Annotated in this window: 46 protein-coding genes and 3 pseudogenes (1 of these 49 running past the window's edge); 17 read left to right on the top strand and 32 right to left on the bottom strand. The window is 44.9% G+C overall.

The window, feature by feature from the left end; all coding sequences use genetic code 11:
* On the bottom strand, positions 1-962 hold the 5' portion of the coding sequence (locus tag QUB13_RS08455; protein WP_333380049.1) for a helix-turn-helix domain-containing protein. Its footprint begins 796 nt before the window's first position; the window shows 962 of its 1,758 coding nt (coding positions 1-962); it begins with the start codon at positions 960-962; its stop codon lies beyond the left edge, outside the window.
* 20 nt (positions 963-982) lie between these two features.
* Here QUB13_RS08455 and QUB13_RS08450 point away from each other — a divergent pair, with 20 nt between their 5' ends.
* Positions 983-1,165, top strand: a complete 183-nt coding sequence (locus QUB13_RS08450; protein WP_333380048.1) for a hypothetical protein — start codon at positions 983-985, stop codon at positions 1,163-1,165.
* Positions 1,166-1,398: 233 nt separating this feature from the next.
* Here QUB13_RS08450 and QUB13_RS08445 read toward each other — a convergent pair whose 3' ends face one another.
* The 9 genes from QUB13_RS08445 to QUB13_RS08405 form a co-directional block, all read right to left on the bottom strand.
* Complete coding sequence (locus QUB13_RS08445) at positions 1,399-2,544, bottom strand: ParB/RepB/Spo0J family partition protein (RefSeq protein ID WP_333380047.1); 1,146 nt, start codon at positions 2,542-2,544, stop codon at positions 1,399-1,401.
* A gap of 236 nt (positions 2,545-2,780) precedes the next feature.
* Positions 2,781-3,611, bottom strand: a complete 831-nt coding sequence (locus QUB13_RS08440) for a ParA family protein (protein WP_333380046.1) — start codon at positions 3,609-3,611, stop codon at positions 2,781-2,783.
* Positions 3,612-4,233: 622 nt separating this feature from the next.
* Positions 4,234-6,624, bottom strand: coding sequence for an ATP-binding protein (locus QUB13_RS08435; protein ID WP_333380045.1), 2,391 nt, complete (start codon positions 6,622-6,624; stop codon positions 4,234-4,236).
* Between the two features lie 629 nt (positions 6,625-7,253).
* The gene (locus QUB13_RS08430; RefSeq protein ID WP_333380044.1) at positions 7,254-8,003 is read right to left on the bottom strand and encodes a hypothetical protein; all 750 of its coding nucleotides are present in this window, start codon (positions 8,001-8,003) and stop codon (positions 7,254-7,256) included.
* Positions 8,004-8,109: 106 nt separating this feature from the next.
* Positions 8,110-10,134 carry a hypothetical protein gene (locus tag QUB13_RS08425; RefSeq protein WP_333380043.1) on the bottom strand — a complete coding sequence of 675 codons (2,025 nt, stop codon included), beginning with the start codon at positions 10,132-10,134 and terminating at the stop codon, positions 8,110-8,112.
* A gap of 169 nt (positions 10,135-10,303) precedes the next feature.
* Positions 10,304-11,011: a hypothetical protein gene (locus tag QUB13_RS08420; RefSeq protein ID WP_333380042.1), complete on the bottom strand. Its 708-nt coding sequence runs from the start codon at positions 11,009-11,011 to the stop codon at positions 10,304-10,306.
* A 123-nt stretch (positions 11,012-11,134) separates the two neighbouring features.
* Entirely contained in the window at positions 11,135-12,220 is a 1,086-nt protein-coding gene (locus tag QUB13_RS08415) for a hypothetical protein (protein WP_333380041.1), read from the bottom strand.
* Positions 12,221-12,243: 23 nt separating this feature from the next.
* Positions 12,244-13,239 (bottom strand): hypothetical protein, encoded by a 996-nt coding sequence (locus tag QUB13_RS08410; RefSeq protein WP_333380040.1) that lies wholly within the window; start codon positions 13,237-13,239, stop codon positions 12,244-12,246.
* A gap of 127 nt (positions 13,240-13,366) precedes the next feature.
* Positions 13,367-16,570 carry a hypothetical protein gene (locus QUB13_RS08405; RefSeq protein WP_333380039.1) on the bottom strand — a complete coding sequence of 1,068 codons (3,204 nt, stop codon included), beginning with the start codon at positions 16,568-16,570 and terminating at the stop codon, positions 13,367-13,369.
* A 118-nt stretch (positions 16,571-16,688) separates the two neighbouring features.
* Here QUB13_RS08405 and QUB13_RS08400 point away from each other — a divergent pair, with 118 nt between their 5' ends.
* The gene (locus tag QUB13_RS08400) at positions 16,689-17,171 is read left to right on the top strand and encodes a four helix bundle protein (RefSeq protein ID WP_333380038.1); all 483 of its coding nucleotides are present in this window, start codon (positions 16,689-16,691) and stop codon (positions 17,169-17,171) included.
* Between the two features lie 339 nt (positions 17,172-17,510).
* Here the strand turns inward: QUB13_RS08400 and QUB13_RS08395 are convergent, their stop codons facing one another.
* From QUB13_RS08395 to QUB13_RS08385, 3 genes are all read right to left on the bottom strand, one after another.
* Positions 17,511-18,179 (bottom strand): hypothetical protein, encoded by a 669-nt coding sequence (locus tag QUB13_RS08395; protein ID WP_333380037.1) that lies wholly within the window; start codon positions 18,177-18,179, stop codon positions 17,511-17,513.
* A 78-nt stretch (positions 18,180-18,257) separates the two neighbouring features.
* Positions 18,258-20,663 (bottom strand): hypothetical protein, encoded by a 2,406-nt coding sequence (locus QUB13_RS08390; protein WP_333380036.1) that lies wholly within the window; start codon positions 20,661-20,663, stop codon positions 18,258-18,260.
* Between the two features lie 232 nt (positions 20,664-20,895).
* A complete protein-coding gene (locus tag QUB13_RS08385) occupies positions 20,896-24,462 on the bottom strand; it encodes a hypothetical protein (protein WP_333380035.1) in 3,567 nt (1,188 codons plus the stop codon).
* 189 nt (positions 24,463-24,651) lie between these two features.
* Here QUB13_RS08385 and QUB13_RS08380 point away from each other — a divergent pair, with 189 nt between their 5' ends.
* Positions 24,652-24,870: a hypothetical protein gene (locus tag QUB13_RS08380; protein ID WP_333380034.1), complete on the top strand. Its 219-nt coding sequence runs from the start codon at positions 24,652-24,654 to the stop codon at positions 24,868-24,870.
* A 235-nt stretch (positions 24,871-25,105) separates the two neighbouring features.
* Here QUB13_RS08380 and QUB13_RS08375 read toward each other — a convergent pair whose 3' ends face one another.
* Positions 25,106-25,729: a siphovirus Gp157 family protein gene (locus QUB13_RS08375; RefSeq protein ID WP_333380033.1), complete on the bottom strand. Its 624-nt coding sequence runs from the start codon at positions 25,727-25,729 to the stop codon at positions 25,106-25,108.
* 241 nt (positions 25,730-25,970) lie between these two features.
* Between QUB13_RS08375 and QUB13_RS08370 the strand changes: the two genes are divergently transcribed.
* Together QUB13_RS08370 and QUB13_RS08365 are read left to right on the top strand one after the other, a co-directional pair.
* Positions 25,971-27,080, top strand: coding sequence for a hypothetical protein (locus tag QUB13_RS08370; RefSeq protein WP_333380032.1), 1,110 nt, complete (start codon positions 25,971-25,973; stop codon positions 27,078-27,080).
* A gap of 74 nt (positions 27,081-27,154) precedes the next feature.
* Entirely contained in the window at positions 27,155-28,201 is a 1,047-nt protein-coding gene (locus tag QUB13_RS08365) for a Fic family protein (RefSeq protein WP_333380031.1), read from the top strand.
* Between the two features lie 267 nt (positions 28,202-28,468).
* Here the strand turns inward: QUB13_RS08365 and QUB13_RS08360 are convergent, their stop codons facing one another.
* The 7 genes from QUB13_RS08360 to QUB13_RS08330 form a co-directional block, all read right to left on the bottom strand.
* Complete coding sequence (locus QUB13_RS08360; RefSeq protein WP_333380030.1) at positions 28,469-28,801, bottom strand: XisI protein; 333 nt, start codon at positions 28,799-28,801, stop codon at positions 28,469-28,471.
* Positions 28,789-29,205 (bottom strand): element excision factor XisH family protein, encoded by a 417-nt coding sequence (locus QUB13_RS08355; protein ID WP_333380029.1) that lies wholly within the window; start codon positions 29,203-29,205, stop codon positions 28,789-28,791. Before QUB13_RS08355 ends, QUB13_RS08360 begins: the two co-directional genes overlap by 13 nt.
* A gap of 316 nt (positions 29,206-29,521) precedes the next feature.
* A complete protein-coding gene (locus tag QUB13_RS08350; RefSeq protein ID WP_333380028.1) occupies positions 29,522-29,845 on the bottom strand; it encodes a hypothetical protein in 324 nt (107 codons plus the stop codon).
* 387 nt (positions 29,846-30,232) lie between these two features.
* A complete protein-coding gene (locus QUB13_RS08345; protein WP_333380027.1) occupies positions 30,233-31,774 on the bottom strand; it encodes a relaxase/mobilization nuclease domain-containing protein in 1,542 nt (513 codons plus the stop codon).
* Positions 31,775-31,838: 64 nt separating this feature from the next.
* A complete protein-coding gene (locus QUB13_RS08340; protein ID WP_333380026.1) occupies positions 31,839-32,279 on the bottom strand; it encodes a plasmid mobilization protein in 441 nt (146 codons plus the stop codon).
* A gap of 1,108 nt (positions 32,280-33,387) precedes the next feature.
* Complete coding sequence (locus QUB13_RS08335; RefSeq protein WP_333380025.1) at positions 33,388-33,558, bottom strand: hypothetical protein; 171 nt, start codon at positions 33,556-33,558, stop codon at positions 33,388-33,390.
* 1,102 nt (positions 33,559-34,660) lie between these two features.
* Positions 34,661-35,551, bottom strand: a complete 891-nt coding sequence (locus tag QUB13_RS08330) for a hypothetical protein (protein WP_333380024.1) — start codon at positions 35,549-35,551, stop codon at positions 34,661-34,663.
* A gap of 115 nt (positions 35,552-35,666) precedes the next feature.
* On the opposite strand from QUB13_RS08330, the gene QUB13_RS08325 reads away from it, so the two are divergent.
* On the top strand, positions 35,667-35,945 hold the full coding sequence (locus tag QUB13_RS08325; protein ID WP_333380023.1) for a hypothetical protein: 279 nt from the start codon (positions 35,667-35,669) through the stop codon (positions 35,943-35,945).
* 833 nt (positions 35,946-36,778) lie between these two features.
* On the opposite strand, the pseudogene QUB13_RS08320 reads toward QUB13_RS08325, so the two are convergent.
* Positions 36,779-37,970: pseudogene (locus QUB13_RS08320) on the bottom strand (RNA-guided endonuclease InsQ/TnpB family protein).
* A 154-nt stretch (positions 37,971-38,124) separates the two neighbouring features.
* Between QUB13_RS08320 and QUB13_RS08315 the strand changes: the two are divergent.
* Complete coding sequence (locus QUB13_RS08315; RefSeq protein WP_333380022.1) at positions 38,125-38,289, top strand: hypothetical protein; 165 nt, start codon at positions 38,125-38,127, stop codon at positions 38,287-38,289.
* Positions 38,290-38,375: 86 nt separating this feature from the next.
* Here QUB13_RS08315 and QUB13_RS08310 read toward each other — a convergent pair whose 3' ends face one another.
* The 4 genes from QUB13_RS08310 to QUB13_RS08295 form a co-directional block, all read right to left on the bottom strand.
* Positions 38,376-38,690: a hypothetical protein gene (locus QUB13_RS08310; protein ID WP_333380021.1), complete on the bottom strand. Its 315-nt coding sequence runs from the start codon at positions 38,688-38,690 to the stop codon at positions 38,376-38,378.
* A gap of 83 nt (positions 38,691-38,773) precedes the next feature.
* Positions 38,774-39,406: a hypothetical protein gene (locus QUB13_RS08305; protein ID WP_333380020.1), complete on the bottom strand. Its 633-nt coding sequence runs from the start codon at positions 39,404-39,406 to the stop codon at positions 38,774-38,776.
* A 268-nt stretch (positions 39,407-39,674) separates the two neighbouring features.
* The gene (locus QUB13_RS08300) at positions 39,675-40,091 is read right to left on the bottom strand and encodes a hypothetical protein (protein WP_333380019.1); all 417 of its coding nucleotides are present in this window, start codon (positions 40,089-40,091) and stop codon (positions 39,675-39,677) included.
* A gap of 150 nt (positions 40,092-40,241) precedes the next feature.
* A complete protein-coding gene (locus QUB13_RS08295; protein WP_333380018.1) occupies positions 40,242-40,577 on the bottom strand; it encodes a hypothetical protein in 336 nt (111 codons plus the stop codon).
* 84 nt (positions 40,578-40,661) lie between these two features.
* Here QUB13_RS08295 and QUB13_RS08290 point away from each other — a divergent pair, with 84 nt between their 5' ends.
* Positions 40,662-41,108 (top strand): hypothetical protein, encoded by a 447-nt coding sequence (locus QUB13_RS08290; protein ID WP_333380017.1) that lies wholly within the window; start codon positions 40,662-40,664, stop codon positions 41,106-41,108.
* Positions 41,087-41,281: a hypothetical protein gene (locus QUB13_RS08285; protein WP_333380016.1), complete on the top strand. Its 195-nt coding sequence runs from the start codon at positions 41,087-41,089 to the stop codon at positions 41,279-41,281. Before QUB13_RS08290 ends, QUB13_RS08285 begins: the two co-directional genes overlap by 22 nt.
* Before the next feature lie 757 nt (positions 41,282-42,038).
* On the opposite strand, the gene QUB13_RS08280 is transcribed toward QUB13_RS08285, so the two are convergent.
* Genes QUB13_RS08280 through QUB13_RS08265 form a run of 4 tightly spaced genes read right to left on the bottom strand, consistent with a single transcriptional unit; the run spans position 42,039 to position 48,024 of the window.
* Entirely contained in the window at positions 42,039-43,046 is a 1,008-nt protein-coding gene (locus tag QUB13_RS08280) for a hypothetical protein (RefSeq protein ID WP_333380015.1), read from the bottom strand.
* Positions 43,018-43,824: a DNA cytosine methyltransferase gene (locus QUB13_RS08275; protein WP_333380014.1), complete on the bottom strand. Its 807-nt coding sequence runs from the start codon at positions 43,822-43,824 to the stop codon at positions 43,018-43,020. The genes QUB13_RS08280 and QUB13_RS08275 overlap by 29 nt, the downstream gene beginning before the upstream one ends.
* 34 nt (positions 43,825-43,858) lie before the next feature.
* On the bottom strand, positions 43,859-44,200 hold the full coding sequence (locus QUB13_RS08270) for a hypothetical protein (protein WP_333380013.1): 342 nt from the start codon (positions 44,198-44,200) through the stop codon (positions 43,859-43,861).
* A 26-nt stretch (positions 44,201-44,226) separates the two neighbouring features.
* The gene (locus QUB13_RS08265) at positions 44,227-48,024 is read right to left on the bottom strand and encodes a toprim domain-containing protein (RefSeq protein WP_333380012.1); all 3,798 of its coding nucleotides are present in this window, start codon (positions 48,022-48,024) and stop codon (positions 44,227-44,229) included.
* Positions 48,025-48,207: 183 nt separating this feature from the next.
* Here QUB13_RS08265 and QUB13_RS08260 point away from each other — a divergent pair, with 183 nt between their 5' ends.
* From QUB13_RS08260 to QUB13_RS08230, 8 genes and pseudogenes are all read left to right on the top strand, one after another.
* A complete protein-coding gene (locus tag QUB13_RS08260) occupies positions 48,208-48,594 on the top strand; it encodes a hypothetical protein (protein WP_333380011.1) in 387 nt (128 codons plus the stop codon).
* A 42-nt stretch (positions 48,595-48,636) separates the two neighbouring features.
* Complete coding sequence (locus tag QUB13_RS08255) at positions 48,637-48,831, top strand: hypothetical protein (RefSeq protein ID WP_333380010.1); 195 nt, start codon at positions 48,637-48,639, stop codon at positions 48,829-48,831.
* Between the two features lie 100 nt (positions 48,832-48,931).
* On the top strand, positions 48,932-49,408 hold the full coding sequence (locus QUB13_RS08250; protein WP_333380009.1) for a GIY-YIG nuclease family protein: 477 nt from the start codon (positions 48,932-48,934) through the stop codon (positions 49,406-49,408).
* A 61-nt stretch (positions 49,409-49,469) separates the two neighbouring features.
* Positions 49,470-49,724, top strand: a complete 255-nt coding sequence (locus tag QUB13_RS30415) for an IS1/IS1595 family N-terminal zinc-binding domain-containing protein (RefSeq protein ID WP_442922147.1) — start codon at positions 49,470-49,472, stop codon at positions 49,722-49,724.
* Between the two features lie 75 nt (positions 49,725-49,799).
* Positions 49,800-50,797: pseudogene (locus tag QUB13_RS08245) on the top strand (IS630 family transposase).
* A 36-nt stretch (positions 50,798-50,833) separates the two neighbouring features.
* A pseudogene (locus QUB13_RS08240) lies at positions 50,834-51,277 on the top strand (IS1 family transposase); the annotation flags it as partial.
* A gap of 312 nt (positions 51,278-51,589) precedes the next feature.
* The gene (locus tag QUB13_RS08235; RefSeq protein WP_333380008.1) at positions 51,590-52,897 is read left to right on the top strand and encodes a sensor histidine kinase; all 1,308 of its coding nucleotides are present in this window, start codon (positions 51,590-51,592) and stop codon (positions 52,895-52,897) included.
* Positions 52,898-53,005: 108 nt separating this feature from the next.
* The gene (locus tag QUB13_RS08230) at positions 53,006-55,798 is read left to right on the top strand and encodes a hybrid sensor histidine kinase/response regulator (RefSeq protein WP_333380007.1); all 2,793 of its coding nucleotides are present in this window, start codon (positions 53,006-53,008) and stop codon (positions 55,796-55,798) included.
* Positions 55,799-55,820: 22 nt separating this feature from the next.
* On the opposite strand, the gene QUB13_RS08225 is transcribed toward QUB13_RS08230, so the two are convergent.
* A complete protein-coding gene (locus QUB13_RS08225; RefSeq protein ID WP_172191183.1) occupies positions 55,821-56,732 on the bottom strand; it encodes an SDR family NAD(P)-dependent oxidoreductase in 912 nt (303 codons plus the stop codon).
* A gap of 35 nt (positions 56,733-56,767) precedes the next feature.
* Positions 56,768-57,541, bottom strand: coding sequence for a hypothetical protein (locus QUB13_RS30410; RefSeq protein WP_442922146.1), 774 nt, complete (start codon positions 57,539-57,541; stop codon positions 56,768-56,770).
* Positions 57,542-57,671 lie beyond the last annotated feature (130 nt).

The raw sequence follows: 57,671 nt of genomic DNA, 5'->3' as shown, positions 1-57,671 counted from the left end.
CCTTTCTTGTTCATTCCCTCAATCCAAACAGCTTTGACCAACAAACAATCAAGGGCAAATGCTGTATTAGCAATCTCTAGCAGTTTTTCTATTTTAGTTTTTTTGTGATTTTTATCCCATCCCATTTCCTTAACAATATCGCTGGCTTTTAGTGTAAAGCTGCTGTGCCAAGGAGTCTCTTGTTTCATGGTGTGAGCTGCAAAAATAATGTGCAATTTTGCGCTGGTAAACCCAAACTTATCAATGATTTGCTGGGCTTCGTTCCAAGGCAGCAGGGTAATGTCACCTGGGCTGGAAATGTAATGCTCGATATAATTGTTTGAGTTACCCTTTGCTTCATGTTGAAAAACAGCAATACTGCTGGCAGCTTCATACCACAAATCAGGTCGGATCTGCGCGCGGAGACTGGAAGCCATCAGAGCTGCTGTTGGAACAGCTTCTACAGATTTATTCTTGAATAATGGGGGTTCGGTTACTGGAATTGGAAGGGGTGCAAGTTCTAAGATTTTTGCCAACTGAGCTGCGGATAGATTTTGTATATTTATTTGTTGTAGTAATTCATCGGCAGCATGATATCCACACGCACTAATTATCTGAGATTCTGTCCGGGATTCGGATTTGGGTAAGGATGCGTCAGGGTGAAAAGCGATCGTTCCAGGCAGAATATCCGATAGGTTTTCTCCTCGCTCGCAGATATCTAATTGATTCAGTATCCACTCTGCATTCTTTTCCAGAAAATCAGATATAAAGTATTTCTCGAATGTTTTTTCAATAGTTCCTAATAATTGTGGGGTGATTTTTAAATCGCGATACGGTAAGTGTTTTATTCCACTGTTTTGAGATATAATTGTTTTCAAAACATGATGCAATCGGGTAGCAATATTCACTAATATTGAAGATAGGAGTTTACCTTCTCTACCTAGTTTGAGAGCGTATTGTTGGATGCGATCGCGGTCTCTCATAAGGACAATGTGTTTTCAGGTTGCCACATATATCGAATCAAGCAAGATTTAACCCGCCGACTATTAATGGTAAACTCCTCAAGGCGATCGGTGCTTGCTACAACCAACAAAAAGCTGTTTTGCGATCGAAATTACCGTCAGACGGAACAACTTATCAAAAAATTCAAAAACTGACTCACAAGCTTGCATTGCCTCATGGATAACTACCTCCACAATGCAATTCGTTTATTATAGATTGTCTGGCAGCTAATCAGATCGAAGGCGATCGATAAAAACGATGGGTAGAAACAGTCGATCGATTTCAGCAGACAGCCCCATCGAAACTTTGTTGTTATACCAAATTCATAAAATATCGCTAAATATCTACCCCCTCAACTCCCCCGTTCGAGGGGAGGAGTTAGAACTGCCTCTGTAGCAGAAATTTATGAAATTGGTATTATTCCCCACCATTTTGTTTCAAAACCGCCTCAATTTCCGCCAGCTTTTGGCGCAAAACCTCCTGCAACTCCACCAGTTGGTCAACCTCAGCTTGCTCCAACACTTGGGGTGACAGCTTTTTCAAATTAAGAGCTGCCAACTTTACCTGCTTGAATTGGCGGGCTGCCCCTGGAAAATCATCCAGATTAGAATTGATAATTTCTTGCACCAATTTACGAGTTTGAGTCACCGACAATTTCTCGGCAATAACTCGATTAGTTGCTTGAACTCTAATCGGCTGCGCTTCTTCCTCTGGCAAGACTAAATTTTTCGCAGAGAGTTTAGAAAGAGCCGTTGCATGAACCCCTTTAAGTCCTAATTGCCTGATAGCAGTCTTAAGGTCATCAGCCAAAGACAGCATTGAGAAAATGTTGGCATCTATAGAAGCTGGATTGAGCTGCAAATCCAATAGCGTCCCCAAGACGGGCAACTCTTGTTCATCCAAACCCAAAGCGGCTAAACCCTGTTCCTGCTCGTCAGGTGCCGCCGTCACCAACTCGGAAACTGAGTTCATCCGTTTTTGTGCGTTCAAGCGTCGCACGACTGTCGAGAGAATGCGGGGGATAGTTGCAGCTTCCAAACCCGTATTTTCAGACAACTCCCGCACAATAGCTTCTGCTTTGTCGAGGGGATTGAGGTCTTCCCGATGTAGGGAAGTCAGCAGTGCTTTGCGGTGCAAAGCCGCGGGTTCTGGAACGATCACAGCTTGTAAAGTTTCCCAGCCCAGATTTTTAGCGCTGCGCCAGCGCCGCTCTCCATCGAATATCACCAAATCCCCCCGTTGAATCAAGATAATGGGTTGCAGTTGTCCGTCACTAGCGAGGGAGCGGGACATGGACTCGATACTTTCGGGCAAAAAAGTCTGTCTGGGTTGCTCTGGGTTGGGCATAATTCGATCGAGCGAAATGGAGAGGATACCACTTGCGGACTCTAGTTGTTCTCGCAAGGAGGCCAGCGGATTTTCCAATTCGGTCGATCCCGATTTTCGCAGTTCTTCAATCTCTGCTTTGAGTTGCTGAATCTCTGTTTCAGCTTCAGAGAGGTGCATTGACTGCTTGGCAGATGAAAAATAATTTCCTAGGTCTGGAGCTTTACGGGTAGCCATAGCGATTTGAGAATGAAGTATGGAAATAGCATTCAGGGAAACGAAGAACTTGTTTTTATGCGAAACCAAGTTGCGAAATAAGCAGACTGCTGGGATAGGCCGCAGCAAGAGAAACGAAGAACTTGTTTTTATGCGAAACCAAGTTGCAAAATAAGTAAATTGCTGGGATAGGCCGCAGTAAGAGAAACGAAGAACTCGTTTTTATGGGCAAGCAAGTTGCGATCGCGAATTAAACACTATTTCTTTTTTTTCCTTTTTTTGGCAACAGCCGGTTCGACCCCATTTCCCATTAAAGTAGCTAACTGTTTAACAATCTCTTTGAAGTCGCCTAAAGCTGGGTGAAGCGGGCGATAAAGGTGTAATGGCAACCCTTGACCGCTTGCATTGACAAATTCTGCACTGTCCCGAATAGGTGGAAAAACGCGGATATTCATCTGCTCTAGCTGGGCTGGCAAGGACTCTAAAAGTTGTCGGTGGACGGCTCGTTTCGTATCGTATTGGTTGGGTACAAACCCTAAGATGTCTGGTTGCGGCTTGAGGCGTAATTGTTTGCAATGGTGGTAGTACCACTCCAGCAGGTGAGCTGCTCCTTGAATTGATTTTGGTTCGAGCTGTACGGGCACTATTATATGAGTGCAAGCAGTTAGTGCCATCAAGGGCAAGGGGCCGAGGGTAGCGGGGCAGTCGAAGATAATTAGGTCGTGATCCAAGGGATAGTCGCTCAGGCAATCGCCTAGAAGATAAGCGCCACGTTTGTGCAGAACTAACTCGTCTGCTGTTTGCGTCAGCGTCATTCCGCCTTGACAAACGGTTACATTATTGGTGTGGGGACTCCAGGTAGGAGTAAGAGGCCAAGAGCCATTGAAGCTTTCTCGCATTATGGCGGACAGTGTGTGTTCTGGCTCTGGCGGATTTAGACCGCAAAAAAGGGTCAGGGAGCCTTGGGGATCGAGATCCATAATGGCTACTTTCAGACCCCTTAACCCCAGTTCGTAGGCGAGGTGAACTGAAAGTGTGGTTTTGCCAGTGCCACCAGCATTACTGATGACTGCTAGTCGAATTTGCATGGTTTTGAATTAAGTAGTTGATTTAAGTATCATATATCGAGAGTCGGCATCAGATATCGATATATGAGAGCAGCGCGGTAAACCACCGTTGACCCCCGTTGAAACAGCAAGTTAATATTTAGTCGGTCGAGCACAATTGAGTAAGTTTAGTACAAGAGAAGACAGTTGAAAAGGATGTTCGTTCGATCGCTCGATTGAAACCGAACTTCATATATCAATATCTGAGCTACGTTAGAACTGCCGAGTTAACTTGAAAAACCATCTTAGGATTATGCTTGTACAATCTACCGAAATGCACTCAAACTTCATATATCAATATCTGAGCTAAGCGATCGCGCTCCAACTTTCTCTTAAGAGGACTAACTAAATCAAACATTACGAAAATAGTTTCAAGACGTTAGAGATAAATTTGCCAAAGTTAGAACGATGGAGTGAAAGGTGGAACTATGTCTTATAGCGAATTTTCCCTAGATGATATTAAAAATAAACTCAGATTGACCACCGGGTTTTTGAATGGACTCGAACGAAAAGACTGGGTGCCCTGCTACTTTGATAATACGCGCGATCATGGACTAACGAACTTCATATATCGATATCTGAGATACGGGTTCTAAACAGGGAGTTAACTTTGAGAACTGTTTTGGGATTTACCGAGCGTACAATCTGCCGAAAGGCACTTCTGACTCAAATCGCTGATAATATCTAAACTTATATTGTCAACTAATTTAGTCAGAGCCACAGCAATTTGCTTCTGCGACAGCGGAATTCGCTCAATCAATAGCCTTACCGCTTGCTCGTCTCCACAAGCGGCTGCTTTATAAAGCTTCTCAATCGACTCCCTCGGCAACACAGACAGCGACTCAGAAGTCAGTTGCTGGGCAGGCTCATCCTTTTCCGACTGCCTCGGCGACTCCTCTTCATAGATATAGCGAACACCCAAATGAAGCGCCATCTTCTCAAAAATTACTGCCTCTCGGAACGGTTTGGCAACAAAATCATCGAAGCCTTTCGACATGGCAAGTTCCTGGGTTTTAACAAAAGCATTAGCGCTCAAAGCAATAATTTTAGTGTTAGAACCGTTCGGCCGTGCTCGAATTTGTTGAACAGCTTGAAAGCCGTCCAGAACAGGCATCCTCAAATCCATCCAAATTAAATGCGGCTTGTACTTTCGCCACAATTTAACAGCCAGGGTTCCGTTATCCGCGAACCACACAACAAAACCAGCCGACTTCAATATCTGAGTTAACAACAACCGATTTGCCGACTCATCATCCGCTACCAAAATGCGATATATTTGTTGGTTCGATGCCAACCCCTTGACTCGTTTTTGTGGCAGTCTGTCATAAATTTCGCTCTCAGTAGCATGACTGACTTTAATGTGAAAACTAAAAACCGTTCCTTTCCCCACAGAACTTTTGACATTAATCTCGCCACCCATCAGCTTGACGAAAGAGTTACTGATTGGCAATCCCAAGCCCGTTCCCGTTTGCGATTTCCTACCAGTTTCAGTTTGCACGAACGGCTTGAACAAACGGCTAATCTCTTCAGGGGCAATGCCTGGGCCTGTATCCTTCACCGAAAACTGGAGAAAGAATTTGGATAGCGGTTTTTTAGCCATAGACTGAAGGCATTTTACAGTCAGCTTCACCCTACCCGCCTGAGTAAATTTAACAGCATTACACAACAGATTAATCAAAACTTGGCGCAGCTTGCTTTCATCAGTTCGGACGTATTGCGGTACATCTTTCTGGCGTTCAAAAACAAGCTGCACTCCTTTAGACTGAGCTTTGAGTTGGAACATCCCTTCGATGTCCGAGAGCAAACTGTACAGGTCAAAAGCATTTGATTCGAGGGTAATTTGACCAGCTTCAATCTTAGACAGCGACAAAATATCGTTGATTAGTTTCAACAAATGCTCGCCGCTGCGATTGATAATATCTAAACTCGACTGCTGTTCCGGTGCAGTTTTTTTAGAGTTCACAAGGAGGTGAGCAAAGCCGATAATCGCATTCAGAGGCGTTCTCAGTTCGTGGCTCATATTAGCCAGAAAGGTACTTTTAGCGCGATTGGCACTTTCGGCGGCAATTTTAGCTTGTTTTAGTTCCTTTGTTTTCTGTGCAACTTGCCACTTTAAATCGCCGGAATATTCTTCTAACCGCTGGCGAGATGCTTTTAACTGGGAATTCATGCGCTTGAAAGCACAAGCTAGGGCTTCGAGTTCGGCAACGCCGCTACCTGAAACTGTTGAGTCGAAGTCGCCACCAGCTATCGCCTCTGTTGCCGAAATTAACCGTCGCAGCCGCTGTTCTATTCTTAGGGAAATGGACAGCAAAAGGCAGATAGAAAGAACCAAAGCCAGCAGCACGAGCAAAAGAGTGTTGCGGGTGTTGACCTGAACTTTTTGGGTGAAGTCGGTTTCGGGTACAACTGCCACAATTAGCCAATTTAAGCCTTTCGAGTTTTTAAAAGGTCTGACTTGCAGCCAGTATAGTGAGTTGCTGGCAGTAAAGTTAAGATTTTGGCTGCTGTTAATAGCAGCGAGGCTGCCATAATGTTTAAGCAAATACTCTGTGGAAAGCTGGATTACTTGTTGTTGTTGCAGAGTTTGGGCGCTTCTTCGCTGCAGTCCGTCAACAGAAATAGACGATTTTGGTTGAGTTACCTCGTTCCAAGCAACTAAATGTCCCGAACGGTCTAAGATAAAGGCTTGACAGTTAGGGCTGATGTGGAAATCGTGCAAGTTGAATGTTGAGGTTGGGGTAGAAAAAGCAGGATTTGTTTTTTGTTGAGGGAATACTGTTTTTGGAGAGTCTGACCCATTTGTTTTCCCATTTGATTTGATTGTGACTCCGGCTGTTTGACTTGGGCGAAGTTGGTTCACCGAACCAGTTTGCATTTTCTTAGAAGTCCCTTCTCCTTTCCCAACCCGAACCCCTTCTTTTAAGTAGTTGTCAAGGCGGTCAGAGATGCGGCTCGTTGCTTCTGGCAATAGCTGTGCAACCAAGTCGTTCATCGTCTGCCGCCCTGTTTGAAAAGAAAGCCATCCGGTCAGACATAGTAAAGTCGAAATCAAAAGAGCGTTGGGGACTGTAAGCACAACGCGCAGCGGGAGGGCATATTTTTTTTGAACTGAGCTTTTTGGGCGAAACATTGGTTAAAAAAAGGGAGTGGGAATGAGGAAAAAAACGTTCTTCCGAGAAAGTATTACTGCCGAACCGTTCAAAAAATATCTATTTAAGATGTCTATTCAAAACTGATAACTCAGCTTCGCGTTGAGTAGGAAGTAGAAAAGTTCTCCCATCCTCACTCACTATCCCTGCTCACTTTCATTATGCTGTTTGACTAATTGCTATTATTAATAGCGCAGCTTCAAACCAATCAAAATCAGTCAAAAGCCATAAGTTCTCAGAGCGAGCGGTTAGCGACACTGGCTCCCGCCTGACTCAGCTTGGCAGTATTGAGGAGAGGATTTGCATCTCAACTAACCCAAGTTGCGTACTTAAAGCCGCTCTTGACTGGTAATGGGTAATTGGAACAAGTTGAGATTTGAGGTTTGAGATTTTAAATTGATGGATTGCCCTTTATCCCTCTCTGTGGTTGACCCCGGAACGAATGGACTTGCCTAACTCTGTCTAATATTGGTTAGATATGAGTAGGTATGTGTGAGCGGTAGTTTGATTCAAAAGCTATTTTGGCTAGCTCGACAATCACAGACAAGTCTACTCCGGCTCGTGCAGCAGCATCGGCCGCCGATAGATTCTGATTTCTTACCAGAGCTAAAAATTGTCGCACGCTGTAGACTACTGGGTCGTTGGCTGCTGTGTAGCCTTTTTGAATGGCAATCAGCAATCCTTTTTCGACATCTGATGCTGTGGGTGCGCGACCTCTATCAACGTTCACAGTCGGCTCCATTCTTGGGTTTAGGGGAGCGATGCGAATTCCTAAGTGTTCTGGTTCTTTGTTGGCGGGAACGATGTTGAAGTTGTAAAGTCGCTGTTTGCCTTTTGAATCTACAGTTTTGATTGAAAGGTTAGTGATGGTAGCTGTGGTAGCTCCCGGAAAATTGAGAGCTTGAATGGGACGCAAGAAAACAGTTTTGGCTCGGCCGCTTGCCAATTGTGCGTCGGTGCTGAAAACTATTTTTGAGGGGTCGGCAATTAAAACGTAGGCGACAGCTTCATCGGTTGAGCTGAAGTCGATCGCACTTGCGCGACCGGGATAGACTAAAATATCAATCGCACTATTGACGGCAATATCTCGACCCACAGTTTGATAGCCTGTTACTCTTGATTGAGCAAAAGCACAGTCGGGGTAGCTTGCAGCGGCGAACACTGCTGTGAACAAAAGCCCTCCGAGGGAAAGCATTATTGGAGATTGGATGCGATTCGTCATGGCAGTTATCCGTTGATGTTGAGAAAATTGTTGACAGTAGAAACGGGGATTTCCTTTACTAATTGCAGTCGCGTTGGGGCGACTTAACCGTTTATCGACGGCTCCGTTATCGATGAATGTTGAGAAAGCTGTTGACAGTAATAGAAACCGGAGTTCCTTTGTTAACCACAGCTACATTGGGGCGTTTTAAAAGTTCCTCAGTTGCTCTATCTGAGCGGCTTTCCATCCGTTTTGCCAAGGGGCTGAAAAAGCCATCGAGGACGGCTGACCAAATTTGGGGGTCTCGACTTTCAACAGTGGTTGTACTGCCCCCAAACCGACCGCTAATACTGCTAGAACTCCTGACTTTAGGCTCTGCGAATACTTGACCGACTCGTCCAACTCCCGACAGCACTGCGGTGAGGATATCCTGTCCGGCAATATCGGAACCAGGGTCGAAGTAGCCTGAAGCAATCAACGGCCCTCCGCCCTCTCCTGCAATCAAAATTGCGCCTTCTGGAATGGGCTGCTGTTTAATCTGACCGTTTCTATCAGAGTAGACGAGCGCCACAGCAGTAGCTTGTACCATGCGATTGGTTTTGCTGACGGTGCTGGCTTTGGCAATGACAACCGTGCCCTTCCGAAAAGCAATAGAGCCGTCAGTTGCCGTGAAGTCGGCTGTGAGGGTGACAGCAAATTTGTCGTAAAGCTGTTTGCCTGAGCCTTCATCCCATAACAGGGGAACCGAAACTACGCCGTTGGCTGTGGTTCCAAGGGGAACCTGAGCTGTTTGGGAGGTTGAGGAACTTTGGGGCGTGCGGTTGAGAATGCCTTTTGCCCCTGGGGAGTTTACTTGTTCTGCGGTTAGGGAATTTGTTAAGGCATCCGCCTCTGGAGCAGTTTCTGGGGAAAGGGTTTGAAATTCTGTATCGGGCAAGAATGTTCGGCTCGCGCTCAGTCGAGCCGCAGTCTCGATTGGGTTATCGGTAGAATCGGAACTTGTTTGGGGGGAAAGGGCAGCCGGAGTTAATTGGTTAGTGGGGTTTTGGGAGTTGTCGGTGGTTTCGAGGCTGTCCTCTCCATAAGGAAACTCCGGGTGTAGCCTTTCCCCGTTGGCGTTATTTGGGTGGCTATATAGTTTTTCTGGGATTTGTTCCAAAGAAACGTATGAGGATTGCGACTTTTGGTTGCCGATATTGACTGTTAGGAATTCAGTTGTTGGAGTTGGGTTCGTACTAGCGGCGGCGGTAGCACTTGTTGTCGCTGGAGTGTCCGGTGTTGCACTCACGGCATTCGCTATTCGGTTAGGGTCAAAATTTCCCCTAATTTGTCCGAGTTGGGCGAGTTGGTTCCACCGCTCAAACGGGTCGATTTTTTCTTCTCTTGGAGTTGGAATTAAAGGTGGGGGTACTAACGGTTTGGGTATGGGAGCCGGTGCGGGTGTTCTTGAGGGTACTCTTTGAGGTATGGGTGCGGGTAGTGTTACCGTCCGCACTACTGTTCTGGGTGCGGGTAGGGGTTCGCGTAGAGAAGTAGGTGGCGGTGGGGAGTTCCGGGTAGCGACTAGACGCGGAGTTCGCGGAGTTCGCGGGGTTCTTGACGGTTTAGGCGATGGTTCTGTTTTGGGTTTTGCGGTTTTTTGCGGTTTTGAGGCTAATAGTTTTTGTTGGTCTTGGTAAGCTAATTTAGCCAGCAACTCTGGTTTTTCATCTTTAATGGTGCCAGAAGAGTTTTCTTTTGGTGTTGATTGTGCGATGGGTTCGCGAGGTGATTTAGGCTTGATAAATTGCCAAATCAGCAGTCCTAGCAATAGTATTCCACCAGTCAATAGCAGCATTGTCACTGCTCTAGGAACGCCTCTTTCGGAAACAGGCGGCGGCAGTGGTCTTTCCTCATCTTGAGCGAGTTGATATTGAGTTTCAAGTGTTAGGGGTGCATTGGGGTCGAAATTAGCAATGAAGTTTTCATCAATGTCATCGTCAGAAGGGGAAGGGTTTGGAGAAGGGGAAATAGGGGAATCGATGTTATCGTCATCATTATTAGGGGTATATTCACTTGATGCAGTTGTATGATTCATATTGGCTCTAGTGGTACTATTATCAGGAGTGGTATTAATTGGGTTTTCGGTTAATCCATTTCTTTTGTTAGTCATGGCTTTAGAGTTCAATGTGTTGTGTTTAACTGTACATAAAAAAGCACAGAGAGAAGACTTCAAGCAAAGGGATGGAACATACTAAATGTTTAAATTATTTAGTTGTTACGGTAGGTTTTAAAATTTACCCACTTACCGGTTCGTCCCCTTTCCATGTCTCTTTCCTCTTCTATGGTTTGAATTCGACAATTCGGGAAATTTCTAATCCGGCTGCTCTCAAAGAGTGAATAGTCTTCTCTAATTCATTAGCGTTTTCTTTGAGAGGGGATTTGGGAATTTCTACGGCTTTGACGGTGAAAGTTCGATTAAACTGTTCTCGGCTTTCTCCAATGCCTTGCTCTAGCACGACGCGAGTAGCAATTACATCTATTTCCCAAACTCCTCTTTTTATTTCTCTCGGTTCTGAGATGTGAGAAATATAAACTCCTGAGCGGGTTTTTCCTGAATAGATGGTGTTAGGAACGAGTTTGGCAAGTTCAATAAGGGAAGCTTTACCAAACTCTGACTCCATCATCAAGGAGCCCATCCAAGCAGTTGTAGGAACTTTGGCACTTCCTTTAACTTTAATGCCGGGGTCTGGGTCATTTGTGCCGGGAATTTTGCCTGACCAAGCCCAGGTTAAATTGACCCAACTGGATACGAAAGTTTGGATGATTTTCGGCTCTCTGTACAGTTCATCTTGTTCTGCAATTCGTGCTGCGGTTCCGTCTTTTAACTGGACAAAGGTAACTTTTCTTTGAGATAAGGCTCTCAAACTGACTGTATTCACTAAAACAGCAATTGTCAGGAGGAAAACAAAGCTTGTTAGCAGGACAAAGCACAAGGCTAAGGTGTTTTTAGATTCAGGGAGTAAGGGTTGGGATTGTGGAAATTTCATAGTTTTCTTGGAGGGTATGAGGGATGGAAAGGTGGGGATATAGGGAGTGGATTGGGAAACTGGGTTTGAGTAGTGAGTAATAACTCGGTTCGGCGAAGAAAAAGCTACCGGAATTTTCTTCCCCTAGATCAGTTTTCCAGCAATAACGCCGATCGCGTTACTGGCAATATCTGTAAGCTGTTTGGTGCTATTGGCGATCGCACTGTACAAAGCAGTTCCTCCACCCTTGGCTATTAACACGGCTAGAACGGGAGAAAACACAGCTAAAAAGAATAAAAAGGCGATATCTGTAACTAACTCTGCATCGGATTTGACAATCACTACAGCGACTAATCCAACGACGATGTTGTAGCCCAATTGCACTCCAAATAACGACATAAATCCTATTAGCCAAGCCCAGATTGGTTTTCCTTGCAGCGGCAGTAGCGACAAGCCCATTGCCAGAGGCCCGAATAGAGCTGTTAGCAACAAGGCTGCTTCTAAAATGTTGACAAATGCCCACTGTACTGATCTAAGAATTAAGCGAATGATGGGCAAGACAGTAGACCTAAAAACTTGTCCTGCAAAATCGCCATTTCCTATATCTTGAAGATTGGCAACATTGCCTAAGTTTTCAACAAACCGCTGTAAGCTTTTAAGGGGGCCTCCATTTTGCTGTTCCGCTGCCTGGAGAATTTGTTGAGCCGGCTCTTTTTTGCTGTTCCAGCATTGGACTAAAGCCTCTCCAACTTTGCCCTGGCATTCGCTATAGAGTTTCTCAATCTCTTCTTTGCCAGCACTGGTGAGGTTAACGTCGCTCAGGGCCGTTCTGAAGGTCATTTCTCCGACTTGAATTTTCATAATTTCTTGCACTTGAGTGCTGCCTACAGCTTTAATGAATTTGACGCTTTCTGCCAAAACTTTACCGTTGTTGCTGAGAAATACTACAATTACGAGTGGCCAGATAAACATGGCTACTAGCTCTGACCAAGACTGTTTTTCGATGATTTCTTTGCCACTGGTGACAGCGAGGTAAGTAACAGATATTCCCGCCAGAATTAGTCCTAATTTGACTAAGGCAATCCAGAGAGAGGATTCTTGAGTGTTGAAGGTATTAAACCAAACTAAATTCCACGCTTCGACGGTTTTTTGAGAGACTTCTATGGCATCAGATAGAGTGTCCAGGGCTTGTCCTGCTGTGCTAGTTTGGGCAATAAATTGTATTAGCATTGCGGTGTCTCCTTGTTGTGATTTCAGTCTTCGCTTGCCCCTAGGGTGATGCCTCCCGGCATTTGAAACAGTCCGGCTTGAGTAGAAGAAGCGGTAGCAGCCGCAGCATCCTGCCGTCTCTGGGCGGTGTTAATTTCGTTAAGTTCTTCTGCCTGTTGAGCGTTGAGAATGTTGGCAAAACTGCGATCGATTTGAGCTTGCTGGCCCTGCATGACTAAAGCACTTTGATTTTCTGCTGATAAGGCTGCTTGCTTAGCTGCGATCGCACTTTGTTGAGATATATTTCTCATAATGTTCTGGGTGACATCTTGACCTTCTGAATCAGCACCCAATTCCATTGAAATTTGGCTCTCCCGACCAGTTTGCTCTACGTTTTGCTGGACAATTTCTTTCATCTGAGCTTGATTTTGTTGAGCTTTTTTACTGAAAGTGGCTTTATTGGCTTCACTGACAGCACCTTCTCTTTCTGCTAGTTCTGCGGTATTCTCTTTGAGGCTGTAAGAATCTTGGGGTCTCTTCTCTAAAGCAGCGGATAGTTTTGTCCCTTCGCTTTCGGAGGTGTTACCGTCCATTATGCTTTTAACTGCTTCTTTTAGGTCTGGAACTTTCAATTCCCCCAGGAATGAAGAGAGGGTTGACTCTATTTCACTGTTGAATTTTTCGACTTTGTTTAACAAATTGTCCCAGATGCCTGAAATGCTGTCGGAAATGGTGGAGATGGTATCTGAAATTTCGCTTGTTATGCCGCTAATTGTGTTTTCTATACCTCCTATTTCTTTCTGGTTGCTCAAGAAGTTATTAGCTGATTGTTGGATTTGGCTTTCTATTTGTTGATTGGGAACTGTGAAGCTGGAGCGGTTGAAATTGCTGCCCGATGGATTGTTTAAACTGGGAAGCTGTGTTGCAGTCGGATTGCTGTCAGAGGTTTGAGCTTTTGCTTCAACAGAATTCAGTATTAAGCTGAGCCAAATTGCCGGAATGCCGAGGGCAAGTTTGACAAGAAATTTTGGTGATTTCATCGGCTTTTCTCCGTTGTGTGTGCAGTGATTTGAGGATTTAGATCGATATTTTGCATCACTTCAATTCAACAAGTTCGTAAAATTTGTTATGTAAAAAATTAAAGCAGTTATCAACCTCCCAAACGTTCTAGCTAGCCATGAGGTCTTGAGGTGATTTCTGTCCGTTGATATCAGTGACTGCATTTTTGCCAATATTGGTTAATGAACGTCCTTCTTTTACAGCTTGTACATATTCAGAGGCAAATTGTTTGAGTGCTAGCAATTGCCCTTTTAACGTATTGGGATATTGAGCCATCACTCGCGCACGAGCCATCAATTCAGCTTGATTGTTAGCCACACTTGCTAAGATCATTTCGCCTGGATAGTATCGGCTTTGCCAGAAACGACCTCCTTTTTCAATTAGCCAATTGGAATAAAGGTCGGCAGCTCTGGGAAGAAAAGCTTCTGTGGCATTTTGGCTAATAATTTCAGCCGGATATCCCAAACGTTTTATCCAAGAAGTGGCTCCGTTTGATGTCAATCTTCCGGTAATTCGATACACCATGTTTTGCATAATCATAGTTCCCGCACTACAGTCGCAAATACTGTCGATATCTTGAGATAGCAAGAGCACTGAAATGCCATTCTTTCTACCCACTGCACAGAGCTCACCTACTACTTCAGCAAATCCGTCTTTTTTAAACAAAATCGAAAGTTCGTCTCCGATAAATAGGCTTTTCGGGTGAGAAAGTGCGTTGCGAATGCAAGCAGCGTGGGCGTTAATTGCCATCAGATATTGGTCTTGTTCGTTACCCAAACCGCTAAGGGCAAAAAACTTAACAGCGGGTTCAGGTGAAAATGTACTCGGTCTGCCAATTGCTTTCCCTAAAGGTGAGGCTAGTAATGCGTTGCATTGAGTGATAATTTGGTTGATGGCAATGCGGTCGAAGTCGGTAAAATTTTGCAGGTTTAGTTGCTCTTTTGTGCAGAATTTTAGGAGGTTTGTGAGGGTTGGCATTTCTTGCCAAGCGGTCGATTTCCAGCCTTTTTCAAAGGCCGTATTGTAGCGCTCGATAATGTCTGGGTCTTCCAGAAATTTTTTCAGAGTTAGCAGCAAAATGGCATCGACTCGCTGCGCTAATTTTGGGTCGCGGACTTTACCCATGCTGATAATAGTCAGCGCTTTTCTGATAAACTCTTTCCATTGGTCTAGTCGGCGCGATCGCTCTTCTCTATCAAAACGCCTCAAATCCGGTATTTCGAGTAGATTCGAGCTGCCAGAGGTGATGTCGTAGTACGCACCGTCGTCGCCTAACAGTTTCACTGCTGTCTCAAAGGTGCTGCCGCTTCCTGCTGAGATGTCCATACCGACTACTGGAATATTGGCGGCTAAAGCATCGACCGCAAATCGCCATCCTACAACGCTTTTACCGCAACCGGATTCACCTGTTATGACAGCACGGCTGGTTTGGTTGTGCATGAGGTCAACGTACACGGGTTTGCCACCTTTGGTGATGAATTCAACTCCTTTTGAGTCGATGTCCCTTACAGCAGTTAAGGGCAAAATACCAGGGACAGTTTCGGTGTCTAAGGTGAGGCGGCGTTCGTTAATTAGCGAACTGCTGTGCAACAGCCAGCTTACAGTAATGGGCAAAGTTTCTAGCCACAGTTGCCAAGCAATGTTGCGCTCTCTTAATACCTTGGCAGAGCCGAAGCTGTGGGAGAGCATTTGGCAAGCGTGTGTTAGTTGCTCCGGGGTTGGTCGGTAGACTAAGAAGGTGACAGCAGCGTGAATTGCTCTTGCACCTTTGTACATTTTTTTCTGGGCTTCAAAGGATTCTTCCTGTTTGACTTCTGCTCCTACATCGCGACCTTGACCTTTTTCTAAAGCGCGTTTTTTGGCAGTTTTAGATTGTTTAGCTTGCCTTGCTAAGTTGTCTTGAATAATAAAGTTGGGAGCGGCGCTAATTTCGACAACGGCTTCAGTATCGCGGACGTAGCTGTTGCTCATAATTTTCCAGAGCCATTGCAGTTGCTCTCTAGTATTGAGCCAGCCGCCGGGGCCCTCTTCCATTGTTAGCACGCCGCATTCTGCGTTTCTACCGGGAAGCAAAATGCGTGAGCTAGCTTTTCTGTGTTCCGGGCAGCTCGAACGGCCGCTCATACCTTCAATTAAAATGGTGCAGGCGTGTTTGTGACTGTTGATAGTTTCGGTGAGTTTGTAGTCGGATGCGGTTTCTTTTAAGGTGAGAAGTTGGGGAATAGGGGGTACGGGTGCGCTGTTGAATTTTTGCCACAGCCATCCCCACAATGCTTGGGCATTCATGGGTTGAATTTCCAGTCCAATTTTGGTGTTTAGCAAGAGTTCCCACCGGATATAGCCTTGCTCGAAAGCGTCGAGCAGCAGTTGTTTGTAAAAGCGTTCAGAGTAGATGCGCTGGTTGCCTGTAAATTGTGCAGCAATGCTGTTGGTTGTGTTGACAATTCCATTGATGAATTTACTCAGAGGGTCGTTGGATTTGGAGCCAGATTGAGCGTTGAATGTCCAAGTGCAGAAAATAGTTTGGTTCCACAGTTGTCGGGTGCCTGCTAAGTTGAGTTCTTGAATGCGTTTCTGTTCGTTACGAACGAGTACAGAAATGGGTTTGAGGTGACAGTTGTCAGCCAATTCAGTTAACTGTTGCTGGCGAAGGCAATCGCTGCTGTAGCAGCCGGTGTGAAAGGTCATTTTTTCGCCTGGGGGAATGTCTTTTAGTCCCTCTTCTAAGGCGGTAGCTGCATTATTTACTTCCTGGCGGTACAGGATGTTGTGAAAGCCAGCCGTCTCGAATCCGAATACAATTTGATATTGACTGCCTTCATTCAGTAAGTAACCAGAAACTTCTCGACCATCCTTTTTGACAGTCACTAAACACAGGAGGTTTTGGTAGTTTTGGAAGGGCATAAGTCGGCTGTTATCTCCTTGTTGATTGGGAGCAACTTTGGGTTTAAGTTTGACTCGGACTTGTGAATCGCTGATTCGGTGGCGAATCGGGTTTGGTCGGTGTGAGGGAAGGGGAGAAAGGTATAAAAGATTGCCGTTGTACCACTCGTTCCCCGGCGGAGGTCTAAACCTGTCTACAAAAAGGTGAGGTTTGTTACCTGTCAGGAGCCACCAGCTTACAATTAGCCAGAAAGTAGTGGTAAAAAACCAAGGCATTCCTAAGCTGAATAAGCCGTTGGTGATGATGTAAGAAATTACGGTGATTAGCATCCAGGGAATTAGCTGTTCCGCTGGAATAATGCCGATGCTGGCTTGTTTGCCAATAATTTTGTTGACGGAGATGAAGTCTTTGTCTGGGTCTTTAAGCATGGTAATAGGGGAAGGGGAAGAGGGGGAGAGTGGGAGAGGGGGAGAGTGGGAGAGGGGGAGAGTGGGGGAGAGGGAGAGTGGGGTGATTGGGAGAGTGGGAGAGGGGAAGAGGGGGAGAGTGGGAGAGGGGGAGAGTGGGGGAGAGGGAGAGGGGATAATAGAAAGTGGAGTTAAGAAATTAGAGCTTGAAATGAACAGAAAACCAATTCAATCCCACCGAGATTTAGAAGTGTATCAACTTGCATTAGATGTGGCTATGCAGATTTTTGAACTCTCTAAAAAGTTTCCTGTTGAGGAACGATATTCATTGACCGATCAAATTCGTCGGTCTTCGCGTTCTGTTTGTGCCAATTTGTCTGAGGCATGGCGTAAACGGCGTTATGAAGGAGCTTTTGTATCCAAATTAAGTGATTCTGAAGCTGAAGCTGCTGAAACTCAAACTTGGATTGAATTCGCTGTTAGATGCAATTACTTGGATGTTCAGGTTGGTAGAGAGCTGTATCAACATTACAATCAAATACTGGGTACACTGGTCAACATGATTAATAACCCTTCTATGTGGCTCCTTCCAGTGCCAAAAAACCATACTAAGAGTCGGTGAACGAAAGAGTGGAAGAGGGGGAGAGCGGGGGAGAAGAGGAGAGGGGGAGAGGGGGAGAGTGGGAGAGGGGGTGATTCGGAGAGGGGAGAGTGGAACAAGGGGAGAGTGGGAGAAGAAGAGAGTGGAACAAGGGGAGAAGTTTGAAAACTCGCAACAACCCGATAAAAACTAGAGGGCTTCAACATCTAACATATACTCAGCCAATTGAATTAAAATGATGGATTATGTAACAACTGCAATCTACCTGAAAATTCAAATAGCTTGCTGTTTACTGCACACCTCTAATCTCCCCCTCTCCCCCTCTCCCACTCCCCCACTCTCCCCTTCTCCCCTTCTTCCCTAAGCTCCTCCGCCACCGCCATTGCCAATGAACAGGAAAGTTATTACATCAACGGCAATTACAATGGCAAAGGCTAAGGCAACTTGGGTAACAATTGGTCTCCAGTCGTTACCTTGTTGTGCTTGGTTGTAGGCGAAAAGAGAAGCGGCTGCTACTAATAAAAGAAATGCTCCGCGAATTAAGTTGAAAATCAGTTCGATGACTTCGGCATCAATAGCTTCGCCTCCTGCTGAAGAGGCTCCTTCTGCGAGTTCTTGCATAAATTCTTCTAAGCCGGAGAGGAAGAGGGCGTTGGCTGGGGAATCGAGTACGGAGCAAAGCGCAGTAGAGGTGATAATGGCAGTGGCAATGTGCCAAAAGCGGATTTTGCAGCCGATATATCGCTCTACAAGAGGAATAGCTCTAGTGATGTGCCATAAACTTAAAAAGAGTATGCTGGAGCAGCCTAAAGTTGTTATTAGGAGCGGGTCGTGAAGGCTGAAGTAGATGAGTGAGGCTAGGCAAATGCCGAGGAAGGGAATGTCGCCCACTTGAATTTTCTGTTGTTTTAACCAGCGTAATAATGAGTTTCGATTTCGTTCAGTTCTTGTTTTGTCTAAGTAAGTAGCCATGTCACTATTTCGATGATTTAGTGCTTTAATATCAATTAAAGTTGCATTTAATGCCAAAAAAATCACCGTATTTGGTGATTGTCTATAGTGAGTATGACCCCCTCCATTTGGAGGGTGCCAGTGAAATAACTTATTTCAAATTTCCATCTCTGCCTCAGTTTTTCTCGCTTCCTGCTTGTTAGAGTTCTGGCTTTCAGCAAGTTGCTGTTGGGATAGGATATTTTCTACTACTTCTGGTGGAATATCGCACAGAAGTACCTCAACATTACCTTTTTGGAGACTGGCCTCAAAAACTATCTCGCTGTGAGAGTTAAAGCCTTTGACAGTACCCTTAGACTTGGATTTATCGCTGAATTCGACTTCAAAGTCTAGGCGCGAGCCCTGGGAATCGGTAAAGCTCACTTCATCCTGACCGCTTCTCTTTACCATTTCAGCTAAGCGTTCTTGGTTGAGAGCTTGTTGAAAAATTTGTAAGCGGTCGAGTTCTTCTTTTTCTTCAGGTTTCAGGAAGTCGTTTGTTACTTTCCATTCTTTAGTTTTATCCTGTACTGCTGAGAACAGTTCCTCGCCTTCCTTAGTTTTTAAGCTGACAGCGGTAGAGGAGTCAAAATTTGTTACATAAAGTTTGGCTTCTCCCAAATCAACTCCATCTTCTAATGCAACGCCTTCCGCATTTGCTTCTTCTTCAGCTAGGCTGTAAATTTTTGCTAGTGTTGCTGCAAGTTGGGAGTCCTGAGTAAGATTTTGGGCTGTCAAAGTGATTTTTTTAGCAGTAGTGTTAGCGCTGCTAGCTGGGATTGTTGATTCTAATGAAATTTTTTCACCTATTTCTGTTCCGTTTTGTACGAATTGGTCGCTGAGAGATGGAGTTGAGCTGTCGGGCGGTTCTACTTTTGCATCTGCAGCTTGAACACCTGTCTCGCTTTGAAGGGAAAGTTTATTCTCTAAAGCTTCTATTCGCTCTTCTAGGGTATCGAGTCGCTTTTCAAGTCGGTTGAGTGCTTCATTTATTTGTACGAGTTGCTCTTCAAAACTCGCCTCTGTGTCAATTTTAATAGAAGCCGTCTTTTCAGAATTGTTGTCTCTCACACTGCCGGAGATTTTATCAACTTTTCCGTGAACTTTGCTAACAGCTTTAGCTAAGAGCATACCTGGTGTTGAGACAAATTCGGCATCCTGTTCAGGTAAGATGTTTTGTTCCGGTTCTGGCTCCGGTTCAGCTATTGGTAAAGCTTCGGATTCGACCATTGCATCTGTAACTGAATCCGCTTCAACCAAGTTGGTAACCCGCTGGGAGAGCGAGTCAGCCCGCTGGCTTTGAGCTTTGAGCCTTTTGACAATATCGGCAACTTGGCGCTCTTTTCCAGCCCCAAGAGCAGCTTCTATAATTTGAGAAGCTGCTTTTTTGCCAATCAGAGTAGCGAGAACCGCAACTTGAGCGCTCATACCGCTGACAGTTGTACCTTCAACCTCACTTCCAGAAATGGCTGTTCTACCGCTAACTTGTACAGCAGCATCGAGGATACTATCGATGTTCTGGTCGTTTGATTTCTGGCCTTGAGGTCGCTGTTGGCTAGTTCTAATTTTTGAATGTGTGGCTGCTAAGGATTCCGCAGTTTCTACCGCTTCATCTGTCTGAAGTTTTCTTTTGGTTGGGGATTTAGCTGATAATTCTTCGTCTTCCAAATGTTCTCGCTCAGAGTTTTGAAGGTGGCTTTTAGTTTGAGGCTTAGCTTTAGGTTGAGGTTCTTTGAGTTCAAACTCATCTAAATCACTTAGTTGATTTCTCCGAGAGCGGTTTAAGGCTTGAGATTTAACCAGTGGTTCCTCCGACTGCAACTCCTCTAAGTCATCTTCTCGATGTTTATTTTTGGTTTTCGAGTTGGGTAATGGCTCGTCGTCATCCCAATAATTTTCTATTTCTTTTTTTTTAGATTTGGTATTGGCTTTAGATTTCGAGCGGTGCGATGGTTCATCATCCTCTAACTCATCTAGTAAATCGTCTTTTTTAGACTTACTTGCCGCTTTAGATTTCGAGCGGTGCGATGGTTCATCATCCTCTAACTCATCTAGTAAATCGTCTTTTTTAGACTTACTTGCAGCTTTAGATTTAGATTTGGGGGAGGGTGGCTCATCATCCAATTCATCTAGTAAATCGTCTTTTTTCGACCTTGTTTTAGTTCGAGGCGAATCGAGTAATGCTTCAATTCCTGTTTTAGTAAATCGGTTGTCGTCCGGCTCTCCCAAGTGTTCCATCATGTACTTTCCTGTGGTAGAGCCGTACTCTGGTCGATCGCTCAAACTGAGGACGAGTCCGTTGTGCTTGACCTCCACGCTAATGCCAGGTTTGCCGTCGGCTTCCGTTAGTTCTTCAACTGCATCGGCAAAATCTTCTACACTGGTGAGTCCGTTTTCCAGGCAGTAATCTAAAGCTTTCTCGCAGCGATTTCTTAGGTAGTTGAGGATTTTCTTGCCCTCTGCTGTGTTAGGGGTGATGTAGTTTCCCTGGCTTCGGTTTCGGGATGCTGTTTTTGTGGGCATAATTTTTGGGGTGGGATGAGTGGATATTTCCCATGAAATTCGAGCAGTGTGCCTACTGACTTCACTCGGAAGAGCGGTTTTGGGGAGTTAAAGTTACCCCCTCCAATCGGAGGGGGAATAGTCGTCCATTAATAAATAGTTCCTGTTTGAAACTCACTAAAAAACTAACTGTTAGGTCAACGAGCTTCCTGGCGTTCACACCTACCCGTTCTTAGATGTGCGGTAACTGATGTTAAAGTTGTGCGTCGGCAACTCTAATTTTTGAGGATGTGGCTGCTAATTCAGCATCAACCTCTCTGAGGTATTTGATAAACTGAGAGCTGTTGTTTTCCGAAAGCTTCTTAATAACTTGACCTGTTTTCAAGTCAGCAGCTAAGACCGGATTATCAGCTTCATCTCTGACTAAACACCTAACATTATTGCGAGATTTGCTAATAAAAGCTGTCCAGTTTCCCACAGGAATTGTAGTTTCTCCAGTTTGGTTATATGCTTCACAAATCGCATCTTTCAGCAATTGTGAGAGGTAGGCGGGGCTGGCAGGAATGTCTTCGGGTTGAGACGGCTGTTTGTTTTGGGTAGAGGTTGGCGATACGGATTGCGATCGCTTTTGGGTAGGGGTTGGCGATACAAGCGGTCGCTCTTGACAAGGAGTTGGCGATACAAGCGATCGCTCTTGACAAGGAGTTGGCGCGACTTCTGAAAGTTCCTCAACTGATTCAATTAGTTGCACAGAGCTAGGGTTGATGTTTAAGATCAGAGCACTACCTTTAGGCGAGGGTTCAATAGTGGCCTCAAAGGTAGTGCCGATCGGCAATTTAGGTGAACTAGCAGAGAACATAGCTAGCTCTTGCCCGTCAAGGAGGACAATAGGGCTGCCGTCGCGCCTTGAATCGGTACCGCTAACAGAACCCACCTCAAAAGTCAATGTTTTCTGCCTCCATTTGGGACTGCTAAAGTCAACATCTTTCAAGTCATTGTACTTCTGCCCAATCAGTTCAGCTCTGTCAAACTGAAAGGTTTGCAATTGCTGGCAAATTTCATCGGTAAATAGGTTGAGAACCAGTGCTGCTTTAGGTGTTTGGTTTTGGGACTCAAGCCAAGTATAATCAGCAGGAGCTACAATGCGTGAACTCACATCTTTTGTGCGGCCAAGACCATCGCGGTAGGTTAAGTCTAAACCGTCGATGTCGTTGGCATTCTCGCCAAACTTATTCTCAAGAATTCCCACCAGTTTTTCGCTGGGTTCAATTAAGGCAAAATTTACCATTGGCAGGCTCGGATGCACAGTTGCTTCATATTTAATACCTTTGCTGTCTAACAATTCTTTCCAATGTCCAGCTAAGTCTTTGCCAACTGGTTGTCGCTTCTTATCCCTGACAGTCTTACCGCTGCCATCCAATTCAAATTCCTCGAAAGGGACGCTCAAAACGTAAGTGTCTTTTGGCATTGCTTCGTGCAGTCGCTCGTACTCAGGTTCAAAGTTGAATTCAATCAACAGTTGGCGAGAAAGTTCCTTACAAGCTTTGCGAGGGACTTCTAAGTTGGGATTTGCGGTTTCGACGTGCCACATCGCACTAGCAGCTAAAAACCGTTCTTCAGGGTCAGTCCAAGCTTCGGTCACATCGGCTCTTAAGCTCTCGTATAACTTGCTGACGGCTTCTTTAATTGCCTTAGAATCGTCGCTGCAATCCAAGTGGATTTCGCCCATCCTTTCTCGATAGCGTTCCTTAATATCTTGCGCCCACCTGACATAATGTTTCTCCCATTTTTCTCGCTCATCTAAGTCCGAAGGAGACTCAAACAGGTAGCGAAATTCGTCGCGGTGACGGCTTTTTAAACGAGTCGGTTCCCACTCTGGGTTAACAGCCTCCCTAGCGATGCAATTGATAGCGGTGCCGTCTCCTATAGGTAATGGCACCGTTTTGTAAAGCCTGGGGTCGTCTTTATAGTCAAATAGGTAGCTTGGGTGCTGTTCTGACCACTGCTTAGCCTTGGACAATAATGTGGGGTGGTGGTCTTCGGTACGAGTAGCACTTTTGGGACTATCCACTTCAATTTGCAGGGCATCAAACAGCTTTCCAAGAAGCTGCCGCTTCTGTTGATTGAATAAACTTTTTGGCTGTCCCGGTTCTGCTGCTGACGATTGCACTCTCCCGATTAAGGTAGCCACCCAGCCGATTTTATTTTGGGCGATCGCTACGGCAATTTGCCGCAATTTGGTATACTTGCGCTCGCCATCACTATCGGTAGCTTTAGTGTAGTCAACTTTCTCTCGCTTCTCAACTGCATCGTACTCATTCTCTTGATTAGCGTGCCTGGTTTCAGAAGCGATATTCGGCATTCGCGAAGCAGGCGTAATCACTAATTGATCGCCATCAAAATCGCATTGATGATGCTGCATAGCTTGGTCAGAACGAATGAAAACGCACCCTTTGTACTGCGTTAATTCACGGTGGCTTTTGTTGTCTACTGTGTAGCGGCGGATGTTATCTTTACTGACAATTGGGTATCGGGTAACGATAACTTCTGTGCCGTGTCGCAAGTGGGGTGCAACAATTGTACCAGGTTTGAGGTTTTCACAAGGTTGAGCCATTGCTGAACCGTGATGAATTGCTCCCTTAATTGCTAAGTCTTTCCACTTTTTAGCCAGTTGTTCTTGCATGAAATCGACGACTTTGGGAAAGTCGAGGAGTTGACCGAGTTTGTCGTTCCTCAAAATTGATATTAGTCGGGATTCGTTGCGTTGGGCTTTTTCATCTGTTTCGTCTTCTAATCCGCTGCTGTCTTCGTGAAATTTGGATTGAAAAGCAGCTTTTTTATCGTGTTGCTCTACTAAGTATTTGGCAAGTTGCAGCCGGTTATTTTGCAAGTCAGCTAGTTTTTGGGCTTCAACTTTAGTCGGTGTGGCGATGTCAGCCCCAATAGCTGCTTCGGAATACCAAATCGAAAATTGCCAGGAATTTTCGTATTCAGTTACTTTGGCGTTGCCTCGATTTCCCAGTATAGCTTTGGGAAATTCGTAGTCGCCACAGGGGATAAGTTCAGCTAATTGGTTTTTAGCAACTCCTTTGATAGAGGAGCGATCCATAATGATATCATAATCCAAGTCGGAGGTTAAATTAGTATCAGGCAACAGCGTTCCTTTGGCAAGAAAGCTAATTTCGGGAGTGTGGCAGTCTTCTTGTCCCCATTCCTGCATCCAGGCAAATCTGAATTGAAAAGGTCGGTTGTAATTCCCTCCTAATTGTTGCGCTAGTGCCGGTGAAATTTTACCGTGACAGTCTCCGGTTTGCCACTTATGAGCTTTCGCTTTTTCACTTTGGTCATCGCTTTGAGAATCCACAATTTTGACTCGCAAGGTTTCGCCGTCAAGGGAGCTATCTAACAATTTGGCTCCTTGGTTGCAACTGCTAACTAGCAGTGAGCCGTAGCGACAGGCGTGGTCGGGTTGAGTTTTGAATACGCTCAACAGTTTGGTTGAGAGTTCTTTGTCTGCAAAATACACATTTTTGCCTGAGCTGAAAGCAACTCTTCTGCCAATGCCATCTCCGAAGTCGATGTTTTTGAGAGGGTCGAAGCTGCTATCATTTGGGTCAGGTTTAACGATGCTTAGGGATGCTAATTCTTCAGGTTCAAAAAGCAGTTCAAGCAGGGAGTTACGCAGCACTTCTGATTCAGCTTGGTATCGCCCCTTTGCTCTACTGTCAGTCAAGGACATATCAAAGACTGGGATTTTTAGTCCTTCCCCAGCTACCCATTCTGTGGAGCGATATTCTGGGGTAACTTTTCTTCTGCTCATTGATTAGCTCCTGAATCCTAGTTTTTACATTTTTAGGACTTACGCACAGTAATAGTCCAGATTTTGACAAGGTTGTTCCTTCACAAATTCCTGCTACTGAGTGATATTCACCCCCTCCAATTGGAGGGGTTTAGAAGAAAAAAGTAGCGTGTTACAATCAGAATGACAATCCCAATGTGGAGAAAAAAAGTGAAAGTAGTTCGCACAACTACGGCTATGGAAAGCCAACGGGATTATTTCTCCGATCGCGATGCACTTGCCCGCGTTGCTTTTGGAGAAGGTGAAAACAGCCAGCAATTCGGAGGTTTGAACCTCGACGCTAACGGGGTTATTAAAGGTAGAGCATCAACGTTGTTCAACGTCACCGAAGAACAAGTGGAGAACCCTCAATACTGGATTGATTTATAAGAGATACCGACCGAAATTAAGTCTTCGCTCTTACAAAACAAACGTGTCACATTGTAATACCATTTCTAAAAAGTCTTGCTACACTTTGAATCGTTGGGTTTATTTCACGACATCAACCTACTGTTGCTACTGTTGCATGACTTTTCATAAATGGTATAATTCGGAGGTGTCTAACTCGGATATGTCTAATAATTCAGGTGTCAAATCAAGACATTTCTGACACCTGAAAAGATGGCTAACGCCGTTTTTTGGACTGCGTTTTATCCGAAGAACGACTCTCAAGCGTCTGGTTGGCTTGAAGAGAGTGCAAATTGTTACCTGGAAGCAAGCTGTAAACCACTTTGCGCTTGCGGAAAACCTTAGTACCATCTACAGGCATTCCTTGTTTCCAAGCGTCTGCAATCGCCTTTTTGTCGGCAGAAATTACGGTTTTTGTTTCGACTCGGCGATAGGGTTCTGGCAGTTGAGATGGGTCAATCAAAACTTCACAGGTAGGCGGATTTTCCTTGACAGCAATGCGGCGGTGTTTGCCAAGAATTTCGGAAGTTAACACGCCGCACTCGTTGAAGTAGAGAACGGTTTTGTCTAACCGCTCTCTCCACCCCTGGAGTTTGTTGATAGCTTTTGAATGCAGTTCTATCAAATACTGCATCCGGGCTGTAATTCCTGCAATTTCGGCATCAATTTGGTCGGCTAAGTCGGCATGGGCATCTACAGCAAGTTCCTGGGTTTCTTGGGTTTGCCAAAGGGATTGCAGCAGTTGGTCAATTTCTTCTGAGCTTTCTGCTGACTCTAGTTGATGCCAAAGTTGAGCCGCAGTTGTTGAACTTTGAGCAAGCGTCGCTGTGGCTAAATTCATGCTTAGTATCCTCCGTTGATGCAGGTGTGATAATAATCGCGGCGTTCTTCGATTTGAGCAAGTGCAGCCATTGTTGCCGCGTCGGATTTAAGAGAGATTAGTTTGTCCTTTTGAATCTTGCGACATGGTTGAAAATGAGTTAATTTTTGTGAGTTTGACTGGGTGGTTTTTGGCATACAATTCAAAAGATTTTCTTAAAAATAGCGCGACCGCGCTCTTAAAAAAAGGAGTATTTAAAGATATGAATTATCCTATAGTTTTTTACCCAAAAGTGGTAATGCAGTTCTGCCATCAATATCCTTTGCCAGAGGCAAGTTCTAGTTGTGCCACCTCATCCCAACTTCAAGAAACTCAACAATTCGAGCAACCTGTTGTTTTGCTGACTCCGCCTCAACCACCTGTGGTGTTACCTGTCAAGTTGCTGTGGTTAATTTGGGTGTTTTGGCTCTATGGTGCGATCGCACTTCCGCTGTTAGCTATTTCCTGGGGTTGGCTGTGGTGGGAAATGCTGTTGGTAGTAGCTGCTTATTCATGTTTAATTGCGGCTGCTTATAGTTATGTGTTTGGTTGCCGTCAAAAACTGCTATCTAGGTATAAACAGCAAATTCTTGAGTACAAACAACAAGAGATATTATCCCAACAAGAGATATTATCCCAACAAAAAAGATTATCTCAACAAGAGACGTTATCTAACAAACAGCAGGAATTTTCTAGTTTTAAGTCAGGGAAAGAAGAGTTGCAGACAGTTTTTAAAAGTGTAAAAATTGACTTACAGCACAGAAATCGATCGTTCAAAGATTTGATGTCACTTCGGGTTACTCCTAATGGCATATCTCAAGCTCGGCAAGGAGTGAGCGAACAACGCTTTTTGCAATACTTACAGCAATATTTCGAGGAAGTTGTCCAAGCAGCAGAGTTTAAAATTCCGTCATCTCAGAGGAGCTATTCAGCAGATTTTATTGTAATTCACACTCGATCTGGACTCGGAATTGATGTCGAGATTGATGAACCTTATGCTGGCAAATCTAAGAAGCCCACTCACTGCTGCGATGCTGACAGGGATATGCGCCGCAATCAATTATTCTTAGAGTGGAATTGGATTGTGGTTAGGTTTACTGAAAAGCAGGTAGTTCAGGCTCCTTTGAGCTGTTGCAAATTCCTGGCTCAGGCGATCGCCTTTGTAACGGGCGATCGCTCTTATTTAAAGCAACTGGAAACTGAACCCGATTTGCTGAGCGTCAAACCTTGGACAACAAGAGAGGCAAGGGCTATGGCTAAAAGCAATTATCGCCTTACTTATTTATCTGGATTTGGTGTCGGTTCTGCTTGCAATCGGGTTTCAAAGTTTTGATGCGAGCGCACGCAATATCCGAGTTATTGACTGCGATAAATGTTTATAATTAATACAAAGGAGTTGAAATAGATATGCTGTCATTTGAAGAGGGGTTCATTGAAGGTCAATTGCTCAATCAAAGACTTCTGCAAACAATTCGTTTGATTGGAGAGTACAAGGGTAAGCAGGAGTTATTCAAACAACAAGCCCCACAAGTTTTAGGCACTTTGCGCCAAGCTGCGGTTATTCAGAGTACCGAATCTTCTAACCGCATTGAAGGCATTACTGTGCCGCTAGAACGGATTAAGAAATTAGTAACAGAAAAAACAACGCCGCGCGATCGTTCAGAACAAGAAATTGCGGGTTATCGGGACGTGCTAACTACAATTCACAACAGTTATAGCCACATTCCTTTTAGTACAGGGGTTATTTTACAACTGCACCGCGACCTTTACCAATTTGCTGTTAATACAGGCGGGCGCTGGAAAACAGTGGATAATGAAATTAGCGCTACTTATCCTGACGGGACTAAAGTGGTGAGGTTTCAACCTACTCCCGCTTATGCTACTCCTGCTGCAATGGAACGCCTGCAAGAACGGTTTAATCGCCTCTGGGAGTCGGGCGAGATAGAACCTTTATTGCTGATTCCCACTTATATTTTGGATTTCTTGTGCATTCATCCATTTTTAGATGGAAACGGGCGGATGGCAAGGTTGCTGACTTTGTTGCTGCTATACAAAGCTGGTTATGAGGTGGGGCGATTTATTAGTTTGGAACGAATTGTGGAGAGAACTAAGGAGAGTTACTACGATACGCTTTACCAATCTTCCCAAGGATGGCATGAAGGGCAGCATAACTTATTACCTTGGTGGGAGTATTTCTTGGGAGTCATGCTGCTATCAGCTTATCGGGAGTTTGAGCAGCGGGTGGGATATGTTACATCCGCAAAAGGAACGAAAACGGCGATCGTATTGGATGCGATTAACAATTTGCCTCAAGAATTCTCCATTAGGGAATTGCAGGAACGGTGTCCAACAGTCGGAATTGATTTGATTCGCCGTCTATTGCGCCGGGAAAGGGATGCTAGGCGTTTGGAATGTCGGGGACGAGGGGTAGATGCGTATTGGCGAAAGCAATAGATACAGCAACCGCCAAGGTTGTTAGGATATTTCGGTCACCCGGTCCTTGGGCTACGCTCAGGATAAACTCCGTAGAAATGCACCGAAAAAGAAGACCAAAGCGCCTTGGCGATTGCTATACAGGAATTATGCACAAGCAACTGGGTGTTGAATTGAAGTACAAAACATAACACCCAGTTATAACTATCTATGCAAGCTAATGAAAGCAGTTAAATGTTAAAAAGACTAGCATTTTAAAAAGCTAAATCTTCATCAATGAGATGTAGTTCATTCGACTGCAAATTCACTTAATTGTCGCATATTCGGTGGGTCAAAACCCAGTATAATGTCTTGTTTAGGAACTCCTAATTCTACGAGTTCGTTAGCAATGCCCACCTCGGTTCCATCCTGCTGAATCCAAATTTTATTGTCCATAATATCCAGGTGCAAAACCGGGCCATAAATTCGCCGCTGATTGCGCCAGCCCACATATACTAATTGATAATGATCGCGCTCGGTATCAAAGATAGTTTGAGCCTGAATTCGCTCATCCCAAACAAGACTAGCGTGTTGGGAGAGAAGATTTTGGATGTGCTGCCTATAAAGGTCTACATTTGCCATTGTGCGATCGCCTCCTGCTCTATATCGTAAACAATTAAATGAATTTGGTTTTGTTGAATTAAAGACTGAATAAACCCCATTGTAAAAAAACTATCGTAGACATTGCTGGGTACTGCTAGGTATAAAAGGCGGTCAGTTTCTTGTTGTTGCAAAGCTGCTCGATAACTAATGAATTGTCCTAATGCTGTGTAAAACTGGGAGATTTTGGAGGGGCCAATAAAGCTTTTGATTTCAACGGCAATTTTTTGTCCGTCTTTTTCTGCCGCAACCATCCTTTCGGCACCCAAGTCGATGTAAAGTTCTAGAGTTCCTGCTTGTAAAGTATATGGATCGTGAGTAATCTGCCATCCATCTTTCTGGAGAGCGATTTTAACGACTTCGTGAAAGACATCTTTAGCAGACATGGTTGTACTGACTCGTTGTGTTTAATATCTTCGAGAGTTTTATTTCAAGTATATACGCTCTTCATCTGAAAGCGAGGTTCTCGGGCAGCGCCACAAAACTTTGCCCCTCGGCCTTTTTTAGATCAGAAGAAGCCTTTCGTCCAAATATGATTGTCCAGCCGACGTAGTGTTGCGTCGGACGACTCGAACATATCGGCTTGCTCTTAGTGCAGGAGATACACGTATCCTGCCATTTTGTTTGCCATTTTTGAATGTGGTGAAAGATGTTTGCTATTGGCTGCCGGAGAAACAAACTTGTCTCTCCGGCATAATTGAATTACCAGTCGATTTTTAGCTCGCAGTTTTTGCTGCTGCCGTTGCTGCTGCCGTTGCTACCGTTGCTGCTGTCATTGCTGCTTTCTTCCGTGAATTGGAAGTTTAATGCCAGCAGTTCTTGCTCAACAATTGACTTTCTGTCTTGGATTTTTTTGTCCCTCACAAGTCGCAGAGCCTGGATTATTTGGTCAAGCGTTTGATAGCTTGTTTGTTGAAAATTTAGGACAAGTGTTGTTTCCCTCCCCATGATGTACAGTTCGTTTTCTGTTTGGTGGACGCAGGTTAAATTATTGAAGTAATAGGTGTAGGTTTGCGATAGTTCCATTTTTTTTGTCCGATGCTTTATTTTTGGGCGCGACAGCGCTCATAAATTTGTTTTTTCGTAAATGTTAGTGAGTACAATAAAATGTATAAATAATTTTTTTTACCCATGTTGACTCACAGATTATTTAAGCAAGCGCCGTCTCAATTTACTTAATAGCTCCGATAAAATAGTTGATAAATACGTTAAAAAAGCTGTAATAGTTAGTGGCAGTAATCAGTAATTGGTAGTCCTACCTGGTAAGGATACTTGGGGGGATAAAACGGTTAACCCAGCGTTATCAAAACCCTGATATGGCAGAACTACCCAGGAATTTATTTATGTCGCAACCATGAAATTTGTTAGCTAGCGCTTTTATTTAATAAAAGTCAAAATCTTAAGTGGCAACAACTAATCCAGTTCAATGTCTTGACTGTGCTGTTTATACTGTTGGTTATTTTGTTGATTAGTTTGCTGTTCTAGCTCAATTAATTGTATCCAAGTATCATTCCAACTTGACTGTGGACTGACAAGTTCTGCATCCGGTAGCAGCTCGCTTGCATTTCGAGCGAGCTGAGAATTTTCGGCGATCGCTATAATAACGCTATCGAGTTCTTGTAACAATTCTATAGGCAGTTGTGAAGCTCGTTCAATTCCTAGGTAAATTGTGGCTGGTGCTGTTGCAGAGTTTTCCTGGCTATTTTCCTGTTCAATAAGCAAAATTGAAAGGGCTTCGATTGGGTTACAAGCAATCACAGCTCGCTCAATTTCTCCGGTAGTGGCTACCCAGAAAACAGCTTCAGATGACAGGGGATGGGTTGTAGTAAAGTTACCTCTTTCATCTAGAACAAAAGCGAAGCTGGCTTCTCCCTCAAGCGTCCGTGCCGTAAAGACAGCCTTTTCTGAGCCGGCATACAGCCAAGAATGAGAGTGCAATAAATTAAGCAATTCTAAAGGGAAACTGTACTCGACTGCTAGATGCGATCGCACTCTGACCCACTGAGTTTCATTCCTTTCAGGCAGGATTGATAATTGCAACTCTAACTCATTTGCTGTAGCAGGAGTTAGAGGTGCAGTTTCTGCTAGCTCAGATGGTTGCAACTCTAACTCATATTTCTCAGCCTCGCCGGGGACACTCGCTAAGTGTTGTGACTGCATTAAAGCTTCAATTAAGGCGCTATCTCGCTGTTGGTCATAACTAATACCTCGATGCTTCTGCAATCCATAAAAAGTGTAGGCTTTACCCAACTGAGAGCCACTTAAAGCTACCCCATCTAAATTGTAAGAAATGCCTTTACTGAACCCGTTTCGAGTCAGTCCGACTTGTACCTCTACACCTTGTTGCTGCAACCGTTCAACAAATTCTGGCATAGTTGGGTTGTCTTGGGTAACTTCATCAATTAGGTCTTGCAATTGCACCCGGACACTCTTGTTTCCCTTGCTTTTTAATTGCCTGCGTTCTCCTGTAGTCGGAGCTCGCTTGTCTGTTTCCCAACTGGGTGTAACAGTTTCCAGGCTGTAGTTCCGTTCAAGCTGGCGAATAGTTTCTTGGCTTTTGTAATAGTCCCAGCTATCGTCAACAACACCTCCATCTAGGCGAATGCGACTGGCGACAATGTGAATGTGGTCGTGGTCTGTATCGCTGTGCTTGACAACTGCATACTGGTTGTTGTCAAATTCCATCGCTTTCATGTAGTTAGCTGCGATCGTCAGCCAGCGTTGGTCATTTTCTTCAAAATCTTCTAGTTTTTCAGTGCTTGCGACAGATAAAGTGGCGTGAAAAACTGCTACTTTCAGGTTAGGTCTTAGTTGTCGGGCGATAGCAAATTCAGCAGCCAATTCTTCAGGAGTTTGTCCGCACATAGTACCGCCAATTAGAGCGGCGTCTTTTTTGCCCAGCACGTAGTTCAGACAGCCCCGAAAGCCTGTACCTTTGATTTGTTTGCCAATCATAACCGAAAAACCGTCAGTTGCTTGAATCGATAGCTCAGGCGGTAAAGCCCAGGCTGGTTAATAGTTAGCGTACTGTAGATTTGGCGAGGTTTGCAACTATAGCTTTAATTGCACCCCCGTTTTCTCGAATGAGTTGCTGTACGCTTTCTAAGAGTCCTGTATTGACAAGAACTGGTTCTCCCAATGCCACAGCACTATTGCAAGCTTTAGTAATTTGATTGAGGTTGTTTCCTGCAATTCTCAATTGGGCATCAATCTTGCATAACACTTGATAGGCTTTTAAGTCGAATGCAGCTAGAGGGCGCGGCATGGCTCGACTCAAAGCTGCACGGCGCATGAAGTCGCTCATGCTCAAATTTACTTGCTCGGCTTTTGCTTTAATTTGATTGTAGTCAGAGTCAGACAATCTCAGTTCCAGCCGACTCGAAAGTCTGTGATTTGACTGATTGAGCTGATTTGACTGATTGAGCTGATTTTGAGGCAATTTATTGAGCTTCATAGCCATGAGAATAGTTGAGTTTATCTCATTTTATAAATATATAACTACTTTCATCTTCACCCAAAAGAGCAAAATAGGGGCGTAATGTTACCCCCGCCATTTGAGGATAACTGGTTGCGAGCGCTACTCAATAAATGACAATCGATCCATTTGCTTAAAGTGTTTGCTCTACAGTCGAGGGCGTTGTCAGCTACTTTCTCCCTCTGATTTCTTATAGCTGTATAATATTCAGCTTAATTTGTATTACAGTTAGCTACATTTGTCATTAAAGCTTAAGAAAGTCTTAAACCTGACCAGGCGGCTAGAAGTCCGCATTCATGAGGTGCATTATTTTTATTTAAAAGTAATAAATAAAGCTTTGTACGGACAAAACCATTGCTTGCTACCGAGAGAGAACAGCCATAACCAGCCATAACTAGCCTCAACAAGCAAAGGCAGTCCTTGCACAAAAAAGCAGTAATTTGACCGAAAAAGTCAGGCATTTGCAGGATATTTTCGTGTAAATACAGGTAAAGTGCACCCCCTGCAAATACCTGTAATCTCCATGATTTTATACTGCACTTGCCTGACTTTATACTGCACTTGCCTGACTTTGACACTCGCCAAAAATTAGCTATTTTTTAGCGTTTTTAACAAAACTTGGATTGATTTAATAGTCAAGTTTTGGCATCGGAATTGAATAAAAAATCAAGTTGAGCAAGTGCGAAAAATTTGGCAGCGTAGCAGCCGTTATGTCAGCCTTGACAGTTGCATAAATTGCTGTTGTCGGGCCCGCGTTTTGCAATCGGCTAAACTGTTGGTATGAAGGCAGGTTAAGAGCAGACCCTAAGTAGGTGTCTTAAGGGCGAGAGCGTCTGCGATCGTTGCAACGCCGGTCAAGGAAATCAAATTTCCCCGCTTATCCATTTATAGAAATAGTAATTTCTTATTCCCTATCGATTTACCGGGGAATCAACCAGGAGCAATCAGACTGCCCAACAAGCCGATCGCCCCTGGTTTCTTCGTGGTCAGCAAGGGAAAATCAAAGAGTGGCAGACCTAGGAAAACTTTCGGCAATATGCGTTTTTATGCGTTTTTATGAGCTCGCCCCTCACCTTTTAGCTGCTTAAACTCTTCAAATTGCGCCTTGCCGACGATCGCCAAAACATCGGTTGATGCAAGAAAGGCCCGCGTCGATTGCCGCCACAAAATCCTTCTCAATAGCTGAAGCTACGGCGCGAGATGGGTAGTCGTGAGCCTGTTTGATTCTATGAGCTCCGTCGTGGGCGATCGAGCTGTCGCTCAAGCCGATCGCTCGCTACCCAGGTGTGACGGGAAAGTTGTGGCAATTGATGCCTGTGCTGCTACGAAGTTGTCACAACAACAGGAGCAATGTGAGCAGCCGGCACAATCGAAGAGCGGGTAAAAATCAAGCTACTTAACACCTATGATGCCCCATTCATAAGGGTGCATGATTTTTTGTCTGCACGCATTAGTCAGGTTTTGTACGGACACAAACATTGCTTGCTACCTATCAAGAACAGCCATAACCAGCCTCAACAAGTAAAAGCAGGAACAGCACAAAAAGTCTGGTGTTTGCTGTATAAAGTCAGGCTTTTGCGGGATATTTTCGTGTAAATACAGGTAAAGTGCAGTCCCTGCAAATACCTGCATTCTCACTAACTTTGTACAGCAAACTTCTGACTTTGTACTGCAAACGCCTGACTTTAGCTGACTTTGACACTCCCCAAAAATTAGCTATTTTTTAGCCTTTTTAACAAAATCCGAATTGATTTAATAGTCAAGTTATGGCATCGGAATTGAATTAAAAATCAAGTTGAGCAAGTGTAAGAAAATTGGCAGGCAGCTAAAATTTATGAAGCGATTTTGTAGCGTAGTACCCACTATGCCAGCCATAAAGTTGAGGCTGGACTATCTGGTTTTTGCGCTCGCCCGCCAAGCTGTTTGCGAGTGTAAGGCTTACCTCTATCGAGTGTCCGCTGCCGTCTATTGCTAGCAGTCAACTACTAAACTACCATCGCCAGCCTTTCAATTCTTTGCAAGAGCAAGCGAGAGCGACCTGAAATTTTAGCAACGGGTGAGAGGAAAGCAGGCGCGATTTCGCACAGATTTTCCAGCTCGGCTCGAAACCACCCTGATAAGTAGTTGTGCAAAATTAATTACACAATATTTCGCGTGAAACCCTTGCCCAGCAAGGAGTCTTGATGTAATTGATTTTGTGTAGCTACTTAAAAATGCTTTCACTTCTTCGTCAGCTTGCTGCACTTCCTCGAACAAACTAAAACGCCCGTCGAGCAATGCCACGATGTCTTCAATATCAGAACTAAAATAAAAGTTACCCCCACTTCTACCAATGAAAGCTTCTATTTTGGAAGCGATGCCGACTCTTAATGCCCTGATTCAAGCAGCGCTCCAGAGAGCAAATCTGTTAGTTTGAGTGTAAGAGCCCACTGGTTTAAGTAAGCGATATCCAGTCGTTCCCCTTGCACCTTCAAAACTCCCAACACATCCCTCCACTGCTTTTGAGAACCGCCAGGAATTAGTTTGTACCAACTGAGTTTTTGCAGGACGATATCTTCAGGCGAGTAGATGTAGATTCCCTCCTCTGTTAAACCGCTAATAGGGTAAAGTTGGCGACGACTCATCACCGAAGTGGAAAAATGGTCATCGCTGCTCATCACAAAAATATCCGCTTTCTCCATAGAAGGCAAATATATGACATTGAAAGACGATTCGCGGGGTGCTGTTCTTGACTTAGCAATTGCTTCATTCACAGCCGAATCGCTGATGTAAAACTCGCCTGACATGGCATCAATTAGCCTCTGTGCTGTTCGCGCTTCCAGGTCAATTACTAAGTCCAAATCTTGCGTTGACCTGTTTTCTCCCAGCAGCGAACTCGCCACCGAACCTCCCACCACATAGGGAATATTCAGCGGTAGCAAGATGTCGGCTATTTTTTGCGCTAATTCGATCGGATCTGCAATCACAAGTTCACCCCAATCTTTGCTATTTGATAAAGCTTTTATCCACTCAGCGCCCAAGCACCTTTTAATAAATTCTTGCCGAACTTTTGCCTCAGTTGCATTGGGATACTGGTTCTTTATTCCCGATATTGCCATCTTTCGGACCGATTGATTGAAAGCGCAAGTCCGCTGTACTTTTTGTTGGGGCGTTAACTGCCGCAATAGCTGAAACATCAGCACGTCCACCTCAATGCTGGTATCAATAGATTGGGGCTTGTATCCTGACTTGACTGTGACTGTTGGCATTGGCGGCATGATACAATCTCGTTCGAGGGCATAGGTTCCACAATTGTATTGCAGAGTCAAAGTTTTTCAGGTCATGCAAAAAAAGTAATATCTTTGATGTCCGAACTGCTGCAACAACAGCTATATGCGATCGCAATTGGAATCGAAACACCCAGCGAGTCAGTTAGTGTACAGGTTCGCCGGCTTTATGATGGAGCGTCACCAGACAAGACGCAAGCCAGTTGGTGTAGTTCGGCATTGGCCGATGCCTGACGCGATCGTGTCCAGCTATTCTGTGTGCGATTTTGCAGCTAGTAAAGATGTCGATGCTCGCTGTCGGACGATCGAGCTTGGACTTAACTCGCCATTTTATCGATCGCTTTTGCTTGTAGGTTGGGTTCAGCAAATTCAACATCGACCATAGCTTTATCAGTCACAAAGATAGCTAAGAGTCGAAAATTGGATATTAGCAGTTTGGATTTCAACAGAGCACAAGCTTGAGCAAGTGAGTCGATAGAATATTCAACTTAGCTCGTAGCACAAGTAACTACATTTGTAATTAAAGCTTAAGCAAGTCTTAAACCCTATGTTGCGGTTAGGATGCCGCATTCATTAGGGCGCATCATTTTTATTTTAAAGTAATAAATAAAGCTTTGTACGGACAAAAACATTGCTTGCTACCTATCAAAAACAACCATAACCAGCCATAACCAGCTTCAACAGGTAAAAGCAGAAACAACACAAAAAGTCAGGCAAGTGTTGTATAAAGTCAGGCGTTTGCGGGATATTTGCAGGTAAATACAGGTAAAGTGCAGTCCCTGCAAATACCTGTATTCTTACTAATTTTGTACAGCACTTGCCTGATTTATTACTGCAAACACCTGACTTTAGAGCGCACAAAAATTAGCCAATTTTTAGCGTTTTTAACAACAAGTGAATTGATTTAATAGTCAAGTTACGACACGTATGTTGATTTATAAATCAAGTTTTAAAAGTGTGAGAAAATTGGCAGCGCCACAGCCGTTATGCACACCGGCTGAACAACAAGGCTGTGTCTGCCTATGCAGCTAAATGCAAAGTCTGCGTTCTATGTTCTTGTGGGGGACAAAAAAGCCCTGTCTTTTCTTGATGTATTTCAAGCAGCAGCACCCCAGGCAGCCAGTTATCGGCAATTTGAGCAATCCCAGAGGTACGGCTTCTCATTACTTGGGAGCACCATTGACACTCCCCAGCCTGAAGGCATGGGGATTCTTCGATCTACGAGCCGACTTGCTGAGGCAGGATTTCTCCAACAACAGTAGAGGTCAATTCTCCCGAAGCGTTACTTGGCTCAAGACCAAAGGTTCCGGTATGCCCTACCGTACCCAATCCTCGACTTAGGATGTTTCTAGCTGCATTTTCATCACGATCTAAAACACAACCGCACTTACAAACGTGCGTTCTTGTAGATAGCGTTTTCTTGACAATTACACCGCAGACGCGAGCATTCTTGGCTAGTATATTGCGGATTTACCGCCACCGTCACGCGCTCAAATACTTTTCCGAAGTATTCAAGCCAAACACGAAATTGATACCAAGAAGCGTCGTTAATAGACTTAGCTAAGCAATGATTCTTCACCATGTTTTTGATTCTCAAATCTTCGTAGACGACTACATCGTTTGATGAGATTACGCACCTTGCAAGTTTTACTGCATGGTCTTTGCGCTGCCTACTTATTTTGAGGTGGCGTTTGCCTAGAATCTGCCTAGCCTTGCCTCTGTTTTTTGAACCTTTAACTTTTCTGGATACTCGACGTTGACTACGCTTGAGAATATGTTCCCCTTTTCTCAGGAATCTAGGGTTCTCAACCTTAACTCCATTTGAATCAGTGTAGTATTCTTTCAATCCAACATCGAACCCAATGGTATTCCCAGTTGTCTCTGTATTTTCCTTCCTGTCAACATCAATACAGAGTTGGACGTATACACCGTCCGCACGTTTCACCAATCTCACCCTTTTGATTTGGGTGAAGGAGTAGAAATGCAAGTCGCGTGTACCTTTTAGTTTGAGTTTACCAATACCCTTTTTATCAGTGAAGGTTATCGACTTTCTGTCGTCTGCAAGCTTCCATCCAGTTGCCTTGTATTCAACTGAACGACAGTCTCTTTGGAACTGTGGATAGCCTTTTTTACCAGGAATCTTTTTCTGGCAGTTTTCATAGAACCGGGAGATAGCAGTCCAAGCGCGTTCAGCACTCGACTGTCTTGCTTGGGAATTGAGTTCGTCGGCAAACGGAAAAGTTGCTGCCAGTACCGCGCAGTATTTATTCAAATCATATTTGTTCTTTTTTGGATTGTCCATCCAATAGCGCAAACAACTATTGCGAACAAATTGAGCGGTACGAATTGCTTCATCTACCGCTTTGAACTGGTTTGGTTTTCCGTATGCTTTGAACTCAAAAACTAGCATTGTTTTACCTCCATATTTATGCTACCTCAGTCGGCACAAGATATTGACTTATACAACAAAAGGTTACAATTAAAGCCGTCCTATAAGGACGGGGTTTTCAACCCAGTTTCTTGATAAACCTGTGGGCGATCCTCTTCGAGGGCTTCGCTAACGCTTGAAGGAACACCAAGGCAAAGTGGAGCAAGGGCGCGAGTTGGTGTTGGTGAGGACTTGGGATGGCGGGTGGAACCAAGAACGCAAACTTAAGAAGCTCCACAACAACCGCTTGCTGTGTCCCGCTTGCAATCCCCTTTCTCGGATGCAAACCCCACAAACCTAGAAACAATAACGGTTGCGATGTAGCGTTAGGGCAAGATTAGCGATCGGCGTATCTCACCGAAGCATTGCACTCAGCCCGACTATTACTTAAAACAAGCTGAGTTGCCCGTCGTTGGCTGCATTGCTTCTTCGGTGGCGCTTTGATAATCCGTTACGCCATCCCAAATAAGATACTGCCGGCCATCCCGTGCTAATGAAATAGGGAATTTTGGCAACTTCTTGGAGCCATATCCGATAGGGCGTGTATTCCCTAAAGCCGAAGGGGTAGCGCTCTTTGGATATCCATTTCTTAGCGCTTTTCCCTTCCATTGCTTCTCCCATTAACAAGCATTGAGCTTCGTACTCCAGAAGAGCGCTGGCAATGCTATGGATAGCTTTATCTCTCCAAGTTAATCGCTTCATGGGCTAACTCCGACTTCAATAAACTTTCAGTAGTTTGTACCCGTGCCGGGGCTGTAATATGGATACTTCCCGGCATCAGTGTTTTAATTGCTATCAAGTTGCTGTTGCTGTTTCTTAGCTTCCAAGATTCTGCGTTTGAGAGTCTCTAATGCCATCATCGCTGTCCAATTACCCCGATTTGCTGATTGGATGTACTGCTGTATCAATTCTTCGGTGATTTGTCGGTCTAACCAATGCACTAACTCTGCAGTTTGTTGGCGCGCTTGGGGGTTGGTGTTGCCGAACATCTCGAACATTCCCAAACTTTGCATCTGCGCTAAGCTCATATCTTCTAACGCTTTTACGGCTACTTCAAACTCTTGTTGCGATAACTTGGGTAACTCATCGGAATGCTGCTGCAACAAGAAATAATCGATTTCTTTGTACGCGCCGACATACATTTTATTCAAAGCGCAGTCGCATAAAATAGCGTGTTCTGGCAGCTCATCATCGGCGCCTAAGTTGTACGGTTCTAAGTGAATTGCTAGGGCTATGTGTTCGATTAAAGGTGCGTACACGGCGTAGTAACTGAAGGTACTTCCTGCCCTACCGTTGCTCCATGTGGCTTTGCTTCCTTGATAGTAAAGAGCAAAGTATTGAGTGTTGTTGGCTCCTACCATTTCAGGTAACATGGGTGGCATTGGTACGGGTAATTCGATAAAGTGCGTTCCTATCATTGTTGTGGCTCCTGGTTTAGTTCAATAGAAAGAAAACAGCCTTGAGATTGGTGGGGTAAGCTTTTCACTACCCTTATTCCTTGGGTGTGCAAAAGTCGGTCTGCCTCATCTAACAACTAAAACGAGTTAAAGTAAACTTGGATGCGGGCTGCGTTTTTATGATGCTTTAAGCTGTAGCCTCGTTCGTGATGGCAAGGATTGCGGCATTTTACGAAACAAGCTTTTCGGAGGAGGTTGTGAATCTTTCTTGTCATTGTTTTGGCTTCTGTTATTCAAAGAGAATCAGAGCGCTGCTTTCTTGACTTTTTCCATATTCGGTGTCTACCTGCTTTCTCAACGCTTCAAACTCATCAAATAATTCAGTGCGGACGTACTTGGTGTTGTTTCTAGAGCTGAGTTTGTAATAGGCGTGTTGCCATTGGTCAAAAGAGTTTAATGATGCGGTGTAGTGCAGCAACCAATCGCAGTTATTCAGGTGCTTAAAACCCCACTTTTCATCAGCCCATTCGATATGAACATCTCTGCTATGCCAACACAGATACACCGCGCCTGGTAATCCTTTGAGTCGCACTATTTCGTATATATTCCAGGCTTTTGTATATTCATGGCACAGTTCTTTGTTGATGCACTCACCGCATTCATCTAAACCCATTTGAGGGCAATATAATCCTAGGTTGCAGTGCATGATGACCTCTCTAACTTACTATTTGTCTACCCTAGCGATAGCTATTTTATTTAAATTAATTTGCTTTTTATTTTAACATTAAGCCTGAAACAATCATTTTCTATTTAAAATAATGGAGTCGCCCCAAGTCCGCACTTGGGGCATGATTGATTAGAGGATTAGCACAAAAGTTAGATTAGCGGCAACTAATTGAAACTGAGCTTCGGTTAGTCCAATGGTATCGCCGTCTTCGGTACAAGCAGCAGCAATTACTTGACCGCGCAGTGCAATACTTCGGCGGGTGATGCAGGTTAAGGCTAATTCCTTGTTCAAGAATTCCTCGTCACAGATTAGGTCGATGTTGGGGTCAGTGAATTGATGGCACAGGTATTCTATATACGCATCCTCACCTTCAACGCCGACTCGGTTTTGTAGGTCGGCTAGTTCCAACTTTTGTGCAACTTCTAACCGATGAATGCCTGTTTTGTTAATTAAAGCGTAGAGCATAGCTTAATCCCTATTGTTTTCAGCCATGCGGTAGCATTAAATTTAAAATATTTATAGAGTTTATATTAATAATTGAATCTTGCAATGACCTTAAAAAACGCCGATCAGTTGACAGTACCCCGACACAAAGCTGCACTAAAACGCCAGGAATTGAGCTTACCTATGGCTGCTACCGTTGATGCGTGGATTCTATTACCCCATCACGCACACTTGGATTATGGATGCGGTCGCGGTGATGATGTTAGCTTCCTCCAAGCAATGAATTTTCGTTCTCGCGGTTACGACCCTTACTACTTCCCCCGCACTCCCAAAAGAGCGGCTGATGTTGTGACGTTGCTTTACGTTCTGAGCACCATTGAAATTCCCGCACTGCGGTGTGAAGTGCTCATTCAGGCTTACCAACTCATTCGCCACACTTTGGTGGTTAGCGCTATCACGGGGCGATCGAGGAATCATGCGGGTATTGCTTACAGTGATGGCATAATTACGCGGTGGGGTACGTTCGAGAAGTGCTATTCCACACCGAACTGAAACACTTAATCGAAGATACTTTGGGCATACCTGCGCGCTATCTGACTCACAATACCTACACCGTTGTTCACCACTCTCGCGCTCTTCCTTTGATTATCCACAACCGCGATCGCCATTACTTAGCACAATGCCGCTCTCTCCTCTATTCCCAGATAGTATACACCAACGCCTAATAATGGAGCTTGGTGTATACTCACATTTTGTCAAGTAATTGGGAAGTTGCTATTAGCTTTTATGTGAGCGCTCTAGTATACACCAAGGCTTTTAATAGAGTTTGGTGTATACTGCTTGTTTGCCAAGTAACGAAAGAGTTGCTATCAATTTTATCGCAGCACAGCACGTACCCCGCATTCCTGCTGTTATCCATTCCAGGCCAGTCACCCCTTATGATGCCCCGATCGCCTTCTCAATTCCTAGTGTTATATGGGTTTGAGGGTGACGATCAGGGTGATCGGGGCGATCGCTAACTCCTCACCTTTTTTATTAAGGGGTGTCTGTTGTTGTGAGGAACTACCCCTACCCCTTTATTTTTTTAGGGAGTAGTACCCCGATCGCCCCGATCGCCCCGATCGCACTCTTCAAACCCTTGATTTTACGTTGTGTTTTTAGCGATCGGGGCATAATGAGGGGTGACGCCCTACGATGTACCCTGATCACCTTGATAATCCTTAAAGTATTGATTTAGCGTGGTATGTTAGCCGATCAGGGTAAAATCAAGGGTTAGACCCCCCACAATGCCCTGATCGCCTTGTCACTAAAAATAAGGGGTTAGACCCCCGATAATGGTGAGAGGTGAAGCAACGCAGGAATGGACTACACCAACGAATCGAGTGATGTGGATAGATGTTGAATGAATTGTAAAGAAATCAAAGAGCTAAGAGAGTCCCAAGAAAAAGCTACCGCCTGGTGTGAAAAAGAGGGAACAATCAATCACAATTGTTTACCCAACACCTCAACCACTATCGCAGCTACTCCTAATTTGTTGGCTATAGCTTCTCTCACTTTAGGGAGCTTCCCCACAGGAATGTAGATACTTTTCACCTGCCACTTACCGTTAATTTTAACTTTGTAGCGATAATGATTTACTATGCTTTCACCCTTCCAAAAACTGTACACCAACCCGCTACCACCCTGAACTACAGGCGTTTGGTGTATACTCTCGGCTAGTGAATCCTTTGTCGTATTACTGTCACTTTGATTGCCATAGCTGGGGTATACACCAAGACTTGGTGTTGAGATTTGGTGTATACTATCGACTGGTGAAGAGATGGCGGCGTTGGTATTAACTTGCTTGCCGCTATTTTGGTCTATACCAGGAACTGTGTGATAGTTGGGTAAGGCTTGGTGTATACCATCAGTTGATAAAGCCAAGGCACAGTTGCTGTTAGTTTTAGGCTCAAGTGTTGGGTATACACCAAGGGGAGCTAATGAGGCTTGGTGTATACTATCATTTGTTGAGCTAATGTGAGAGTTGCTATCAGCTTTAGTTTCAGAGTCAGAGTATACACCAAGCAGTTCGGGAGTATTGGTTGATGCTAGTAGATCCATTGCCACAAATTCAAAGCGAATTACCCAAACTTCCTGAGTGCTGTTGCCTTTAAAGTAGCATTTGACGAACTCTGCGACTGATGAACACATTCCACCTTCAGCCTGCAAATCTGCATCGGGCATGACCGAAAGTTGTTCTTTGTAGGGAGCGCAGAGCAACCGACACCAACCGATTTGTTTGCCTTTATAGCGGATATCTTTATCCAAAGCTTTGATTAGCTTATTCTGCTGGAAAGCGTTAATAAATTTCTTGGCGTGGCTGTTCTTCCAAGCGCGGCGAGTCACCGTTTTGCAAGTAAGGTACGGCAGCGTTTTACCGAAGCTAATAGCCAGTCCCGATAATGCAAACTCAGTGATGTTTTCAATCGATAATTCCGAAAGCTTTGGCAAGATGCTGCACCCGTTTGAGGGCAATGTAAGCTTGTCCTGGCATGACTGTTTTAGCGAATGTGTATCTGGCTCGGATTCTACCTTTGGTTTTGCTCTTGACTCCAAAGTCGGAGATAGTGATGTTCTGGTGGCAAGGCAATCCGTCCAGCCCAGGGGGAATCCAAATATCAACTCCATTCCCATCGCGGACAAATAGTGGAATGGGGAAATTATGCCTAGCTTCCTGAGCGATTGCTCGCATTTCGTCAGCCCCGCAGGATTTGAATTGGTGCTTGTATTGCTGCTGTGCAAAGTTCTGAAGGAAAGCGATGATAAAGACTCGGTTTCGTTGATGCCCAGCTCCAACTTCCTTTGCCGATAGGAGGAGCGGGTCTTCGCAACAATATCCCGCCATTCGCAAAGAGGCAACGACTTCTCTACCTCCTCGGACGAGCAAGCCTTCTGGATTCTCGACAACCACAAAGCTGGGTCTAGCTTCAAGGATAATTCTGAGCATTTGCCACCACAAACTTGAGTCTGGGTGAGCCAATCCTTCTCGCTTTCCGGCGTTGCTTGTACCGGTACAGGGGAAGCCTCCCCAAATGCAGTCGTATTGTCCTGGGGCTGCGCTAAAAGTTCGGATGTCGCTGTGGATTGGGATGTGTGGATAGTGTTGTCGGAGTACATATTGAGCATCCTCATCGATTTCTACAAACTGTTCGACTTTGAAACAATTTATGGCGGTGGATGCTAGCTCAAAACCGCCGATACCGCTGAATAGTGAAAGCGTTCGCATCATGGTTGATACTTCCTTGGATGAGTGCATGGCACTATTAAATGGGTTGTTCGGTGGGTGCTAGCACTCCTTTAGCATCCTTAAGTCCCGCTTCTAACGCGAATTCTGGCGTATCGAATTCACCCTTTAACTCACCATAGAGCGAAGCACTATAAGCCAATCGATAGGCGAACTTCTGGGGATTGTTTGATGAGCGCCACACTTCGACATAATGAAACCCTTTTAAAGGTTTGCTGAGCCAGAACTTTTGTTGAAGAATTGGAGCCAAAACTTGTTTGGCTTGCCATCGGTAATTACAACTGTCGCAGGAAATATCTAAGCTATGCGGATGAAGGCGATAAATGTTAGGTGAACCACAGTTTAGGCAGTTGTTATTCATGGTTAAAACCAATTCTATGACTCGGATTAAAATTTATTTTCAGGTTCTAAAGGTGGCTGAATTTCTGGCAACAAATTGAGCTGTTTTGGTTCAATATTTGTTGCAGCACCGGTATTGGGTAGTTCGACATCCACAATAGCTTGAGATGCTTCTATAGCCGATTCAATTGTTTGGGTATACACCGATGCAGCAAGGTCAAACAATCCTGATTTATCAATGCTTTCCACCCAATTACCGATACCCAACAAGCATTGACTCCACAAATCAAACTGTTCCCACTGAGCGTTCAGAGTTTCTGCATCCAACATCGACCAAGCTGCGATTGCCTGCTTCCACTTATCGATATCCTGGGGAATCCGTATCTCAAACTTTGCCCTCAATTCCTTAAGCCGTTCTTTTACTTGGGGTGTTAGTGCAGCAAAGATTTCAGGGCGTTGGTGATTCGGTACGCCCAATCCCTTCACCGCTTCGTAGGTGGTGTCATATCGGTTGGCTAGTTCGGACAACTGGGATACCCATTCACCGATATCGAGCAAGCGAGTGGGAGGAGTGGGGTATATCTGGGCACAGAGCAACTCCTCACCTATTTTCTGAGGCAAGGTGTCTCGTTGATGCGGAACATCTTCCACCCTTTCCTCGGTTGAGGAAGTACCCCAATCGCTATCCAAACCCCCTGGAGTTAACGCGATGTTGTTGCTTAGCGATGCAGGCGGTGCGGTGTCACATCCCGTTATGCCCCCATCGCTTGGTTGACTCAAATCAGGGATAGCGTTGCCCATCTTTTGTTGTTCGTTCCATTCTTCAAAAGCCAGCAAACCGCCTTCTGAGCAGCGGAATTTGGCACACCGCCATTCGGGTTCGGGGTGTTGGTTTGGTTTACCCTGGTAGCCGTTAGAAGCATCATCAGCGAGGGAAACATCGACCATGACACCGGGTAATAGGGTGATGTGTGTCCAGTGAGCGGGTTGCAACTCGCCATCTTTGCGCTGTCGGGCTACGTGGTGTTGGGGGATTACTGTTTTTAAGTGAGCGATGAACTTGCTCATGCCCCGGTTGTCCGAGTAGCCGTGCGCTTTGCAGTAAGCGATAAACCAACTGTGCAGTTCGTGGTTCTGGATTTGGGAAACACTTTCAGTAGGTCGGAAGCACAAATCGATGAAGCTGCGTACTGGGTCGCCGTAGGTAGCGGCATCAAGTTTGGCAAGGCGGATGCGACTGTTCTTGGAAGGTTGCAGCAATACGGCATCGCGTTCGCTTTTGGGCATTGCCAACGCCCAGGATACGATATCCGCCTTCACTGCCGAAAGTTTGTGGCGCAGGTAGGGGTCTTCCAATCCTTCCCGCCCCTTCGACAGCAATGGCAAACAACGTCTATCCCAACCATCACCCGCGTTTTCTATTTGCAGGTGGTCAACGGAAGCTGCAACAAAGCGGCAGTTCCACTCTTTGGTGTACCCGCAGGATGAATAAAGGCTGCGACCCGAAAGTTTACCGTTATCCACCAATTCATAAAACGGTCGAATCCCGGTGATGTAGCCCCCGGTGTCAGGAATGGTGTACAGAGATTTACCCGTGAGGTGTTGGTGCCGCGCTTCTGGATTGCTCAACTCTACAAAGTCGCCCGAATGGGAATCCTCCAACCCAAAGATTTCGCCCCAGAGTCTGAGTAACGTTCCCTTACCCGAACCCGAAGGTCCGATGATGTGAATAAACTTGCCGTAGGGTGCGGTAGGGTCAATCAGCATCGAAGTGTAGGCTCTCACCGCATCCAGTTGGTCTTCACCAAAAGCAGAAGTGATGAAATCCAGGAAAACTTGGGGGCAAGGGCGATTGGGAACGTAATCCGATTCAATGGCAGAAGTGAGGTAGCGAGTGGGGTCGTGGGGCAGGAGTTCCCCCGTTCTCATATCCACGGTGCCGTTCTGAAAAGCTCTAAAGTGCCTGTGTTGTGGAGGTTCTATGTACAGGCGCTTCATGGCGTACTTGAATGCGGAGTTGGTGCAGCTTTCACTAGAAAAGGGAAACGTTTCCTCCCATTCCCACTTGTTTATTTGCCTGAGTTTGAATACCTTTTCGCTGACTGCTGCAATCGCGTGTTCGCACCGTTTTTCATCCTGTCGCTGCCACCACCCCGCCCCGGTGTATTGATACATGGCGTTATTAATCGCTTTGTAATGCGTTCCGAATACCTTCCTTACCGTAAAGTCATCAAAGGTGCGCCCCCTGGTGTAGTAATTAAAGTCCAGACCCAACTTGTCGCATAGGTTTCGATAAAACGCATCCCGCTTGCGGTCTGGACACTTAGTAACTTGCTCTGAATGGTCTTGATTGCCCGCATCCAATTCTTTACCGAATTCCACTAACCAGGGTGGCGGTGAACTACCCAACGCTTCACCAACAGTCGGCCAATAGAATATGCTCAGCGCTGCTGCATCCTTGATATGGGTTGCCCACTTAGTCGCTTCTAGGAGCACTGCTTGCTTGTCCGCATCGGTGTCACCCCCAGAGCTAGCTGCTATTTGTCGGGCTTTCCACCTCAACCCGTGAGTCGCTTGTTCTAAGTTGGTATGTGACCGCCAAGCATCGATGCCATTGCGGATGATGAACTTATCGGGGTCGCCATCTCCATCTTCACCCACAGGCAATCGGGGAGCTACGTAAGGAACGATGCCCGCCAACATCAAAGATTTGATGCAGCTTTCAATCCCCTTATCTCCGGCGCTATCCGGGTCGAGGCAAATCACCGCTCTCTCGATACCCGAACGCCGTAGTGATTGCACCTGCTCTCCCGACAAACTAGCAGCTACACAAGCCACAGCTCTGGTATCTCCCAATGCTTGAGCCACCGCTGCATCGGTAACGCCCTCGACCACCACCACTTCTTTGTGACCCGCAGCGATTGCCCTATCAAAGTAAAGCGGTGATTCCTTGGTTGCCAACCACGCGCCCTCCTCATCCTTGGGATTCCAGCAAGCGTACTTCTTAGGCACGGTCGGTTCCAGCCAAGGTTGCTCTAGTTTCTGAGCTTCCGAGAGTTTCCCCCAAGCCCGGTAAGCTGCATCCCTCTCGCCCTTCCATCCCCGATGATGCTTTTTGAGAGGCAAAGGTTTTGTAGGACAGTGACCGTACACCGTAAGCGGTTGACCCCATGCCGTGTGCCAGGGAAAAGTAACGTATCCTTCCCACTTGCGGGTCAACACGCCCGCCTCTTCCGCAATCTCTAAGCTGTGGTTCTGCTCCTTGAGCGCTGCTGCAACTTCATCCTTGCTGTGGTAATAGCCCAATCCCAACTGAGCGATCGCTTCTCGACTCATGCCCCTTTCGGCAATCAGATGGTTGAGGGCGCTGGTTCCTTCTTCACTCCACAGCCAATCCCGACACTGAGCGTACACCGCAGCCAATATCCCCCGGCGCGCTTCCCACTTCAAAGCTACTTCGATTTCCCTGGGAGTATGTTCGCGTTCGGGTAGCGTGACTCCCACCCTTGATGCTGCATCCCGCAAAGCTTCCACCCAATCAATGCCCTTGGGATGTTCCCAGCGATTCACCTTAATACTGTGGACATAAGCGATGGGGTCGCCGGCAAACTCGCATCCCGCATCGTAAAAGCGTAAAGTATCGGGCCACACCGCAAACGAAGTTCCTGATTTACTTTTTCTGAAAGGGCTGCCTCCCCGCCACTTCTGGGTACTGCGCTGGAATTGATGCGCTGGATGGTCGTACACCAAGTCAGCCGTGAGTCGGGGCAGCACCTCCTGCTCCCAAAACCTCAATAAGCTGACATTTTTAGCTGGGGTGTTGCTATTTTCTGAAATATCTGTCATGATAGAACTCCAATATTTAAATTGAATTGACCCGGCGCATTAGTGTGCAACGGGTTGTTTTTTTGTTTGTTGGCAGGTGTGCTAACTTTGAATTACCCTATAGGTAGAAAGTCTTAGCAATTCCGTTTAGTTATTCTACCGTTGGTAAACAATATTGTTAATCATTCTTGATAAATCTTTACTATGGCTGAACCCCAAACGCCCCTATTGAAATGGCTCTGCGACGAACAGGCCGACATACACGGAAAAGACCTAGCGGATTTATCGAGCATTTCGCCCCAGACTTGGAGTAGGGTGCGGCAGGGGAAGCAGGATTTATCGAGCGATTTACTGTGGCGGTGCATTCAGGCGATTGCTCAGTTGCGCCCACGCAGCGAGTGTGCGGAGGTGGTTCGCATCGTTAGCCCTCAAAAGAATGTTTTTGAGAAGAAGAAAAGGGAAAGAGAAGAACATCCGCTGTTGAGGATAGAACGCGCCTTATCCGAACTCAAAGACGAGACTGAAGAAAACCAAGCGATGTTGTTGATGATGAGGCGTTTGAGGGAATCGCAGAACAAGGCTGCGTCATAAATTGTTAGTCGAATCAACTTTTGCAAGAGCTTCTATTTTAAAATGGTGCAAAACAGTAAAGCTAAAGCGCTCAATGAATTTGAGTTGGTAGTGTATTCCAGCCTGGTTGAGAGCGAGTTGAGTCAATATCTTCCCGAAACTATGAAACTAATGACTTTTAGCATCGGCATCGACCCGGTGAATTTACTCGTACTCCAAGCTCGTTTGGCAGCGGTGGAAATGGAGAAAGTGGCGTAGCATTAGTTGATTAAATTAAATATTTGATAACCCTGTGAACCAACTCGAACTTTTCCCTGAATTTAAACCAAACTTTGTAGCTCGACAGACTCCACTAACGATGAATTCTGATGCCCTGCATTCTTGGAAACAGCGCATCTTTGAACACCAACAATCTGCTGCCTCCGAACAACCGCAACAGGGAACGCTGTTCGAGCTAACACCCAATCCCTGTGACCCCAACAATATAGACCCGTTTACCTTGGAATTGCACAACCTTTCATTCTGCGATAAACCGGATTGGGGCGACCGTACTTGTCTCTACTTCGTTATCGATAACGCGCTCCCATTGTTGTTGTACGTAGGAGAAACGCACCGCACTCCCAAACAGCGCTGGGCGAACCACTACTGCCACAGCTACATTGGCAACTACATCGAACTACACCGACGTTATTCCCTGGATGTGAGTGTAGCTATAGCATTTTGGTACGGCGCACCGAGCAATCGCCAACAGCGGCTGCAACTGGAATTGGAGCTTATTTATAAGTGGAAATCACCTTTTAACAAAGAATGCTGGCAATATTGGGGACAGCGGTAGTGCCCTGAAGGAAAGGAGCGAGTAAGTTACTATTAGAGAGAAGTGTTTACCATAGTGTGATATGACAGTAGAGATTCCTCATTGTCCTAATTGTGGCTCAAAAGAAGTTAGTCGGAACGGTAGAACTCGGCATGGCAAACAAAATTTTAAATGTCGAGAATGTGGTCGTCAATTTGTTTTAAATCCTGCCTGGAAGCCGATTACAGAAGAACAAAAAGAGTTAATGTCACGGATGCTACTTGAACGTATTTCTCAGGCAGGGATTGCTCGGGTACTTCAAGTGTCAGAAGATACAGTGCAGCGATACGTTAAGTAGCTCAACAAAATTAATTACACAAAACAACTAATATGATATACTAAAAATATCGAATCGTATTCAAGGAAATTTTATATGTTTTTACTTCGAGACATCAATCCACTTTCGTTGAAATTGCTAAATCGAATTTATCGCGAAAGCAGACATCATCAAGTGCGCCAAAGAGCACAGTTTTTAATTTTGGTTTCACAAGACTTCAAAAATAAAAAACTGCTGAAAATATTTAAAATTAGTTATAAGACCATGTATAATTGGTTGAATCGATGGGAGAATGAGGGAATGCTCGGATTATACAATAAACCAGGTAGAGGCAGAAAAAAAACCTTTAATTCGGCAGAATCTGATCAAATTAAAGATTGGGTAAAATTGCAACCAAAACAATTAAAGCAAGTAGTACAAAAAATCAAAAAAGAATGGTCTATTAATACAAGTACGGAAACAATTAAGAGAATAATCAAAAAAAAATATGAGTTGGCATAGGATGCGTCGAGGTGTTGGGGGAAAGCCAGACCCCATAGAATACAAGGAAAAAAAACAAAAATTGTCAGAATTAAAACAACTAGAAGATGAGGAAAAAATTGATTTATACTATTTGGATTAATCCGGATTTTGTGGCATCCCTTGTGTCCCTTATGGATGGCAAGATATTGGTGAATATTTGTCAATTGATAGTCGTAGAACTAAGCGTTTAAATGTTTTAGGAATCATGAATCGGCAAAATATTCTTCATGCTTATGTTTCAGAGCAGACAATTAATTCTGATGTCATTATAGCCTGCAAGTGATACTTTCTTTGCTGTGGTAAAGCGGCCAACATTTATTGTAGTAGATCAAGCTTCTATTCATACTAGCAATGCCATTTTAGATAAAATTGAAGAATGGAAAGAACGTGGCTTAACTATATTTGAATTGCCGACTTATTCACCTGAATTGAATTTAATTGAGATTTTGTGGCGGTTTATAAAATATGAATGGCTCGAAATAGATGCCTACTCTAGCTGGCAATCTCTTGTTTCATCTGTCGAAATAATTCTTAAAAGTTTTGGAGATAATTATGTAATTGATTTTGATTAACTACTTAATAGCCAAGCGGCTGCTGTTAAGAAGCAAGTGGAGGTGACTCCCAAAGAAAAAAAGCGCTTGAATGTTCAGATGGATGAGTTATGGTCATTTGTTGATAGTAAAGGAAATCAGCAGTGGGTCTGGCTGGCATTGGATGCCCAGACTAGGGAAATTGTTGGTGTACATATTGGAGATCGTAGCGCAGTATCGGCTCAATCTTTATGGAATTCAATGCCACCAGTGTACCGTCAGTCGGCAGTAATTTATACCGACCATTGGAGTGCTTATGATTCTGTATTGCCAAGCATTCGTCATCATAGCGTAGATAAAGATAGTGGTTTTACTAGCTATATCGAGCGCTTCAACTGTACTATTCGACAACGAGTGTCTCGACTGGTAAGAAAGAGCTTAGCCTTCTCTAAAAAATTAGAAAATCATATTGCTGCAATTTGGCGCTTTGTACATCATTACAATGCTAATTTACAACTCTAAATGTCTACTTTTCTTTGAATTCAGTTTTATTCTGTCGCTCCTTTCCTTCAGGGGACTACCGGGGACAGCCTTTTGGTAAGTGAAACTGCTGCAATTTGGTATTTTAAACCACATTCCGGTTCTTCCTTACTTGGTATGCTAAACAGACCTGTCCGCTAGCCTAAAAGCTTCGCTAGGTAATAAGTGTAGTCATTATTTTTAGCGTTTGAGGCTAAGAATACGGGCGATCTACGGTTAGAACCCTTATTGTACAGCAAGCGTTATGATGCTTAATTACAAGTTAAGCATCATATGTAATGAAGAGCCAAATAAATGAACACCGATTCTGAAAAGAAAGATATTGTTTTAATCGTAGATGACAACTCTAATAACTTAGGGGTACTTTATAATTTGTTGGATGATGCCTCCTTTGAGGTTTGGGTGGCACAAGATGGAGAAAGTGCTATTGAAAAGGTGGGCTATGCACTCCCTAATTTAATTTTGTTGGATATAATGATGCCGGGGATAGATGGGTTTGAAACTTGCGATCGCCTGAAAGCAAATCCTTTAACTGCTGACATCCCCGTGATTTTTATGAGCGCTCTGTCTGACACCGTTGATAAGGTTAAAGGTCTGTCTTTAGGGGCAGTGGATTATATAACTAAACCCTTTCAGCAAGAAGAAGTTTTAGCTCGCGTTAAACTGCATCTAAAATTGCATTTTTTGACTCAGAAAATTGAAAAACAAAATCAGGAACTAGAGCAGCGCGTACAAGAACGAACGGCTGAATTATCCCAGGCTTTACATAACTTACAACAAACTCAAGTTCAATTAGTGCAAACTGAAAAAATGTCCAGTTTGGGCCAGTTAGTGGCTGGGGTGGCTCACGAAATTAACAATCCCGTCAGTTTTATTTTCGGCAATCTCAACCACGCTTCTGACTATATCAGAGACCTACTCAGCCACTTAGAAGCCTATCAGCAACATTATCCTAATCCAGTACCTCAGATTACCGCTCATGCTGAAGAAATTGAGCTAGATTACCTGCTAGAAGACCTGCCAAATATGATTACTTCTATGAAGGTAGGAGCTGATAGAATTAGCAATATTAGTGTATCTTTGCAAAATTTTTCCCGAACGGATACGTCTACTAAGGTAGCAGTAAATATTCACGAAGGGCTAGAGAGTGCCCTGTTAATTTTGCGGTACAGGCTGAAAGCTTGCGGCAATAGTAAGGCTATTGAGATAGTTAAAGAATATGGCAAATTGCCGCTAGTTGAATGCTATCCCGGACAAATTAATCAAGTCTTTATGAATTTAATTGCCAATGCAATTGATGCCTTTGAGGAGAAAACAGGGGAGGCGGTACGAAATCCTACCATTTCAATTCGCACAGAATTAGTCAACGACAATTTTATCCGAATCCGAATTGCTGATAATGGCCCTGGGATACCAGAGTCGGTGCTGTCTAAGTTATTTGAAGCTTTTTTTACCACAAAACCAACTGGGAAGGGGACGGGGTTGGGATTGAGTATTAGTTATCAGATTGTGGTGGAGAAACACGGGGGTCAACTGAGTTGCTCTTCAGTACCCGGTCAGGGGACAGAGTTCTCTGTCGAAATACCGATAAAGCAGTCATAGATTGTAAGAAATATTCATTCAATCTTGTGAATTAATGTTGTGTGAGATACGTTACCGATAGGGTGTTGGGAGTTATAATAAGGTACTTGCTGGGTTAAGAATTCTATTATGCGCCCAACTGCCGATCGCTCCCGAAAATTTCCCCTGCGTGGAGTCCTGGTCATCCCTTTTGTCCTACAAATCTTCGCGGCTGTTGGGCTTGTGGGGTGGCTTTCCCTACGCAACGGACAGAAAGCTGTTAACGAGGTGGCCGCAGAGTTACGGAGTGAAATTAGCGATCGCATCTCCGAACGCCTTCAAGCTTATGTAGCTACTGCCCACTTGGTTAATCAAGTCAATGCTAATGCTATTAACTCAGGTCAAGTAGACGTAGAAAATGCTCGCAGTCTGGAACTCCACCTATGGAATCAACTTCAAGCCTTTACCACAGTTTCTTTTAATTTTTACAGCAGCGCTTCAGGCAAAGATTTTTTCCTAGCTAAACGTATAGATAACGGTGAGTTTCAGGTGGGGAGCATGAATAGCTTAACTGCCGGAAAGTTGTATAACTATTTGACAAATAAAGAAGGAAATAGAGGCGAGTTACTGCGAGTTACTACCAACTACAATCCGCGATCGCGGCCTTGGTATACGGCTGCTACGAACGCAGGCAAACCGATTTGGAGTGAAATTTACGCTGATTTTAGAAGTAAAGAACTGGGGATCACAGCCGCGCAGCCTTTATACGACAAGTCTGGCAATCTTCAAGGCGTACTTGGCACTTACATCCTCTTCCTTCCTTTTAATAAATATCTCAGCCGCTTGAAAATCGGTCAGTCGGGACAAGCATTCATTATGGATCGGGAGCAAATGCTGGTGAGTACCTCAACCCTCGATCCCGTATTTGTGATTAAGGGTGAAGAAACAGAGCGAATTAAAGCCTCATTAAGCAATAATTTCTTAATTAAACTAACAGCAAAGAAGTTACAAGAACGCTTCGGCAACCTGCACCAAATTAACAGCAGCCAACAACTTGATTTTGAGAGGGACGGGAGGCGAGAATTTATTCAAGTAACTCCTCTGCGCGACGATCGAGGTTTGGACTGGCTAATTGTAGTCGCCATCCCCGAAGCCGACTTTATGGATAAAATTAATGCCAACACCCACACTACCATTTTGCTGTGTCTTTTAGCGTTAGGATTAGCTATCACTCTCGGAATTTTCACTTCTGGCTGGATAGCCAACCCGATTCTGCGTTTGAGGGATGCAAGTAGAGCGATCGCGAGCGGCGATTTAGAACAAAAAGTTGAGGTGAATGATATCGAAGAACTGGGCTTGCTGGCCAATTCGTTTAACGAAATGGCTCGTCAGTTGCGTGAGTCTTTTACCGCCTTAGAAAAAACTAATAGTGAGTTAGAAATCCGCGTCGAGGAACGCACAGCAGAATTAAAAGAAGCTAAAGAAACTGCGGAAGTAGCCAACAAAGCCAAGAGCGAATTTTTGGCGAATATGAGCCACGAGTTGCGAACGCCGCTCAACGGTATTTTGGGGTACGCTCAAATTTTGATGCGATCGCCCATCTTTCCAAAAACAGAACTCAAATCTATTAACATCATTTACCAATGCGGCTCTCACTTATTAACGCTGATTAATGATATTTTAGACTTATCGAAAATAGAAGCTAGAAAAATGGAACTGCATCCCACAGAATTTCATTTTCCTTTGTTTCTTCAAGCAGTCAGCGAAATCTGTAGCTTAAAAGCTCAAGAAAAAAGCGTCTCTTTTATTTGCCAATTTTCCCCATCACTCCCAAACAGCATTCACGCGGACGAAAAACGATTGCGGCAAGTGTTGATTAACCTTTTGGGCAACGCAATTAAGTTTACGGATGCTGGCAGCGTAACGTTTAAAGTCGCGGTAGTTGAGTCAGTAGCGCTTCAATCTGAATCGACTGGACTAAGTGCGATCGACAAAATTCGGTTTCAAATTGAAGATACAGGCGTGGGAATGAGTGCTGAACAAATTCAAAAGATATTTCAACCCTTCGAGCAAGTAGGCGACACGGGGCGCATGGCAGAAGGAACGGGATTGGGATTGGCAATTAGCTTCAAAATTGTCCAAATTATGGGCAGTAGCATTAAAGTCACCAGCAAGCCACAGGCAGGGAGTCAATTCTGGTTTGATTTGGATTTGCCTTCTAGCGCCGAATGGAAGACTGCACTTGTCGTTAAATCAAAAGGAACAATTGTGGGCTATCAAGGCAGCAAGCGGAAAATTCTGGTGGTTGATGACAGGTGGGAAAATCGCTCTGTGATTGTTAATTTGCTCTCACCTATGGGTTTTGAAGTTTTTGAAGCTGCCAATGGACTTGAGGGGTTAGAGAAAGCTCGTTCGTTAATTCCCGATGCGATTATCACCGATTTGGTAATGCCAGTAATGGATGGATTTGAGTTGATGCGCCATCTCCATCAATTGCCAGAATTGAAAGATATGGTAATAATTGTCTCCTCAGCTTCAGTGTTTGAAACTGACCAGCACAATAGTTTAGATGCTGGGGCGGATGCTTTTCTTCCCAAACCTGTAGAAGCTTCTGATTTATTTAGATTGTTGCACAGACATTTAGGGCTATCTTGGCTCTACGAACAGTTAGTTGAAGTCTTTCCTCCCCCTGCCAAAAGTATTAAACGAGATAGCGCCTTATCGTCGGCTGCGGCTATAGTTCCTCCACCCCCAGAAGAAATTGATATTTTCTATGATTTAATTATGAAAGGCAATTTGAAAGCGATTATCAAACAAGCCGAACATTTAAAAAATTTGGATGCCAATTTTATTCCTTTTGCTGAGCAGTTGTGTGAATTTGCTCAAAAGTTTCAAGAAAAACAGCTAAAGTCTTTTATTAGTCAATACAAGCAAAAGGATTAATTACCGCTGTTTAAAAACACGGTCAGGCAAGCAGGCGCAACGATTCCTCCCAGAGGCGATCGGCGTTGTCCGAGTTGAGAGCATAGGGTGCAACGCCACTGTAGTCTTCGGTTCGCCGAGGCACGATCGCGGCTTCGTTACAATCCTCGAAGTAGCGACCGCCAATGCCCTTCAGCAAGGGGGAGGTTGCCAGCAAAACTGAGGTGGCAGCACCCTGTTCCGGTGTTTTCTGCCGCTCTGGTGGTGTCTGAATCCCACCCACATGGCGCTGAAGGTTGGTCGCGATCGCCCCCGGCATCAAAGCATTAGCCGTAATGCCATCCTTCAACCAGCGTGAGGCTGCACCAACCGCGAAAAGGACAATGGCAGTCTTGGACTGTCCGTATGCCAACCACGGATCGTAACGGCGAAAGGCGAAGTGGATATCATCGAAGACCACTGGCGAGAGCAGGTGTCCGCTAGAACTGACGGAGACGATACGTGCCGCACCAGCCGCTGCCAGTGCATGATGGAGTCCGAGTGTCAGAGCAAAGTGCCCAAGATGATTGGTAGCAAACTGCATCTCCCAGCCTTCGGACGTGTATTGTTCAGGCAATGCCATTACACCAGCATTATTGACAAGGATATGTAATGGTTCATTCCACGCATCGACAAATGTAGCGATCGAAGCTCGATCAGTCAGATCCAGCAAGGCAACGTGAATGTTTCCATTACCCGTAGTAGTAGTGATGTCAGCCGCTGTCTTTTGACCAGCATTGATGTCACGCACAGCCAGGGTCACTTCAGCACCTGTACGAGCGAGTGCCCGTGCTGTCTCGATGCCGATGCCCGATGCTGCTCCAGTGACGATCGCCCGCTTGCCAGAAAGATCGATTCCCTTTACCACCTCGGCAGCGGTGGAATGTTGCCCGAATGGTGTTTTAATCAGTGACATATATGCTCCTTTAAGAATGTCGAGTGATGCCCTTATCAGAAACCTGTGCGATCCAGGAAAGGCGAGAACGCTGGCGATGACCAGCTCAGCGGGAGGCTGCCCTCTACCCGACAGCCGCGATCGAGGTGGAAGCGAAACAATCGCTCTGCTCCCTCGTAGTCATTGATTTGGGCACCTTCCCAAATCACTTCGGCTGTGCCTGTGAGATAGAGCAGGTTGCCCAGATCGAAATCCACAAATAGCAGTCCTGCATTGGGATTCAACTCTAGGTTGCCAAAGGTATTAAACTGACAATTGCCAGAGAAGTCAGGAACGAGCAGCGTACAGTCATCATCCAGCCGCACAAAGCCTGGTTTGCCACCGCGATGAGAAACATCTACCCCGCTAGCAATGCCTGCCGATGTATTTTGATAAGCGGTTGCAATGAAGAAGGTATCAGCCCCAGCAATCGTGGCACGTTCTTGGGCTCCAAGCATTTGGAATTGATGGATCGATTGCGGTGTTGCTGAATCTGGGTCAATTAGCTCAAACATCCGAGCTTGAATATATTTAGGACAGTTGCCAAAGCTTTGTCCCACTTGCACTTCAAAGCGATCCGAGTCTATTGCTGTGACAGTACCATTCACACGATTGCGACGACGGGTATGGAACTCAATTCCCAGCAAGCCGATATCGATGCGCTCGGCAAGAGTATTTGTGAAAGGATCGCCAAATAGGGGTTTAGCTGCAATCTGTAAGGTACGATCGTCGGGCGTTGATACAAAGCCCGGTTTCCCTACCAGAATTGAAGCCCAGGGGCTGCCTGTCACATCCACCGTACCCACAATTATGTAAGAAAGTTGGGAGAAGAACTGGCGAAACTGATCGGTATGCCTCTAATCATTAATTTATTGGACAAGACTGGACAATGCGTACATGGTGAGCCATAATACTAATATG

This window comes from Microcoleus sp. B4-D4, from assembly GCF_036705185.1.
Classification (GTDB): domain Bacteria; phylum Cyanobacteriota; class Cyanobacteriia; order Cyanobacteriales; family Microcoleaceae; genus Microcoleus.
This window is presented reverse-complemented; position numbering and strand designations above follow the sequence as displayed.

What these genes read in the sequence shown, in the direction of transcription:
- QUB13_RS08350 (WP_333380028.1), bottom strand. Translation starts at nt 29,845, where the DNA reads ATGGAACTATCGCAAACCTACACCTATTACTTCAATAATTTAACCTGC.
- QUB13_RS08420 (WP_333380042.1), bottom strand. Translation starts at nt 11,011, where the DNA reads ATGAAATTTCCACAATCCCAACCCTTACTCCCTGAATCTAAAAACACC.
- QUB13_RS08290 (WP_333380017.1), top strand. Translation starts at nt 40,662, where the DNA reads ATGACCTTAAAAAACGCCGATCAGTTGACAGTACCCCGACACAAAGCT.
- QUB13_RS08430 (WP_333380044.1), bottom strand. Translation starts at nt 8,003, where the DNA reads ATGACGAATCGCATCCAATCTCCAATAATGCTTTCCCTCGGAGGGCTT.
- QUB13_RS08385 (WP_333380035.1), bottom strand. Translation starts at nt 24,462, where the DNA reads ATGAGCAGAAGAAAAGTTACCCCAGAATATCGCTCCACAGAATGGGTA.
- QUB13_RS30415 (WP_442922147.1), top strand. Translation starts at nt 49,470, where the DNA reads ATGACAGTAGAGATTCCTCATTGTCCTAATTGTGGCTCAAAAGAAGTT.
- QUB13_RS08365 (WP_333380031.1), top strand. Translation starts at nt 27,155, where the DNA reads ATGCTGTCATTTGAAGAGGGGTTCATTGAAGGTCAATTGCTCAATCAA.
- QUB13_RS08445 (WP_333380047.1), bottom strand. Translation starts at nt 2,544, where the DNA reads ATGGCTACCCGTAAAGCTCCAGACCTAGGAAATTATTTTTCATCTGCC.
- QUB13_RS08235 (WP_333380008.1), top strand. Translation starts at nt 51,590, where the DNA reads ATGAACACCGATTCTGAAAAGAAAGATATTGTTTTAATCGTAGATGAC.
- QUB13_RS08295 (WP_333380018.1), bottom strand. Translation starts at nt 40,577, where the DNA reads ATGCTCTACGCTTTAATTAACAAAACAGGCATTCATCGGTTAGAAGTT.
- QUB13_RS08310 (WP_333380021.1), bottom strand. Translation starts at nt 38,690, where the DNA reads ATGAAGCGATTAACTTGGAGAGATAAAGCTATCCATAGCATTGCCAGC.
- QUB13_RS08435 (WP_333380045.1), bottom strand. Translation starts at nt 6,624, where the DNA reads ATGAACGACTTGGTTGCACAGCTATTGCCAGAAGCAACGAGCCGCATC.
- QUB13_RS08260 (WP_333380011.1), top strand. Translation starts at nt 48,208, where the DNA reads ATGGCTGAACCCCAAACGCCCCTATTGAAATGGCTCTGCGACGAACAG.
- QUB13_RS08425 (WP_333380043.1), bottom strand. Translation starts at nt 10,134, where the DNA reads ATGACTAACAAAAGAAATGGATTAACCGAAAACCCAATTAATACCACT.
- QUB13_RS08410 (WP_333380040.1), bottom strand. Translation starts at nt 13,239, where the DNA reads ATGAAATCACCAAAATTTCTTGTCAAACTTGCCCTCGGCATTCCGGCA.
- QUB13_RS08230 (WP_333380007.1), top strand. Translation starts at nt 53,006, where the DNA reads ATGCGCCCAACTGCCGATCGCTCCCGAAAATTTCCCCTGCGTGGAGTC.
- QUB13_RS08375 (WP_333380033.1), bottom strand. Translation starts at nt 25,729, where the DNA reads ATGAATTTAGCCACAGCGACGCTTGCTCAAAGTTCAACAACTGCGGCT.
- QUB13_RS08270 (WP_333380013.1), bottom strand. Translation starts at nt 44,200, where the DNA reads ATGAATAACAACTGCCTAAACTGTGGTTCACCTAACATTTATCGCCTT.
- QUB13_RS08440 (WP_333380046.1), bottom strand. Translation starts at nt 3,611, where the DNA reads ATGCAAATTCGACTAGCAGTCATCAGTAATGCTGGTGGCACTGGCAAA.
- QUB13_RS08305 (WP_333380020.1), bottom strand. Translation starts at nt 39,406, where the DNA reads ATGATAGGAACGCACTTTATCGAATTACCCGTACCAATGCCACCCATG.
- QUB13_RS08225 (WP_172191183.1), bottom strand. Translation starts at nt 56,732, where the DNA reads ATGTCACTGATTAAAACACCATTCGGGCAACATTCCACCGCTGCCGAG.
- QUB13_RS08390 (WP_333380036.1), bottom strand. Translation starts at nt 20,663, where the DNA reads ATGCCCACAAAAACAGCATCCCGAAACCGAAGCCAGGGAAACTACATC.
- QUB13_RS08250 (WP_333380009.1), top strand. Translation starts at nt 48,932, where the DNA reads ATGAATTCTGATGCCCTGCATTCTTGGAAACAGCGCATCTTTGAACAC.
- QUB13_RS08355 (WP_333380029.1), bottom strand. Translation starts at nt 29,205, where the DNA reads ATGTCTGCTAAAGATGTCTTTCACGAAGTCGTTAAAATCGCTCTCCAG.
- QUB13_RS08265 (WP_333380012.1), bottom strand. Translation starts at nt 48,024, where the DNA reads ATGACAGATATTTCAGAAAATAGCAACACCCCAGCTAAAAATGTCAGC.
- QUB13_RS08360 (WP_333380030.1), bottom strand. Translation starts at nt 28,801, where the DNA reads ATGGCAAATGTAGACCTTTATAGGCAGCACATCCAAAATCTTCTCTCC.
- QUB13_RS08325 (WP_333380023.1), top strand. Translation starts at nt 35,667, where the DNA reads ATGCGATCGCAATTGGAATCGAAACACCCAGCGAGTCAGTTAGTGTAC.
- QUB13_RS08345 (WP_333380027.1), bottom strand. Translation starts at nt 31,774, where the DNA reads ATGATTGGCAAACAAATCAAAGGTACAGGCTTTCGGGGCTGTCTGAAC.
- QUB13_RS08300 (WP_333380019.1), bottom strand. Translation starts at nt 40,091, where the DNA reads ATGCACTGCAACCTAGGATTATATTGCCCTCAAATGGGTTTAGATGAA.
- QUB13_RS08415 (WP_333380041.1), bottom strand. Translation starts at nt 12,220, where the DNA reads ATGCTAATACAATTTATTGCCCAAACTAGCACAGCAGGACAAGCCCTG.
- QUB13_RS08370 (WP_333380032.1), top strand. Translation starts at nt 25,971, where the DNA reads ATGAATTATCCTATAGTTTTTTACCCAAAAGTGGTAATGCAGTTCTGC.
- QUB13_RS08405 (WP_333380039.1), bottom strand. Translation starts at nt 16,570, where the DNA reads ATGCTTAAAGACCCAGACAAAGACTTCATCTCCGTCAACAAAATTATT.
- QUB13_RS08330 (WP_333380024.1), bottom strand. Translation starts at nt 35,551, where the DNA reads ATGCCGCCAATGCCAACAGTCACAGTCAAGTCAGGATACAAGCCCCAA.
- QUB13_RS08255 (WP_333380010.1), top strand. Translation starts at nt 48,637, where the DNA reads ATGGTGCAAAACAGTAAAGCTAAAGCGCTCAATGAATTTGAGTTGGTA.
- QUB13_RS08340 (WP_333380026.1), bottom strand. Translation starts at nt 32,279, where the DNA reads ATGGCTATGAAGCTCAATAAATTGCCTCAAAATCAGCTCAATCAGTCA.
- QUB13_RS08275 (WP_333380014.1), bottom strand. Translation starts at nt 43,824, where the DNA reads ATGATGCGAACGCTTTCACTATTCAGCGGTATCGGCGGTTTTGAGCTA.